41 protein-coding genes and 1 tRNA gene are annotated in these 48075 nt (G+C 70.5%); 24 read left to right on the top strand and 18 right to left on the bottom strand.

The window, feature by feature from the left end; translation table 11 throughout:
- Positions 1–58: 58 nt before the first annotated feature.
- From pknB to ACFUPX_RS35260, 6 genes are all read right to left on the bottom strand, one after another.
- A complete protein-coding gene (gene pknB, locus ACFUPX_RS35285) occupies positions 59–2059 on the bottom strand; it encodes a Stk1 family PASTA domain-containing Ser/Thr kinase (RefSeq protein ID WP_383332156.1) in 2001 nt (666 codons plus the stop codon).
- 168 nt (positions 2060–2227) lie between these two features.
- On the bottom strand, positions 2228–3691 hold the full coding sequence (locus ACFUPX_RS35280) for a peptidoglycan D,D-transpeptidase FtsI family protein (protein WP_383332155.1): 1464 nt from the start codon (positions 3689–3691) through the stop codon (positions 2228–2230).
- Positions 3688–5115 carry an FtsW/RodA/SpoVE family cell cycle protein gene (locus ACFUPX_RS35275; RefSeq protein ID WP_383332154.1) on the bottom strand — a complete coding sequence of 476 codons (1428 nt, stop codon included), beginning with the start codon at positions 5113–5115 and terminating at the stop codon, positions 3688–3690. Before ACFUPX_RS35275 ends, ACFUPX_RS35280 begins: the two co-directional genes overlap by 4 nt.
- A gap of 26 nt (positions 5116–5141) precedes the next feature.
- The gene (locus tag ACFUPX_RS35270; RefSeq protein WP_383332152.1) at positions 5142–6698 is read right to left on the bottom strand and encodes a Stp1/IreP family PP2C-type Ser/Thr phosphatase; all 1557 of its coding nucleotides are present in this window, start codon (positions 6696–6698) and stop codon (positions 5142–5144) included.
- Between the two features lie 128 nt (positions 6699–6826).
- Entirely contained in the window at positions 6827–7351 is a 525-nt protein-coding gene (locus ACFUPX_RS35265; protein ID WP_383332150.1) for an FHA domain-containing protein, read from the bottom strand.
- Between the two features lie 10 nt (positions 7352–7361).
- Complete coding sequence (locus tag ACFUPX_RS35260; RefSeq protein ID WP_383332148.1) at positions 7362–8258, bottom strand: FhaA domain-containing protein; 897 nt, start codon at positions 8256–8258, stop codon at positions 7362–7364.
- A 462-nt stretch (positions 8259–8720) separates the two neighbouring features.
- Between ACFUPX_RS35260 and ACFUPX_RS35255 the strand changes: the two genes are divergently transcribed.
- Positions 8721–8807, top strand: a tRNA-Leu gene (locus ACFUPX_RS35255).
- A gap of 154 nt (positions 8808–8961) precedes the next feature.
- On the opposite strand, the gene ACFUPX_RS35250 is transcribed toward ACFUPX_RS35255, so the two are convergent.
- A complete protein-coding gene (locus ACFUPX_RS35250; RefSeq protein ID WP_383332147.1) occupies positions 8962–10176 on the bottom strand; it encodes a cation:proton antiporter in 1215 nt (404 codons plus the stop codon).
- Between the two features lie 345 nt (positions 10177–10521).
- Between ACFUPX_RS35250 and ACFUPX_RS35245 the strand changes: the two genes are divergently transcribed.
- From ACFUPX_RS35245 to ACFUPX_RS35225, 5 genes are all read left to right on the top strand, one after another.
- Positions 10522–11130: a TetR/AcrR family transcriptional regulator gene (locus tag ACFUPX_RS35245; protein WP_383332146.1), complete on the top strand. Its 609-nt coding sequence runs from the start codon at positions 10522–10524 to the stop codon at positions 11128–11130.
- Between the two features lie 82 nt (positions 11131–11212).
- A complete protein-coding gene (locus tag ACFUPX_RS35240) occupies positions 11213–12907 on the top strand; it encodes an acyl-CoA dehydrogenase family protein (protein WP_383332144.1) in 1695 nt (564 codons plus the stop codon).
- A gap of 213 nt (positions 12908–13120) precedes the next feature.
- Positions 13121–14572 carry a DUF2252 domain-containing protein gene (locus tag ACFUPX_RS35235; RefSeq protein ID WP_383332142.1) on the top strand — a complete coding sequence of 484 codons (1452 nt, stop codon included), beginning with the start codon at positions 13121–13123 and terminating at the stop codon, positions 14570–14572.
- Between the two features lie 159 nt (positions 14573–14731).
- Positions 14732–15646: a J domain-containing protein gene (locus tag ACFUPX_RS35230; RefSeq protein ID WP_383332140.1), complete on the top strand. Its 915-nt coding sequence runs from the start codon at positions 14732–14734 to the stop codon at positions 15644–15646.
- A gap of 22 nt (positions 15647–15668) precedes the next feature.
- Entirely contained in the window at positions 15669–16016 is a 348-nt protein-coding gene (locus ACFUPX_RS35225) for a rhodanese-like domain-containing protein (RefSeq protein WP_383332138.1), read from the top strand.
- A gap of 13 nt (positions 16017–16029) precedes the next feature.
- On the opposite strand, the gene ACFUPX_RS35220 is transcribed toward ACFUPX_RS35225, so the two are convergent.
- The 6 genes from ACFUPX_RS35220 to paaA all read right to left on the bottom strand — a co-directional run bounded on the left by ACFUPX_RS35220 (position 16030) and on the right by paaA (position 20908).
- Entirely contained in the window at positions 16030–17163 is a 1134-nt protein-coding gene (locus ACFUPX_RS35220) for an acyl-CoA dehydrogenase family protein (RefSeq protein WP_383332136.1), read from the bottom strand.
- 152 nt (positions 17164–17315) lie between these two features.
- Positions 17316–18392 carry a 1,2-phenylacetyl-CoA epoxidase subunit PaaE gene (paaE, locus tag ACFUPX_RS35215; RefSeq protein WP_383332134.1) on the bottom strand — a complete coding sequence of 359 codons (1077 nt, stop codon included), beginning with the start codon at positions 18390–18392 and terminating at the stop codon, positions 17316–17318.
- On the bottom strand, positions 18392–18883 hold the full coding sequence (gene paaD / locus ACFUPX_RS35210) for a 1,2-phenylacetyl-CoA epoxidase subunit PaaD (RefSeq protein WP_383332132.1): 492 nt from the start codon (positions 18881–18883) through the stop codon (positions 18392–18394). Before paaD ends, paaE begins: the two co-directional genes overlap by 1 nt.
- Positions 18877–19626: a 1,2-phenylacetyl-CoA epoxidase subunit PaaC gene (paaC, locus tag ACFUPX_RS35205; RefSeq protein WP_383332130.1), complete on the bottom strand. Its 750-nt coding sequence runs from the start codon at positions 19624–19626 to the stop codon at positions 18877–18879. Before paaC ends, paaD begins: the two co-directional genes overlap by 7 nt.
- Positions 19623–19913: a 1,2-phenylacetyl-CoA epoxidase subunit PaaB gene (paaB, locus tag ACFUPX_RS35200; RefSeq protein WP_363210366.1), complete on the bottom strand. Its 291-nt coding sequence runs from the start codon at positions 19911–19913 to the stop codon at positions 19623–19625. The genes paaC and paaB overlap by 4 nt, the downstream gene beginning before the upstream one ends.
- The gene (gene paaA / locus ACFUPX_RS35195) at positions 19910–20908 is read right to left on the bottom strand and encodes a 1,2-phenylacetyl-CoA epoxidase subunit PaaA (RefSeq protein ID WP_383332128.1); all 999 of its coding nucleotides are present in this window, start codon (positions 20906–20908) and stop codon (positions 19910–19912) included. The genes paaB and paaA overlap by 4 nt, the downstream gene beginning before the upstream one ends.
- Before the next feature lie 270 nt (positions 20909–21178).
- Between paaA and ACFUPX_RS35190 the strand changes: the two genes are divergently transcribed.
- From ACFUPX_RS35190 to ACFUPX_RS35180, 3 genes are read left to right on the top strand one after another with little or no spacing between them, the layout of a single operon-like run.
- Positions 21179–22021 carry a DUF5819 family protein gene (locus ACFUPX_RS35190; RefSeq protein ID WP_383332126.1) on the top strand — a complete coding sequence of 281 codons (843 nt, stop codon included), beginning with the start codon at positions 21179–21181 and terminating at the stop codon, positions 22019–22021.
- Positions 22018–23253: an HTTM domain-containing protein gene (locus tag ACFUPX_RS35185; protein WP_383332124.1), complete on the top strand. Its 1236-nt coding sequence runs from the start codon at positions 22018–22020 to the stop codon at positions 23251–23253. Before ACFUPX_RS35190 ends, ACFUPX_RS35185 begins: the two co-directional genes overlap by 4 nt.
- Positions 23254–23287: 34 nt before the next feature.
- Positions 23288–24067 (top strand): TrmH family RNA methyltransferase, encoded by a 780-nt coding sequence (locus ACFUPX_RS35180; protein ID WP_383332162.1) that lies wholly within the window; start codon positions 23288–23290, stop codon positions 24065–24067.
- A gap of 15 nt (positions 24068–24082) precedes the next feature.
- Here ACFUPX_RS35180 and paaN read toward each other — a convergent pair whose 3' ends face one another.
- Complete coding sequence (gene paaN, locus ACFUPX_RS35175) at positions 24083–25774, bottom strand: phenylacetic acid degradation protein PaaN (protein WP_383332122.1); 1692 nt, start codon at positions 25772–25774, stop codon at positions 24083–24085.
- Between the two features lie 195 nt (positions 25775–25969).
- Here paaN and ACFUPX_RS35170 point away from each other — a divergent pair, with 195 nt between their 5' ends.
- Entirely contained in the window at positions 25970–27481 is a 1512-nt protein-coding gene (locus ACFUPX_RS35170; RefSeq protein ID WP_383332120.1) for a 3-hydroxyacyl-CoA dehydrogenase, read from the top strand.
- Positions 27478–28071: a TetR/AcrR family transcriptional regulator gene (locus ACFUPX_RS35165; RefSeq protein WP_383332118.1), complete on the top strand. Its 594-nt coding sequence runs from the start codon at positions 27478–27480 to the stop codon at positions 28069–28071. The genes ACFUPX_RS35170 and ACFUPX_RS35165 overlap by 4 nt, the downstream gene beginning before the upstream one ends.
- 4 nt (positions 28072–28075) lie before the next feature.
- Here ACFUPX_RS35165 and ACFUPX_RS35160 read toward each other — a convergent pair whose 3' ends face one another.
- Complete coding sequence (locus ACFUPX_RS35160) at positions 28076–28585, bottom strand: Lrp/AsnC family transcriptional regulator (RefSeq protein WP_383332160.1); 510 nt, start codon at positions 28583–28585, stop codon at positions 28076–28078.
- A 204-nt stretch (positions 28586–28789) separates the two neighbouring features.
- Here ACFUPX_RS35160 and pdhA (ACFUPX_RS35155) point away from each other — a divergent pair, with 204 nt between their 5' ends.
- The 9 genes from pdhA (ACFUPX_RS35155) (at position 28790) to ACFUPX_RS35115 (ending at position 38878) form a co-directional block, all read left to right on the top strand.
- Positions 28790–29962, top strand: a complete 1173-nt coding sequence (gene pdhA, locus ACFUPX_RS35155; RefSeq protein WP_383332116.1) for a pyruvate dehydrogenase (acetyl-transferring) E1 component subunit alpha — start codon at positions 28790–28792, stop codon at positions 29960–29962.
- Positions 29959–30987, top strand: a complete 1029-nt coding sequence (locus ACFUPX_RS35150; RefSeq protein WP_383332114.1) for an alpha-ketoacid dehydrogenase subunit beta — start codon at positions 29959–29961, stop codon at positions 30985–30987. Before pdhA (ACFUPX_RS35155) ends, ACFUPX_RS35150 begins: the two co-directional genes overlap by 4 nt.
- Positions 30987–32462, top strand: coding sequence for a dihydrolipoamide acetyltransferase family protein (locus tag ACFUPX_RS35145; protein WP_383332112.1), 1476 nt, complete (start codon positions 30987–30989; stop codon positions 32460–32462). The genes ACFUPX_RS35150 and ACFUPX_RS35145 overlap by 1 nt, the downstream gene beginning before the upstream one ends.
- A gap of 284 nt (positions 32463–32746) precedes the next feature.
- On the top strand, positions 32747–33799 hold the full coding sequence (locus ACFUPX_RS35140) for an NTP transferase domain-containing protein (RefSeq protein WP_383332158.1): 1053 nt from the start codon (positions 32747–32749) through the stop codon (positions 33797–33799).
- On the top strand, positions 33796–35463 hold the full coding sequence (locus ACFUPX_RS35135) for a molybdopterin molybdotransferase MoeA (protein WP_383332110.1): 1668 nt from the start codon (positions 33796–33798) through the stop codon (positions 35461–35463). Before ACFUPX_RS35140 ends, ACFUPX_RS35135 begins: the two co-directional genes overlap by 4 nt.
- Positions 35460–36572 carry a potassium channel family protein gene (locus ACFUPX_RS35130; protein ID WP_383332108.1) on the top strand — a complete coding sequence of 371 codons (1113 nt, stop codon included), beginning with the start codon at positions 35460–35462 and terminating at the stop codon, positions 36570–36572. The genes ACFUPX_RS35135 and ACFUPX_RS35130 overlap by 4 nt, the downstream gene beginning before the upstream one ends.
- A gap of 39 nt (positions 36573–36611) precedes the next feature.
- The gene (locus ACFUPX_RS35125) at positions 36612–37589 is read left to right on the top strand and encodes an NAD(P)H-quinone oxidoreductase (protein ID WP_383332106.1); all 978 of its coding nucleotides are present in this window, start codon (positions 36612–36614) and stop codon (positions 37587–37589) included.
- 232 nt (positions 37590–37821) lie between these two features.
- Positions 37822–38229, top strand: coding sequence for a hypothetical protein (locus tag ACFUPX_RS35120; protein WP_383332104.1), 408 nt, complete (start codon positions 37822–37824; stop codon positions 38227–38229).
- 106 nt (positions 38230–38335) lie between these two features.
- Positions 38336–38878 carry a bacterial proteasome activator family protein gene (locus ACFUPX_RS35115; RefSeq protein WP_383332102.1) on the top strand — a complete coding sequence of 181 codons (543 nt, stop codon included), beginning with the start codon at positions 38336–38338 and terminating at the stop codon, positions 38876–38878.
- A 141-nt stretch (positions 38879–39019) separates the two neighbouring features.
- On the opposite strand, the gene ACFUPX_RS35110 is transcribed toward ACFUPX_RS35115, so the two are convergent.
- The gene (locus ACFUPX_RS35110) at positions 39020–40657 is read right to left on the bottom strand and encodes a protein kinase (RefSeq protein WP_383332100.1); all 1638 of its coding nucleotides are present in this window, start codon (positions 40655–40657) and stop codon (positions 39020–39022) included.
- A gap of 295 nt (positions 40658–40952) precedes the next feature.
- On the opposite strand from ACFUPX_RS35110, the gene ACFUPX_RS35105 reads away from it, so the two are divergent.
- Positions 40953–42536: a protein kinase gene (locus ACFUPX_RS35105; protein ID WP_383332098.1), complete on the top strand. Its 1584-nt coding sequence runs from the start codon at positions 40953–40955 to the stop codon at positions 42534–42536.
- A 137-nt stretch (positions 42537–42673) separates the two neighbouring features.
- On the opposite strand, the gene ACFUPX_RS35100 is transcribed toward ACFUPX_RS35105, so the two are convergent.
- Together ACFUPX_RS35100 and ACFUPX_RS35095 are read right to left on the bottom strand one after the other, a co-directional pair.
- Complete coding sequence (locus tag ACFUPX_RS35100; RefSeq protein WP_383332096.1) at positions 42674–43111, bottom strand: pyridoxamine 5'-phosphate oxidase family protein; 438 nt, start codon at positions 43109–43111, stop codon at positions 42674–42676.
- Between the two features lie 84 nt (positions 43112–43195).
- Positions 43196–43858 carry a response regulator gene (locus ACFUPX_RS35095; RefSeq protein ID WP_383332094.1) on the bottom strand — a complete coding sequence of 221 codons (663 nt, stop codon included), beginning with the start codon at positions 43856–43858 and terminating at the stop codon, positions 43196–43198.
- Positions 43859–44269: 411 nt separating this feature from the next.
- Between ACFUPX_RS35095 and pdhA (ACFUPX_RS35090) the strand changes: the two genes are divergently transcribed.
- From pdhA (ACFUPX_RS35090) to ACFUPX_RS35080, 3 genes are read left to right on the top strand one after another with little or no spacing between them, the layout of a single operon-like run.
- Positions 44270–45478: a pyruvate dehydrogenase (acetyl-transferring) E1 component subunit alpha gene (pdhA, locus tag ACFUPX_RS35090; protein ID WP_383332092.1), complete on the top strand. Its 1209-nt coding sequence runs from the start codon at positions 44270–44272 to the stop codon at positions 45476–45478.
- Between the two features lie 2 nt (positions 45479–45480).
- Complete coding sequence (locus ACFUPX_RS35085; RefSeq protein ID WP_383332090.1) at positions 45481–46461, top strand: alpha-ketoacid dehydrogenase subunit beta; 981 nt, start codon at positions 45481–45483, stop codon at positions 46459–46461.
- An 11-nt stretch (positions 46462–46472) separates the two neighbouring features.
- On the top strand, positions 46473–47993 hold the full coding sequence (locus ACFUPX_RS35080; protein ID WP_383332088.1) for a dihydrolipoamide acetyltransferase family protein: 1521 nt from the start codon (positions 46473–46475) through the stop codon (positions 47991–47993).
- Positions 47994–48075 lie beyond the last annotated feature (82 nt).

Raw genomic sequence — 48075 nt, 5'->3', positions numbered from 1 at the left:
CCGCCTGCTCGGCGGTGTCCGGGGCTCCTGTCATGTACTGCGGAGGGCCAGGGGTGAGCTAGTCCTCGTTGTTGCGGGAGAACCCGGCGCTGCCTCCGAGGAAGCCGCCTCCGTCGTCCCCGCCGTTGCCGCCTCCGTTGTCGCCCTGGTTGCCGCCTGCCGTGGTCAGGTTGATCGCGGTGTCCGGTGCGACCTCCTGATTGGCGGGCGGATCCGAGAGAACCACGAGGGCCTCGTCGTCCTGCGGGCCCGTGATGGTGCCCACCGTCAGACCGGCGTCCTCGACGGCCTTGCGGGCGTCCTTGAGCTTCTGGCCGGTGAGGGCAGGCACGGTGGCCTTCTCAGCCGCCTTGGCGACCTTCAGCGAGACCGAGGAACCGGGGTCGGCCTGGGTCTGCGGGGCGAGGCTCTGCGAGATGACCTTGCCGGCCTCGACGGAGTCGCTCTCTTCTTCCTCGCAGGTGCCGACGAGGTCGTTGGTCTTCAGCTGCGCCTTGGCTTCTTCGCAGGTCTTGCCGGTGACGTCGGGGACCGTGGACTTGGCGGCTTCCTTGGCGACCTCAAGGGTGATCTTGCTGCCCTTTTCCACCTCGGTACCGAAGACCGGGTCCGAGTCGAGAACCTCGTCCGGCGTACCGGAGGACTCCACAGGCTTGGTGTCGACGTCGAACTGGTACTTGTCGCTCTCGAGCTTCTCTGTGGCGGCGTCGACATCCAGGCCGACGACCTTCGGCACCGCGACCTTCGGCGCCCCGGTGGACACCGTCACGTTGATCGTGTCGCCCTTTTTGACCGTGGCGTTCGCACCCGGGTCCTGGGCGCAGATCTCGCCCTTCGGGTACTTCGCGCACGGCTTGTGCTCGGTGTCGTCGAGCACGAGGTCCACGTTCTGAGCCGACTCCTTGGCCTCGGAGAGCTTCTCGCCCACGAAGTTCGGTGCCTTGATCGAATCGCTGCCACCGCCGCCGGTGAACGCCCACTTCCCGATCAGGATCGCGCCCACCAGGACCAGCAACCCCGCCAGAACCAGCAGGATCGTAGAAGTGTTGCTCTTCTTCTGGCGGCGGCGTGAGTGGTCGTCGTACCCGTCGTCCGGGCCGACCGGCGGCATCATCGACGTCTGGCCGCCGCCGTTCTGCGGGCGCAGCATCGCCGTCTGCTGGTCGTCCGGGTGGCTTCCGTAGCCGACCGCGCCCATGGCGGCGGTGGCCTGGACGGGCTGGCCGTCGAGGCAGGCCTCGATGTCGGCGCGCATCTCGTCCGCCGACTGGTAGCGGTAGTCCGGGTCCTTGGTGAGGGCCTTCAGGACGATGGCGTCCATCTCCGGCGTGATCTCGCCGTCGAAGACGCTGGGAGCCTGGGGCTCTTCCCGTACGTGCTGGTAGGCGACCGCGACCGGGGAGTCCCCGACGAAGGGCGGGCGCACCGTGAGGAGCTCGTAGAGCAGGCAGCCCGTCGAGTAGAGGTCGCTTCGCGCGTCCACCTGCTCGCCCTTGGCCTGCTCGGGGGAGAGGTACTGCGCGGTGCCGATGACCGCCGCCGTCTGCGTCATCGTCATCCCGGAGTCGCCCATGGCGCGGGCGATGCCGAAGTCCATGACCTTGACCTGGCCGTTGCGCGTCAGCATGACGTTCGCGGGCTTGATGTCGCGGTGGACGATGCCGTTGCGGTGGGAGTACTCAAGGGCCTGGAGGATGCCGATGGTCATCTCCATGGCGCGCTCGGGCAGCAGCTTGCGCCCGGAGTGCAGCAGCTCACGCAGCGTGGAACCGTCGACGTACTCCATCACGATGTACGGGATGGAGATGTTGTCTACGTAGTCCTCGCCGGTGTCGTAGACCGCGACGATCGCAGGATGGTTGAGCGAAGCGGCCGACTGGGCCTCACGGCGGAACCGGGCCTGGAACGACGGATCACGCGCGAGGTCGACCCTCAGCGTCTTCACCGCCACGGTGCGTCCGAGGCGGGTGTCGTGCGCGAGGTAGACCTCCGCCATCCCGCCCCGGCCGAGCACCTGGCCCAGCTCGTACCGCCCGCCGAGGCGACGCGGCTCTTCCATAGCTAATCCAGCCCTCTCCGTCGGTCCCGACCGCACCCTTGTGTGGTCCGGCGGTGTGCTGTCCGGGCATACCGTACCCGGCTCGCCTTACGTGACCCGGCCGCCACCGTCACCCGATACAGGACCGGTATCGCAACGTGCACTGATGTGAAGAGGCCGTGACAGGGGTCACTTCTTGCTGTCGAGCACCGCCTGCATCACGTCCTTGGCGATGGGGGCGGCCAGACCACCACCGGAGATGTCGTCGCGGCCGGCCTTGCTGTCCTCGACGACCACGGCTACGGCCACCGGCGAACCGGAGTCGGTCTTGGCGTAGCTGATGAACCAGGCGTAGGGGTTCTCGCTGTTGTCGATGCCGTGCTGGGCGGTGCCGGTCTTGCCGCCGACGGTAGCGCCGGGGATCTTGGCGTTCGTGCCGGTGCCGTCGTTGACGACCGTCTCCATCATGTCCTGGAGCTTCTGCGCGTTCTCCTCGGAGAGCGGCCGGCTCATCTCCTTGGGCGCGTGCTTCTCGATCACGTCCAGGTTCGGCGCCTGCAGCTCGCTGACCATGTACGGCTCCATCAGCTTGCCGTCGTTGGCGACGGCCGAGGCGACCATGGCCATCTGCAGCGGCGTCGCGGCCGTCTCGAACTGGCCGATGGAGGAGAGCGCGGTCTGCGGCCTGTCCATCTTCTTGGGGAAGACGGAGGCGTTCGAGCGGACCGGCACGAACTGCTCTTCGTTGAAGCCGAACTTCTCGGCCGTCTCGAGCATCTTGTCCTTGCCGAGGTCCGAACCGATCTTGCCGAAGACGGTGTTGCAGGACACCCGCAGCGCCTCGCGCAGCGTGGCGTTCTTGCAGGGGATGTTGCCCTCGTTCGGCAGCGGGGTCTGGGTGTCGGGCATCGTCCAGGGCAGCGGCGACTTGGTGGGCGCGTCGATGTCGTTGTACAGGTCGTGCTCAAGGGCCGCAGCCGCCGTGACCGCCTTGAAGGTGGAGCCGGGCGGGTACGTCTCGCGCAGGGCGCGGTTGAGCATCGGCTGGTTCTTGTTCTTGTCCAGCTTCCCGAACTGCTCGGCTTCCTTGTCCGTGTTGCCCGCGAAGGTCGAGGGGTCGTACGAAGGAGCCGAGGCCAGGGCGAGGATCGCGCCGGTCGACGGGTCGAGCGCGGCGACCGCGCCCTTGCCGCGGCCCTTCAGACCCTCGTACGCGGCCTTCTGCGCGGCGGCGTTCAGCGTCGTGACGGCGTTGCCGCCCTCCTTCTTCTTGCCCGTGATCATGTCCAGGCTGCGGGTGAAGAAGAGCCGGTCGTCGTTGCCGGTGAGGATGCCGTCCTCGAGGCTCTCGATCTGCGTGGCGCCGATGCGCTGCGAGGCGAAGCCGGTGACGGGCGACCACATGGGCCCGTTCTTGTACGTCCGCTGGTACTTGTAGTCGCCGCCGCCGGCCTCCTTGGAGCCGGTGATGGCCTTGCCGTCGACGATGATGTCGCCGCGCGGCTGGGCGTAGCGCTCGATGGAGACACGGCGGTTCTTCGTGTGCTCGGCGAGCGTGTCGGCCTGCACGTACTGAAGCCAGTTGTCCCGGGCGAGCAGGGCGAGGATGAGGAGCCCGCAGAAGATCGCGATCCGGCGCAGGGGCTTGTTCACGGTCGGACCACCTGCGTCATTTCGGCGTCGGGGTTGGGGGCGGGAGCCGGCGCCGGGCGGCGCGCGGTGTCGCTGATACGGATGAGGATGCCGATCAGCGCCCAGTTGGCGATCACCGACGAACCGCCGTTCGCGATGAACGGCATGGTCATACCGGTCAGCGGGATCAGGCCCATGACGCCGCCCGCGACGACGAACACCTGGATGCCGAAGGCGCCGGACAGGCCGATCGCCAGGAGCTTGCCGAACGGGTCACGGGCCGCCAGGGCGGTACGGACACCGCGCTCCACGATCAGTGCGTACATGAGCAGGATCGCCATGACGCCGGCGAGACCGAGCTCCTCGCCGAAGGTGGCGAGGATGAAGTCGGAGTTGGCGGCGAAGCCGATCAGGTCGGAGTGGCCCTGGCCGAGTCCGGTGCCGAGCACGCCGCCCGAGCCGAACGCCATCAGGGACTGGGCGATCTGGTCGCTGCCCGTGGAGGCGATGACGGCGTCGGAGAACGGGTTCAGCCAGGCATCCACACGCTCCTGCACGTGCGGCTCGAACGTGGCCACACCCACGGCGCCGACCGAGGACATCACCAGGCCGAACACGATCCAGCTGGTGCGCTCCGTGGCGACGTACAGCATCACGACGAACATGCCGAAGAACAGCAGCGACGTACCGAGGTCGGTCTCGAAGACCAGGATCAGGATCGACATCGCCCAGACGACGATGATCGGGCCCAGGTCACGGCCGCGCGGCAGGTACATGCCCATGAAGCGGCGGCTGGCCAGGGCTAGTGCGTCGCGCTTCACCATCAGATAGCCCGCGAAGAAGATCGCGATGACGATCTTCGCGAACTCACCGGGCTGGATGGAGAATCCGCCGACGCTGATCCAGATCTTGGCGCCGAAGACGTTCATGCCGAGGCCCGGCACGAGCGGCAGGAGCAGCAGGATCAGGGAGGCCACCATGGAGATGTACGTGTAGCGCTGCAGGACGCGGTGGTCCTTCAGCGCGAGCAGCACGGCTACCAGGAGCGCGATGCCGATCGCCGAGTACATCAGCTGCTTGGGCGCGGAGGGGCTGAAGGAACCGGTCGCCGCCTTGGCGAGGCCCTGAAGCTTCTCCGACTGGTCCAGGCGCCAGATGACCACCAGACCGAGGCCGTTGAGCAGCGTCGCGATCGGCAGCAGCAGCGGGTCCGCGTAGGGCGCGTACCTGCGCACCACGATGTGACCGACGGATGCGAGGAGTCCGAGCCCGCAGCCGTAGCCGAGCATGCCGGAGGGCAGCCTGCCGTCGATCGCGAGGCCTACGTTGATGTAGGCGAACAGCGGGATGACGACGGCGAACGCGAGGAGCGCGAGCTCGGTGTTGCGCCTGCTCGGCGCTCCGATCGCGCCGATGGTCGACGTGTGTGTAGTGCTACTGCTCATGGCGTGCAAAGGCCCCCAACGGCTGCTTACTGCTTACCGCACAGCGGGACCAGCTTCTCCTCGTCCTCGGAGAGGCTGGGGCCGGGTGTGGGAGTCGGTGCGGTCTTGGACTTGTTCTTGTCGGTCGAGTTGTTCTTGTCGTTCTTGTCCGTCGTGTCGTTCTTGTCCGCCGGGTCGGTCGGGTCGTCGGTCGGGGCCTTGGCGGCCAGACCTGTGGTGCCGCCCGCCTCGCCCTCGCCAGGCTTGGCGTTCTCACGCTCGGCCTCGCGGCGCTTGACGTCCTTCTCGCAGGCGGACGCCTGCAGACTGAGCTCTTCGATCTTGCTCTTGGCGTCGTCGAGGTTGCCCTCGGCGATGGTCGCCTCGACCTGCTTGCGCTGGTACGGCGGCAGGTACTTGAGTTCGATCTGCGGGTAGTTCTCCTCGACCTTCGACAGGCTGACCCACGCCAGATCCTGGTCGATGCCGCGGTACAGGGCTACGTTCTTCTCGTTCGTGCCCACGAAGTACTGGGTCTGGGTCCAGCGGTAGCCGCCGTACAGGCCGCCGCCGATGACCGCCAGGGCGAGCACCGTGTAGAGCGATCTCTTGAGCCATTTACGGCCGCCGCCGGGCTTCACGAAGTCCTCGTCGCTGTACGCGCCGAAGCTCCCCTCGGGCACGTATCCCGCCGTGTCCCCGCTCCCGGGCGGCCCGAAGCCGCCTCCGGAGGGCTGCGGGGGCACGGGACGGCCCAGGCCCGACGCGCGGCCCGCGGGGGTCTGCATGGCGCCGTCGTCCTGCGCCTGGAGCTGGTTCTCGGCGACCGCGCCGACGACCACGGGGGTGTCGGAGAGCTGGCCGGCGAGGGTGTCGCCGCTGTCGATGTCCAGGACATCGGCGACGATCACCGTGATGTTGTCGGGGCCGCCGCCGCGCAGCGCGAGCTGGATGAGCTCCTGCACGGTCTCCTGCGGGCCTTGGTAGCTCGCGAGGGTGTCTTCCATCGTCTGGTGCGAGACGACGCCGGAGAGTCCGTCCGAGCAGATCAGATAGCGGTCGCCCGCGCGGACCTCACGGATGGAGAGGTCCGGTTCGACGTGCTCACCACTGCCCAGCGCGCGCATCAGCAGGGAGCGCTGCGGGTGGGTGGTGGCTTCCTCTTCGGTGATCCGGCCCTCGTCGACCAGACGCTGCACCCAGGTGTGGTCCTGGGTGATCTGCGTGAGGACGCCGTCCCGAAGGAGGTAGGCGCGTGAGTCGCCGACGTGTACGAGACCCAGGCGCTGTCCCGTCCACAGGAGGGCGGTCAGCGTCGTCCCCATGCCCTCGAGCTGGGGGTCCTCCTCGACCATCAGGCGCAGTTGGTCGTTGGCGCGCTGCACGGCGGTGCCGAGCGACGTGAGGATGTCCGATCCCGGTACGTCGTCGTCGAGGGTGACGAGCGTCGAGATCACCTCGGAGCTCGCCACCTCACCCGCGGCCTGGCCCCCCATGCCGTCGGCGATCGCGAGAAGACGCGGACCGGCGTAACCGGAGTCCTCGTTCCCCTCCCGGATCATGCCTTTGTGCGATCCGGCGGCGAAGCGCAAAGACAGACTCATGCGCACCTCGCCCGTCGGCTCCGGGTACATCCGCACGGTGCCCACCCTCCGGTCGGGAGCGCGCTGGCGTCCAGTGTGTGGACCGCCTCGGCTCGCTCGCTCCGCTCGCGCTCTGTCATGACGTAGTACTACTTCCGCAGCTCGATGACGGTCTTGCCGATGCGGATCGGCGCGCCCAGCGGAACGGGCGTCGGGGTGGTGAGTCGGGTCCGGTCGAGATACGTGCCGTTGGTGGACCCGAGATCCTCGACGATCCACTGGCCGTCCCGGTCCGGATAGATCCTGGCATGCCTGCTGGACGCGTAGTCGTCGTCCAGCACGATCGTCGAATCGTGCGCTCGGCCCAGCGAGATCGTCTGACCCTGCAGGGCGACCGTCGTGCCCGCCAGGATCCCTTCGGATACGACCAGCTTGCTGGGGGCGCCACGGCGCTGCCGCCCGCCGCTCTGCTGCTGGCGCTGGGGAGGTGGTGTTGCCGCCTGCTGTTGCTGGCGGGCGGCCTGCTGCGGTCGCGCGTTCTCACGGCGCGAGCCGCGCTGTGTGACACGTGTTCCAAACAGGTCGCTACGGATGACCTGGACGGCCACGATCACGAACAGCCACAGAACGGCTAGGAAACCCAGCCGCATGACCGTCAGGGTCAGCTCTGACATTGCCCCCGCTTCACCCTTCGGCTTGCCGGTAAACGATGGTGGTTTGGCCCACGACGATCCGCGAGCCGTCGCGGAGCGTAGCGCGGGTGGTGTGCTGCCCGTCTACCACGATGCCGTTGGTAGACCCGAGATCCTGGATCGTCGAGGGCGTTCCGGTCCGGATCTCACAGTGCCGGCGCGATACGCCGGGGTCGTCGATCCGCACATCGGCGTCGGTGCTGCGGCCCAGCACCAGCGTCGGGCGGGAGATCTGATGGCGATTGCCGTTGATCTCGATCCAGCGCCGCACCTGCGCACCCGGAAGAGGTCCCGCGCCGGGCCCCTGGGGGCGGCTCGGTGCCGGAGCGGAGCCGCCGGGGCGTCCGCCCGGGGGCGGTCCGGCGGGCATGGGAGGCGGGCTGGAGGGCTGAGCGGGCTGCGGATAGCCGTAGCCACCGCCCCCGCCGCCCGCAGGGGGCCTGGCGGGGCTCTGGGCGGCGTTCGTGGGGCCCGCGGAGGGGCCCGCCGGAGCGCGCTCGGGGCTCTGCGAGGTACTGGAGGCCAGCGTGCGGCTGCGCACCCGGTAGAGGCCCGTGTCGAGGTCCTCCGCCTTCTCCAGGTGGACCTTGATGGGGCCCATGAAGCTGTAGCGCTGCTGCTTGGCGTACTCCCGCACCATCCCGGAGAGCTCGTCGCCGAGCTGCCCCGAGTAGGGGCTCAGGCGCTCGAAGTCGGGCGCGCTGAGCTCCACGATGAAGTCATTGGGGACGACGGTCCGCTCGCGGTTCCAGATCGTCGCGTTGTTGTCGCACTCGCGCTGCAGGGCGCCGGCGATCTCGACGGGCTGGACCTCGGACTTGAACACCTTGGCGAAGGTGCCGTTGACGAGACCTTCGAGTCGCTGCTCGAACTTCTTCATGACTCCCATGGGGCACCTCCTCCGTCGTAGTCATCCTGGTACTGCTTACTGATCGTATCCACGCGCAGGGAAATCGGCTGGTTCCCCCTGTCCGCCCGGTCGATGAGTGTCGCCTCTCACAAGGCATGCCCGCACCAGGCTTCCGGGATCCGTCCGGGCTCCTCTCAGGCTCCTCTACCCGGGATCGTAGAGGGGGCCTCAAACCAGTGTCCCGCACCCGGCTGCGGAGCTTCGCCGGGTACGGCGCAAGTCGGTCGGTAGTCGGTCGCCGGTCGGTCGTCCGTCGGTCGCCCGTTGGTCGGTGGAGGCCCGTGTCCCCCCGGATCGTCAGGGGCGGCTGCCCCCGAATACGGATGTGAATCCACCCTCGCCACCGTGCTAATCTTCTGATGTCGAAAGGCGCTCGCACCGAACAACGGCCGAACAGCAGTATTCGTGCCAGGTGGTGGGAGAACCCGAGACAACACCCATGCGCGGGTGGCGGAATAGGCAGACGCGCTGGATTCAGGTTCCAGTGCCCGAAAGGGCGTGGGGGTTCAACTCCCCCCTCGCGCACCATGTGGCGGGTCTCCGTCAGGACGAAAGTCCTGGTGGGGGCCCGCTTCTCGTTGTCCGGGCTCGGCGTCCGTGCTTGCCGTCCGTGCTTGGTCCGGACAGGGCGCTCGCGGTGAGCTATCTCACTTTGGATCAACGGGGAGTGCCCCGCCTCCCCTCACCACGACTCCGACTCCGTGACGGGTCCCCCCGGGATCGTCGCCTTGCCCGCCCTGGCCCGCACCCGCAGCGCGAGCAGCGGGAAGACCAGGACGGAGACCATGGCGGCTCCGACCAGGGCCGCCGCCTCCCCTTTCTGCAGGGCCCCTTCGTCCAGGCCGATCGTGGTGATGGCGACGACGAGCGGCAGACAGGTCGAGGAGTACAGGGTCAGGGCCCTGCGGTCGGTGGGGTTCAGGTCGCGCGGTGCCAGTGCGTACGCCGGGAGTCCTCGTACGACGAGGAACAGGAGCAGGAAGACCGGCAGCAGGAGGAGGGCCCGGCCGCCGTCGAGCAGCGAGGCGAGATCGAAGTTGACGCCGGTGACGATGAAGAACAGCGGGACGAGGAATCCGAAGCCCATCGCTTCGACCTTGCCGAGGACCTCCGCGCTGCTCTCGGGCGCGGCCCCGTGGAAGACGAGCCGGGTCAACAGGCCCGCGGCGAAGGCCCCGAGGAGCACGTCGAGGCCGAACGCGTGCGACAGGGCGAGCATCGCGACCAGCAGCAGCATCACGAAGCGCACGGCGAACTGACCGCTGGTGTGCAGCGTCGTACGGATGATCTGGGCGAACCAGGGCGGGTGGGGGCGCAGCGCCCAGTAGATCGCCGCCGCCGTGATGACCGCGAAGGCGGCGAGGACCACGGTGGACACTCCCGGAGCGCGGCCGCTGAGCAGTACCGCCATGGCGATGATGGGCGCGAACTCCCCGACCGCGCCGAACGCCATCATCACGGTGCCGAAGCGTCCGCGCAGATCGCCGCTGTCGCGCAGGATCGGCAGGACGGTGCCGAGCGCGGTGCTGGTGAGCGCGGTGCCGATGACCACGCTGCGGGAGAGGTCGAGGCCGGTCAGCGCCAGTGCGACGCCCAGGCCCAGGGCGAGGGAGATCACCCAGGCCCGGACCGAGCGGCGCAGGGTGTCGCCGCGGATCGCCGCGAACTCGATCTCGTACCCGGCCAGGAAGATCAGCATGGACAGGCCGAGCTCCGAGAGCGTGTCGATGATCTCGTCGTGCCGCGCCCAGCCGAGCACGTCGGGGCCGATGAGGATCCCGAGCACGATCTCGAAGATGACCAACGGGATGCGGACCCAGCGGCTCACGCCGTGCGCGAGGAGGGGCGCGAGCACGGCGATGGCCATGATCAGGATGAGCGTTCCCGGGTGGGTCATGCCGCTGTCCTGCCTCCCCGCGTGCCGGGCCGTGGCGCGAGGGCGGAACGGCTGCGGGTACGGGTACGGGTGCGCATGGTCCGAGCGTCGGGGTGGTGGGGGTGCGCCGCATGTGGGGGCGGACCGAGCGGGCGATGCGTGGGGGTGGAGGGGTGTGTCGCTGGCTGGGGTGGGGGTTCCGTGGTAGCGGATCGCGGGTCGCGGGTCGCGGGTCGCGGATCGCGGATCGCGCGTCGCGGGTGGGGTGTTTGCGTTGGGGCCCTCGGTTCCGTCGTCCTTTTGGTGGGGCCGTCTCAGGAGGCCGCCACCATGGTGGGAAAGTCTGAATGGTGGTTCACTTCTTTCATGGCCTACCGCAAGACCCCTGCCGAGATCCACCGCCTCGCAGCCGGCCGGGAGCGCCTCGTCGCCTGCGCCACCGCTGTCGTCGCCGAAGTGGGCTGGTCGCAGGCGTCCGTGACCGCAGTGGCCGACTCGGCAGGAATCGCGGCGGGCTCCGTCTACCAGCACTTCCCGTCCAAGGCGGCGCTCGCGGTGGAGGTGTTCCGGCGGGCCGCCGGACGCGAGGTGGACGTACTCGGCGAAGTGCTGCACGGGCCGGGCGACCCGGTCGAGCGCCTCGGGCAGGGCGTGGAGGTCTTCGCCCGCCGCGCCCTGGAGAACCGCGGCCTCGCCTACGCCCTGCTCGCCGCCCCCGCCGAACCCGCGGTCGGCGCCGAGCGCCTCGAATTCCGTCGCCGCTACCGCGCGCTGTTCGCCGAGGTGGTGCACGAGGGCATGGCGGCGGGGCTGCTGCCCGCCCAGAACGGCGAGATCACCGCGGCCGCGCTCACCGGAGCGATCGGCGAGGTCCTCGTCGACCCGCTGGGCGCCCCCGACGAGACCGCCACCGACGAACTCCTCGCCGAACTCACCGCCATGGCGCTGCGGTGCGCGGGGGCGCCGCGCGACTGACCGTTCTGAGCGTGATCGACCGAGCATCCGAGCATCCGAGCATCCGAGCTTCACTGACCGCCCGATCACCCGGAGGAGATCCATGGCTACGACCACCACCGCGTCGCCGTCGTCACCGCCGTCGCCGCCGACGTCACCGCACAGCAACCCGATCGCAGTAACGCATGAAGTGACCAACCAGGCACCCCCGTTGACAGGTCACGACGCCGCCGACGACCCGGTGCTCGTCGAAGGCGTGCGCCGCGAGGGTGCCGAGTGGCACCTCGAGGACCTGCACAGCTTCGGCCGTCTCGTCGGCAGCGAGGAGGCGCGCACCTGGGCCGACCAGGCCAACCGCCACGAACCCGAGCTGCGCACCCACGACCGCTACGGCAACCGCGTGGACGAGGTCGACTTCCACCCCGCGTACCACTCGCTGATGGCCGCCACCGTCGGCGCGGGCGCCGCCGGTAGCGCCTGGGCGGACGAGCGTCCCGGCGCCCACGTGGCCCGCGCGGCGACCTTCATGGTCGCGACCATGATGGAACAGGGCCACATGTGCCCGGTCTCCATGACGTACGCCGTCGTCCCCGCCCTGCGGCGCTCTCCCGGCCTCGCCGCGCTCTACGAGCCGCTGCTCACCAGCAACGTCTACGACCCCGGCCTGCGCACCCCGGCCGGCAAGCGCGGACTGCTCGCCGGGATGGGCATGACGGAGAAGCAGGGCGGCACGGACGTCCGGGCGAACACGACGGCCGCCGTCGAACAAGCGGACGGGACCTGGCGGTTGCGCGGCCACAAGTGGTTCACCAGCGCCCCGATGAACGACCTCTTCCTCGTGCTCGCGCAGACACCCGGCGGCCTCTCCTGCTTCCTCGTACCGCGCGTGCTGCCCGACGGCAGCCGCAACACGTTCCGCATCCAGCGCCTCAAGGACAAGCTCGGCAACCGCTCCAACGCGAGCAGCGAACCCGAGTTCGACGACACGGTGGCCTGGCTCGTCGGCGACGAGGGCAAGGGCGTACGCACCATCATCGACATGGTGACGATGACGCGCCTGGACTGCGTACTCGGCTCCGCCGGACACATACGTGAGTCCCTCGCCCAGGCCGCGCACCACACCCGCCACCGCTCGGTGTTCGGCGCCAAGCTCATCGACCAGCCACTGATGCGCAACGTGCTCGCCGACCTCGGCCTGGAGTCGGAGGCGGCCACCACCCTCGGTCTGCGCCTCGCGGGCGCCGCCGACCGGGCCCAGCGCGGCGACACCCAGGAGCGCGCGTTCCTGCGCCTGGCCACCGCCGTCTCCAAGTACTGGGTGTGCAAGCGCCAGCCCGCCGTCGTCGCCGAAGCCCTCGAATGCCTCGGCGGCAACGGCTATGACGAGGCATCAGGCATGCCCCGCCTCTACCGCGAGGCCCCGCTCAACGGCATCTGGGAAGGCTCCGGCAACGTCAACGCCCTCGACCTGCTGCGCGCCCTGGCCCGCGAGCCCGATTCCCTCGACGCCTTCCGTACGGAGATCGAGGCGGCGGCCGGAGCCGACCGGCGGCTCGACACGGCCTGGCGCGAGCTGCGGGGCGAGCTCGTCCTCACCGAGGACGCTCCGCTGCGCGCCCGCCGGATCATCGAGCGGGCCGCACTCGTCCTCCAGGGCTCGCTGCTCGTCCGCCACGCACCGGCCGCCGTCGCGGACACGTTCTGCGCGTCACGGCTCGCGGGCGACCAGGGCTTCGCCTTCGGGACGCTGCCGCCGGGCACGGACTTCGCGGAGTTGCTGGGGCGGCTGCCTGCTTGATGGCCGGGGGGGCAGTGGGGTGCCTGGGCGTCCAGGGGCGTCCAGGGGCGTCCGGGGCGGGGTGTTCGGGGTGCCCCGGGTGTCGGGGTTTTCCACAGGTCGCGGGTTGTCCACAGGCTCTGACGCGGGTCGGGCACACGGCGGTACCTTCATGCCAGGTGAGGCCCATGGGGGCCGCCAGGACGTGGGGGATGCGGGGCGAGGGCAGTGGGCATGACGGAGACCGATGGTGCGCGATTCGGTGGTGCGGGGCTTCCTCGGGTGACGGGGTTCGCGCAGTGGCCTTCGGCGGTATCGGAGAGTTCGGGCGAGGCTCGTTCGCCGAAGAAGGAGGGCAAGGCGTTGCGGGAGCGGGTCGGCCGCGCCTCGCACGCGTGGTTCGCCGAGGACGACGGCCGCCCCGGTCCGGTCGGGGCCGTGGAGGATTCCAACCGCAGCAGGCTCCCCGAGCTCACGCCGATCCGGATGGGACGGATGGCCGCGACGCCCTTCGCCTTCCTGCGCGGGGCCGCCGGTCTGATGGCCTACGACCTCGCGCGGACCCCCGTGACGGGGATAGGCGCCCAGATATGCGGTGACGCACACGCGGCGAACTTCGGTCTGTACGGGGACGCGCGGGGCGGCCTGGTGATGGACCTGAACGACTTCGACGAGACGGGGCACGGGCCCTGGGAGTGGGACGTGAAGCGGCTCGCGGCCTCCCTCGTGCTCGCGGGGCGTGAGGCGGGGGCGAGCGAGGACGTCTGCCGGGAAGCGGCGTTCGACGCGGTGGGGGCGTACCGGCGCACGATGCGGCTGCTCGCGAAGCTCCCGGCGTTCGACGCGTGGAACGCCATCGCGGACGAGAAGCTGGTCTCGCACACGGACGCCCGGGACCTGCTCGGAACCCTGGAGAGCGTCTCCGAAAAGGCCCGGCACAACACGAGCGCCCGGTTCGCCGCCAAGTCGACCGAGCGGGTCGAGGGCGAGGGCGGCCTCGTCGGGCGGCGCTTCGTCGACGCCCCACCGGTGCTGCGGCGCATACCGGACGCGGAGGCGGCCGAGGTCGCCTCCGCGCTCGGGGACTACGTGGGCACGCTGTCCGAGGACCGGCTGCCGCTGCTCGCGCGGTACGCGATCCAGGACGTGGCGTTCCGCGTCGTGGGCACGGGCAGCGTCGGCCTGCGGTCGTACGTCGTGCTGCTGCTCGACCACCGGGGCGAGCCACTGGTGCTCCAGGTCAAGGAGGCCCGTCCCTCCGCGCTGCTGCCGCACCTGCCCACGGCGGGCTTCGAAGTCCCGGAGGTCGCGCACGAGGGGCACAGGGTGGTGCTCGGGCAGAAGCGGATGCAGGTGGTCAGCGACTTCCTGCTGGGGTGGACGACGGTCGCCGGGAGGGCCTTCCAGGTACGGCAGTTCAGGAACCGCAAGGGCAGCGTGGACCCGGCAGCGCTGGCCGCCGACCAGATCGACGACTACGGCCGGATGACCGGAGCCCTGCTGGCCCGCGCACACGCACACAGCGCCGACCCGCGGCTCATAGCGGGCTACGTCGGCAAGAACGACGAGCTGGACACGGCCGTCTCGGCGTTCGCGGTGGCGTACGCGAACCGGACGGAGGCGGACCACGCGGAGCTGGTGCGTGCCGTCAAGGAGGGGCGGGTGGCGGCGGAGGCGGGGGTGTGAGGTGAGTTGCGGTGGGGGTGTGGGGCGGGGAGGAGGGGAGGGGGGAGGGGGAGGGAGGGCCCCCCACCGGAAGGCTGTGTGGCGAGGGCTCGGCGGGGCGCCCGGCCGCGTCGGCTGCCGCTCGGTCGGGGCCGTGTCTCGGTGGCCTAGGCTGGACGGGTGACAACCCCGGAAGCCGAGCCGACGCAGCCCCAGACGCCCGACCCCGATTCCGATCTCGGCCTTGACCGCGATCCTGATCCCGATCCCGCGACCGCCGGTCGTGGGGCTTCCGACGGGGCGGCGGGGCAGAGCGGCGCCGCGCGGCCCGAGGACCGTCTCGAGAAGGCGGTCCGGGCGGCCGAGCAGGCGCTGATCGAGTACGAGATCGCCGTCGAGACCTTCCGGGTCGAGGTGGAGAACTTCTCCCGGCTCCACCACCAGAAGCTCGGCCCGATGTACGCGCGCCTCGACGAGCTGGACGCCGAGATCGCCGAGGCCCTCGCGGCCCGCAGCGGTGACCCGGAGGACCGGCGCAAGGCGGACGAGGCGCGGGCGCGGGTCATGCCGATGCCGGGTGTCGAGGAGCTGTTCCACGGCTGGATGGACGGCGAGGGCCTCTATCCCGAGGCCGCCGCGATGCTGACCGATCAGTCGGTGCGCCCCCCGCAGCGGGTGCGGCCCAGCGACGAGGCCCGCAAGCTCTACCGCGAGCTCGTCCGCAAGTCCCACCCGGACCTGGCCCAGGACGACGCGGAGCGCAGCCGCCGGGACGAGTTCATCACGCGCGTGAACGCCGCTTACGCCCGTGGGGACGAGCCCCTGCTGCGGGAACTGTCCGCGGAGTGGGCCGCCGGCCCCGTGGCCGAGCAGCAGTGGCCGAGCAAGAGCGAAGAGCTCTACGCGCGCCTCGAGTGGCTGGCGCAGCGCAAGGAGCTGCTGACCGTGGTCGCCCGGGAGCTGGAGGAGGGTGCGATCGGCGCGATGCTGCGGATGGCGCCCGACGATCCGGACCAGCTGCTCGAAGAGATCGCCGAGCAGCTGCTCGCGCAGGTCACCGAGCGCGAGGCCGAGCTTGCGCGGCTGACCGCTTAGTCCGTCGGGTAGCGTCGGGGGCATGGCTTTCGGATCTCACGTGCCCACGGTCGGCGTCAACGACCTCGCAAGCGGCGACTTTCTCCTGGACGTCCGCGAGGACGAGGAATGGCAGGCGGGTCACGCCGCGGGTGCGCTGCACATCCCGATGAGCGAGTTCGTCGCCCGTTACGGCGAGTTGACCGAGGCCGCCCCGCAGGACGGCAAGGTCAATGTCATCTGCCGGGTCGGCGGTCGTTCGGCGCAGGTGGCCATGTACCTCGTCCAGCAGGGCATCGACGCGGTGAACGTCGATGGCGGCATGCAGAGCTGGGAGGCCGCGGGCCGGCCCGTCGTCGACGACAAGGGCCAGCCGGGCGTCGTGGTCTAGTTCGGCCGCTGGTTCAGCCGAGGGGGTGGGCGGCGAGCAGGTCGCCCAGTGCCTCCTCGTGCGCTGCTGCCGGGCCCAGGGACAGCTCCAGCTGTTTGGCCCACGCGTGGTACCGGTGCAGGGGGTAGTCGGTGTCTGATCCGAAGCCGCCGTGCAGATGCTGGGCCGTCTGCACCACTCTGCGTACGCCGTCCGACGCCCAGATCTTGGCGACGGCCACGTCTCCCGCGGCGGGCAGGGCGCCGCTCGCGCCGGTGCTGATGCGCCAGGCCACCTGCCAGAGGGTGACTTCCATGGCGCGCAGGTCGATGTAGCGGTCGGCCGCCTGTACGGCCACGGCTTGGAAGGTGGCCACGGGGAAGCCGAACTGCTCGCGCTTGCTGGTGTATTCGCTGGTCATGGTCAGTACGCCCTCGCCGAGGCCGAGCGCCAGGGCGCAGGTCCCGGTGGCGAGCAGATCGCGCAGCCAGTCCCAGGCCCCGTCGGCCTCGATGATGTCGGCGCCGCCGATCCGTACGGAATCGAGGCTGAGTTCACCGAGGCGTTCACCGCTCGTGGACACCTGGTCGGCGAGCGTGAGGCCTTCGTGTACGCGGGGGATCAGGGCGAGGACGGCCCGCCCGGCGGAGGTGTGGGCGGGCACCACGATGTAGTCGGCGTTCTGTGCCCAGGGCACGGCTGTCTGGGTGCCGTCGAGCAGCCAGTCGTCGCCGTCCTGGCGTGCGGTGACGGAGAGTTCGGCGGGGTCGTGCCCGCTGCGGCCGTTCGGCGCGACGGTCAGTACGAGCTCTCCGCGAGCGGCCCCCGGCAGGATGCGCTGCTTCAACTCAGTGCTGCCATAGGTCTGCACGGCATACGCGGCCGCGCTGCTTTCCAGGAGCGGGACCCGGGCGAGCTTTTTGGCCGACTCGCGCAGGACGAGGCAGAGGGCGACGGCGTCCAGGCCCGCGCCGCCGTGCTCGGGGTCGAGGAGCAGGCTCAGCAGGTCGGATCCGGCGAGTTTGGCCCATAGGGCGCGGTCGAAGTCCTCGGCGACGGCGCCCGGTACGAGGGCGGGGCTCGGCACGCCGTCGGGTGTGACGGAGGCGAAGAGTGCCTTTGCCGCCTCGACGGCCGCCTGTTGTTCCTCGGTGAAGGTGAAGTCCACTGCTTGTCCTCCCGTGCACCGGCCCGACGGCGCTTCTCCGCGTCTACTACTCGCTCGCCGTTTCTGACGGGTCGTCAAGATAGAACAGGTTCTACGGGAAGGGAACAGCGAAGGGGAGAGTAGGAGGGAGCGCGGCGCCGGCGCCGCTGGTCTCAGCGGTCGAAGTCCAACTCCACCGTGTCCGTGGCCGGGTGCGACTGGCACGCCAGCACATAGCCCGCCTCGGTCTCCTCCGGCTCCAGCGCGAAGTTGCGGTTCATCCGCACCTCGCCCGAGACCCGGAACGCCCGGCAGGTTCCGCACACCCCGCCCTTGCAGGCGTACGGAGCGTCCGCGCGGTTGCGCAGCACGGTGTCGAGCAGGGACTCGCCGTCCTGGACGGGCCAGGTGCCCGAACGCCCGTCGAGCGTCACCGTCACGGTGCTGTGTGCGGGGGCGGCGGAGTCGGGGGCGGGCGTGGGCGAGGCGAGGCCGTCGTCCACGTGGAATATCTCCTCGTGAATGCGCTGGCGCGCCACACCGAGGCCGCGCAGTGTCTTCTCCGCGCCCTGCACCAGTCCGAACGGGCCGCACAGGAACCAGCCCGCCACCTCTTCGACGGGCAGCAGCGCCGGCAGCAGCTTGCCGAGCCGCTCCTCGTCGAGCCGTCCGGAGTCGAGCCCCGCCTGCTGGTCCTCCCGGGAGAGCACCGTGACCAGCTGGAACCGGTCCGGCCAGCGGTCCTTGAGGTCGGCGACCTCCTCCAGGAACATCGTCGACGCGGCGGTGCGGTCGCTCCGGATGAGGCAGAACGTGGCGTTCGGTTCGCGCTCCAGGAGTGTCGTGACGATGGAAAGCACCGGTGTGATCCCGCTGCCGCCGACCACCGCCGCATAGCGTCCGGGTGCCGGTTCCAGCGTGAAGCGACCGGCCGGGGTCATCACTTCCAGCTCGTCGCCGACGGCGACTTCCTTCAGGGCGTACGTCGAGAAGGCGCCGCCTTCCACGAAGCGCACCCCGACCCGCAGGGTCCGCGGCTCCGAGGGGCGCTCGGGGTGGGGCGCGGGTGCGCAGATCGAGTACGTACGCCGGATCTCGGCCCCGTCGACGAAGCGCCGGAGGGCGAGGTGCTGGCCCGGTGCGTAGCGATACTCCTCGCGCAGGGCGGGGGGCACGTCGAAGGTAAGGGTCACGGAGTCGTCGGTGAGCTGCTCGACCGCCGCTATCCGGAGCGGGTGGAAGCGTGCCATCACAACTCCTTGAAGTGGTCGAAGGGTTCACGGCAGGCGATGCACCGGCGCAGGGCCTTGCAGGCCGTGGAGGAGAAGCGGCTGAGCAGTTCGGTGTCGGTCGATCCGCAGTGCGGGCAGCGGACCGAGAGGGTGAGGGGTATCGGCCCGCCGGCGCTGTGTGGGCGCGGGGGCGCGATGCCGAACTCCGCCAGTTTGCGGCGGCCCTCGGCGCTGATGTCGTCCGTCGACCAGGCGGGGGAGAGCACGGTGTGTACGCGGACTTCGGCCATGCCGCGCTCGTGCAGCACCTGCTCGATGTCGGCGGTCATGGTCTCGATGGCCGGGCAGCCGGTGTACGTGGGGGTCAGCTCTACGTCGACCTTGCCGATGCCGCGGACATGGACGCTGCGCAGGACGCCGAGCTCGGCCAGCGTGATGACCGGCAGTTCCGGGTCGGGCACGGAGCCGGCGAGGGCCAAGAGCTCGTCCTCCAGGGCGGTGGTCACCATGACGCCCCCGGGTGGCTGCGGTGCAGGTGCTGCATCTCGGCGAGCATCCGTCCGAAGGACTCGGTGTGCAGGCCCTGGCGTCCCGCGCCCGCCGCCCAGGCCCCTTGCTGGGGACCTGAGGGCACGGTCAGGGTCGCCTTTTCGATGACGGCGGTCACCGACTCCGTCCAGCTCTGACGCAGCGCCTGCCAGTCGATGCCTTCGGAGCCGCTCGCTCCGTCGAGGCCCTCGACCGGCTGGAACATCTCGCCGGTGAACCGCCAGAGCGCGTCGATGCCGCGCTCCATCCGCTCATGGCTCTCGGCTGTCCCGTCCCCGAGCCGCAGTGTCCACTGCTCCGCGTGGTCCTGGTGGTAGGCGACTTCCTTGACCGCCTTCGCCGCCAGTGGGGCGAAGGTGCTGTCCGTGCGCGCCAGTTGGCCGTACAGAAGGGTCTGATAGGTGGAGAAGTAGAGCTGGCGGGCGATGGTGTGGGCGAAGTCGCCGTTCGGCTGCTCGACCAGCTGGAGGTTGCGGAAGGCGCGCTCCTCGCGCAGGTAGGCCAGTTCGTCCTCGTCCCCGGCCAGGGAGAGCAGGATGCGTGCCTGGCCGAGCAGGTCGAGCGCGATGTTCGCGAGGGCGACCTCTTCTTCGAGGACGGGCGCGTGGCCCGCCCACTCCCCCAGGCGGTGGGAGAGCACCAGCGCGTCGTCGCCCAGGGCGAGGGCGAAGGCGGTGGCCGTCGGGGTCAGTGGCGTGGTCACAGGTGTTTCACCCCGTCCGGGATGTCGTAGAACGTCGGGTGGCGGTAGGGCTTGTCGCCGGCCGGCTCGAAGAAGGAGTCCTTCTCGTCGGGCGAGGAGGCGGTGATCTGGGTGGACGGGACGACCCAGATCGAGACGCCTTCGCTTCGGCGGGTGTACAGATCGCGGGCGTTGCGAAGCGCCATCTCCGCGTCCGGTGCGTGCAGGCTGCCTGCGTGGGTGTGGGAGAGCCCTCGGCGGGAGCGCACGAACACCTCCCACAGCGGCCACTCGGTCGAGCTGCTCATGCCTTCGCCTCCCCGTGCTTGGCGGCGAACGCCGCTGCTGCCTCGCGCACCCACGCGCCTTCTTCGTGCGCGCTCCTGCGCTGGGTGATCCGCTCGTCGTTGCAGGGCCCGTTGCCCTTGAGGACCGCCCAGAACTCTGTCCAGTCGATCGGGCCGAAGTCGTGCTGCCCCCGCTCCTCGTTCCACACGAGGTCCGGGTCGGGGAGGGTGAGACCCAGAGACTCGGCCTGGGGGACGCAGATGTCCACGAAGCGCTGGCGCAGCTCGTCGTTCGAGTGGCGCTTGATCTTCCAGGTCATGGACTGCTCCGAGTGCGACGACTCGTCGTCCGGCGGGCCGAACATCATCAGGGACGGCCACCACCAGCGGTCCACCGCGTCCTGCGCCATCGCGTGCTGGGCCTCGGTGCCCCGGCTGAGGGCGAGGAGCGATTCGTACCCCTGGCGCTGGTGGAACGACTCCTCCTTGCAGACGCGGACCATCGCGCGGGCATAGGGGCCGTAGGAACAGCGGCAGAGCGGGACCTGGTTCGTGATCGCGGCGCCGTCCACCAGCCAGCCGATCGCGCCGACGTCGGCCCAGGTCAGCGTGGGGTAGTTGAAGATTGACGAGTACCTCTGGCGGCCCGAGTGCAGCTTGTCGAGCAGCTCGTCGCGGCTGGTGCCCAGGGTTTCGGCCGCGCTGTACAGATAGAGGCCGTGGCCGGCCTCGTCCTGCACCTTGGCCATCAGGATCGCCTTGCGCCGCAGGGACGGGGCGCGCGTGATCCAGTTGGCCTCGGGCTGCATGCCGATGATCTCGGAGTGGGCGTGCTGCGCTATCTGCCTGACGAGGGTGGCGCGATAGGCGTCGGGCATCCAGTCGCGCGGCTCGATGCGCTCGTCGGCCGCGACGGCGGCGTCGAACGCGGATGCGTGCGCCGCTGTGCGTGCGGCGTCGGCCGCTGCCTGGTCCGGCTCGGACCGGGCCGTCTGATGCTCGGCTGCTGTCGCCATCGCGGTCCCCCTCGACCTCTAGCTAGCTACCGACCGATCGTTCGGTTCGTGGAATTCAATGGTGCGGCTCAGCGCCATAAGGTGTCAACCCTGTGGATAACTTCACGGACGCTGTGCCTGACGCGCAGGCATGAGTACCGTTCCGGTGCGGAGCGGGCGGTAGAGAGCCGTGTGACGGGCGGGCCGGCGGGCGCATCACCGTGCGGGATCGGGAATCGGGGCGAAATGAACGCGGACGACGACAGCGCGAACGAGCCACCGATCCCATCCTTGGACGCCGCCCCCTCAGCCGCTGCCACCCCCGCGAGCGCCGCCCCCGCGAGCGCCGCCCCTGCGGCGAGCACCGCGTCCCCGCCCCCGCCCCGCGCCGGTATCGCCGCCCTCTCCCCGCGCTACCAGGTCGCCGCCGTACTCGCGCTGGCGCTCATCACCGTCACTGCCTGCGTCCACGTCGGCATGCTCTTCCTCCACGTCGCCCCCGCGAACACCATGACCAAGCAGCACGGGCAGGCCGTGGACGACTGGATCTACCCCGAGTTCGAGCAGAACTGGAAGCTCTTCGCGCCCAACCCGATGCAGCAGAACATCGCGGTGCAGGCCCGCGCCGAGATCCGTACGGGCGACGGGACCACCCGGACCACCGGCTGGTACGACCTCTCCGCGCGTGACGGCACCGCCATCGACGGCAATCTGCTGCCCAGCCACACGCAGCAGAACGAACTGCGCAGGGCCTGGGACTTCTACGTGGCCGCCCACGACGCGCAGAATCGTCCCCGCGGCCTGCGCGGAGAGCTTTCCGAGCGCTACATCCGCCGCATCGTCGTGATGCGCGTCGGGCGCGAGGAGCACCTGGGTCCGGGCGCCGCCATCGAGCGTGTCCAGGTCCGCTCCAGGACCACGAACGTGCCCGCCCCCGAGTGGAGCGACGAGAAGGTCGCCACCAAACCGGCGCTCCGCCAGTTGCCGTGGTGGTCGGTGACGCCCGACGACGTGCCGTTGGGCAAGGCCGAAGACAAGGCCAAGGCCAAGGCCAAGGCCAAGGCCGGGGCAAAGGCCGGGGTCGAGACCGAGGCCGAGGCCAAGGCCACGGAGTCCGAGGGGGACGCCCGATGAACCGCTTCGGCTCCCTGCTCGGCAACGGCATCGAGCGGATCACGGCATCCGCCCTCGGCCCCTATCAGACCGCCGTGGTCCGCATCGGATTCGCCGCCACCTGGCTGCTCTTCCTGCTGCGCGAACTCCCCAACCGCCATGAGCTGTACGGGCCCGACAGCCCGTGGAACTGGGACATGGCGCAGCAGCTCATCGCCGAGAACGACGCCTTCACGGCGCTGATGTGGTCCGACGGGCACCTGTGGTTCGAGGTCCTCTACGCGCTCGCCGTTCTGAGCAGCGCCTTGCTGATGCTCGGCTGGCGTACGCGCACGATGTCCGTGCTCTTCATGATCGGCGTGCTCTCGCTGCAGAACCGCTCCATCTTCATGGGCGACGGCGGCGACAACGTCATCCACCTCATGGCCACCTACCTGGTGTTCACGCGCTGCGGCCAGGTCTGGTCGCTCGACGCCCGGCGTGCCGCACGCGCGCGTACGGCCTCGGTCGGCCAGGAGAAGGCGGCGGAGCCCGTCGACCGGGCAGGGCCCGTGCTGTGGTGGGTGCTTGGGCTCGGCCTGTCCGTGGTGACGTTCATGGGGGAGCTCAGCGGGGGCTGGATGCTGGTCTTCTGGGGGCTGTGGTTCTCGCACGGCCTGTGGTGGGCCGTCGGCCGACGCGCGCCCGACGGCGAGGCGCGCAAGCTCCTCGATGTCGTCGTGAAGCTCGCGCACAACGCCGCACTACTGGTGATCATGGTCGAGGCGTGTCTGATCTACGCGACGGCCGGCTGGTACAAGATCCAGGGCAGTCGCTGGCAGGACGGCACGGCCATCTACTACCCGCTGCGCCTCGACTACTTCTCCCCCTGGCCCGCGCTCTCCGACCTGCTCGCCTCGCACGGCCTCATGGTGATGCTGGTGACGTACGGGACGGTCGCCGTGCAGGTCGCCTTCCCCTTCACCCTCTTCAACAGGCGGGTCAAGAACGTCCTGCTCGCCGCCATGATCTGCGAGCACGCGGTCATCGCGGTCGTCCTCGGCCTGCCGTTCTTCTCCCTCGCGATGATCGCGGCCGACGCGGTGTTCCTGCCGACGTCGTTCCTGCGACGGGTCGGCGGCTGGACGGCGCGCGGTCGTGAAGCGCTGTTCTCGCGGTTCTCGCGCGGTCGTACGGTGCCGGGGCAGCGCGGGGCGGACGAGGAACCGGCGACAGAATCCACCGAGCACGCGCGCGTAGGCTTCCCTTCATGAACGGGACGCACGCGCGATGCGGGACGTACGCGCGATGAACGGGACGCACCAGCGTGATCCGGACGATGCCGTGCGTGCCTGGCGAGAGGCTGCCGACGCCTCCGTGCTCCTGGACGGCTTCCATGCCATCAAGCACGCGGTGCGCTTCGGGGCGCTGATCCCCTCGGCCCTCGCCGCCGACAGGGCCGGCGTGCTGGCCCTGGCCGACGAGCTCGCGCCGGACGTGAAGGACGCCCTCGACGCGCTCCTCGTGGAGGTCCCGGACGCCACCCTGCGCCACCTCGTACCGCGTCTGCACCCCACCGGCGTGGCCGCTCTGGCGGTGCGTCCCTCCCGCGCGGCCAACCTCGACGCGCTGGCCCGCATGCCGAGGACCGCGCCGGTCGTCGTCCTGGACGACCCCCGCAATCTGGGCAACGCCGGGGCCGTGATCCGGCTCGCGGCGGGATTCGGGGCGACGGGAGTCGTCACGACGGGCACGCTCGACCCCTGGCATCCCACGGTCGTACGTGGGGGCGCGGGTCTGCACTTCGCCACGGCCGTCGAGCGCATGGACGTCGCCGAGCTGCCGCCGGGGCCGGTGTTCGCGCTCGACGCGGAAGGCGAGGACATCCGCGGCCTCAAGCTGCCGGACGACGCCGTGCTGGCCTTCGGGTCCGAGCGCAGCGGTCTGTCCGCGCGGCTGCGGGAGCGCGCCGACCACTTGGTGTCGCTGCCGATGCGCCCACAGGTGTCCAGCTACAACCTGGCCACCAGCGTCGGGATGACGCTCTTCCACTGGTCGGCGGGCAGGCCCCCGGGCACGGAGGCCTGAACCCGCCGCCGGGCGTCAGGCGTCCCTGCGCACCTCCACCACGCGGAAGCGGTTGGCCACGAAGGCCGCGTCGCACAGGGCGGCGTTCGCCGCCGGGTTGCCGCCCGAGCCGTGGAAGTCCGAGAACGCGGCCGTCTGGTTCACGTAGACCCCGCCCGTGAGGTTCAAGGAGAGCTGGGCGCACTCCTCCAGGCAGGTCTCCTCCACGGCGCCGGACACCTCGTCCGACGTCGTGTACGCGCCGACCGTCATGGCGCCCTTGTCGCGCACCGTGCGGCGCAGCAACTCCACGGCGTCCGCGGAGGAGTCGACCGCGACGGCGAAGGAGACGGGGCCGAAGCACTCGTTCAGATAGACCGCCTCGGCGTCCGGCTTCGCGCCGTCCAGCTTGACGATGACCGGGGTGCGGACCACGGCGTCGGGGAACTCGGGGTTGCTGATCTCCCGTGAGGGCAGGGCCACTTCGCCGAGTCCGGGCGCGGCCTCCAGGCGGGTTTTCACGTCCGGGTTGACCAGGGCGCCGAGGATGCCGTTCGCCCGTGCGTCGTCACCGAGCAGGCCGTTCACCGACGCGGCGAGGTCGGACACCACGTCGTCGTACGACTTCGCTCCGGCGTCCGTGGCGATGCCGTCCCGGGGGATCAGGAGGTTCTGCGGGGTCGTGCACATCTGGCCGCTGTAGAGCGACAGGGAGAAGGCCAGGTTGGCCAGCATGCCCTTGTAGTTGTCCGTCGAGTCGACGACGACCGTGTTCACGCCGGCCTTCTCCGTGTAGACCTGCGCCTGGCGGGCGTTGGCCTCCAGCCAGTCACCGAAGGCCGTCGAGCCCGTGTAGTCGATGATCTTGATCTCGGGGCGGACGGCGAGGGTCTTGGCGATGCCTTCGCCCGGTCGCTCGGTGGCCAGGCACACCAGGTTCGGGTCGAAGCCCGCGTCGGCGAGGACCTCGCGCGCGATGCGCACCGTCAGCGCGAGCGGCAGCACCGCGCGGGGGTGGGGCTTGACCAGGACCGGGTTGCCGGTGGCCAGGGAGGCGAAGAGGCCCGGGTAGCCGTTCCACGTCGGGAACGTGTTGCAGCCGATCAGGAGCGCGATGCCGCGCGCCACGGGCGTGAAACGCTTGTTCAGGGCGATCGGGTCGCGCTTGCCCTGGGGCTTGGACCACTCGGCGTTGTCAGGGGTGCGGGCCTGCTCGGCGTACGCGTACGTCACCGCTTCGAGGCCGCGGTCCTGGGCGTGCGGTCCGCCCGCCTGGAAGGCCATCATGAAGGCCTGGCCGCTGGTGTGCATGACCGCGTGGGCCATCTCGTGCGTGCGGGCGCTGATGCGCGACAGGATCTCCAGACAGACCATCGCGCGCACTTCCGCGCCCGCGTCGCGCCAGGCGCGCATTCCCGCGCGCATCGCGGGGAGCAGCGTGTCGATGTCCGGGTGGGGGTACGTGATGCCCAACTCGGGCCCGTACGGAGAGACTTCCGCGCCTGTCCAGTCGTCCGTGCCTGGCTGGTCGAGATCGAAGCGGTTGCCCAGGAGGGCGTCGAAGGCGGCTTTGCCCTCGGGCAGGCTCAGGCTGCCGTTCTCTCCATAGGCCTTGGGGTGCTCGGGGTGCGGCGACCAGTACGCGCGCGTGCGGATCGTCTCCAGCGCCTGGTCGAGCGTGGGCCGGTGCGTGGCGATCAGCTGGGGCGCGGTGAGTTCGGCGGCCATATCGGACCAACTCCTCGTCGAGCCGGCTCTTCGTCGAGCCGGCGAGCTGGGCAGGGCGGTGGGCAGGAACAGACGGACAGAGCTAGAGTAACCGAACGATCGGTCGGGACAAGGGGGTCCGCCGAACCTGTGGACAACTTCTCGCCGGGCACCCCGCACCCTCCGGCGGGCGCCTCGTGCGGGAGGATCGCGAGCATGACAGCACTCGAGCTCAGCAGCCCCGTTGCCGTGGTCGGCACCGGAACCATGGGACAGGGCATCGCCCAGGTCGCCCTGCTGGCGGGCCACCCCGTGCGGCTGTACGACGCCGTGGAGGGACAGGCGAAGGCGGCGGCCGCCGCGATCGGCGCACGCCTGGACCGGCTCGTCGAGAAGGGCAGGCTCACGGCCGACGAGCGGACCGCCGCAGGTGGCCGGATCGCGCCGGTGGAGAGCCTCGCCGAGCTGGCCGGGTGCGGACTCGTCATCGAGGCGATCCTGGAGCAACTGCCCGTCAAGCAGAGCCTCTTCGAGGAGCTGGAGAAGGTCGTCGGCGAGGATTGCCTCCTCGCCACCAACACGTCCTCCCTCTCCGTCACCGCCATCGCGGGCACGCTCGAGAAGCCCGGTCGCTTCGTCGGCCTGCACTTCTTCAACCCGGCGCCGCTCCTCCCCCTCGTCGAGGTCGTCAGCGGCTTCGCGACCGACGAAACGGCCGCCACGCGCGCGTACGAGACGGCGCGGAACTGGGGCAAGACGCCGGTGCGCAGCGCGGACACCCCCGGCTTCATCGTCAACCGGATCGCCCGCCCCTTCTACGCGGAGGCACTGCGCCTCCATGAGGAGCGGGTCGCCGACCCGGCCACCATCGACGCCGTCCTGCGCGAATCCGGCGGCTTCAAGATGGGCCCCTTCGAGCTGACCGACCTCATCGGCCAGGACGTGAACGAAGCCGTCACCCGCTCGGTGTGGGAGTCCTTCTTCCAGGACCCCAAGTTCACGCCGTCACTCGCCCAGCGCCGCCTCGTCGAATCCCGCCGCCTCGGCCGCAAGTCCGGGCAGGGCTGGTACGCGTACGGGGACGACGCCCCGCGCGCGGAGCCCCACACGGCGGCGCCCGCGAAGGCCCCGGAGTCCGTCGCCCTGCACGGAGACCTCTTCCCGGCGGACGCGCTCGTCGACCTGATCAGGACGGCGGGCATCCGGGTGGGCCATGGGAAGGGCGTCCCGAGCTCCCCCGGCTTCATCGAGCTCCCCGGCGGTGCGCGCCTCGCCCCGGCGGACGGAACCGCGGCCGACGCGGCGGCGGAACCCACGATCCACTTCGACCTCGCGCTGGACTACCGGGCCGCGACCCGGATCGCCCTCGCCCCGTCGAGCAGGGTGGACGAACAAGCTCTGCGGGAGGCGATCGGCCTCTTCCAGGCGCTCGGCAAGAAGGTCAGCGTCATTGGGCACACCCCCGGGATGATCGTGGCCCGCACGGTGTGGATGCTCATCGACTTCGCCCTCGACGCCGTGGGCCGCGAGGTGGCGGACGCCGAGGACATCGACACCGCCATGCGCCTCGGCGTCAACTATCCGCTGGGTCCGATCGAATGGGGCCGTCGTCTCACCGCGTACCGGGTGGCAGAGGCGCTCGACCTCCTGAACGACGAGTACCCGAACGGGCGTTACGCGCCGTCCCAGGCCCTGCGGCGTCAGGCCGTGCGAGAGGAATACTCATGACCACCGCACGGCGCGACACGTACACCCCGGAGACCCTCCTGACGGTGGCGGTCCGGGTCTTCAACGAGCGCGGATACGACGGCACCTCCATGGAGCACCTCTCCAAGGCGGCCGGTATCTCCAAGTCCTCGATCTACCACCACGTCTCCGGCAAGGAGGAGCTGTTGCGCCGCGCGGTGAGCCGTGCGCTCGACGGCCTCTTCGGGATCCTCGCCGAGGAGCACGCGCGCGTGGGCACCGCCGTGCAGCGCCTGGAGCACGTCACGCGCCGCACCGTCGAGGTGCTGATCGCCGAAGTGCCCTACGTGACGCTGCTCCTTCGCGTGCGCGGCAACACGGACACCGAGCGGTGGGCCATGGAGCGGCGCAGGGAGTTCGACCAGCAGGTAGCCGCCCTGCTCAAGGAGGCGATCGCCGACGGTGACCTGCGCTCGGACCTCGAGCTGCGTCTCGCCACCCGGCTGCTCTTCGGCATGATCAACTCCATCGTGGAGTGGTACAAGCCGGACGCCCGTGGTGCCTCGTCGGGCGAGCAGGTCGCCGACGCCGTCGTCCAGATGGCCTTCGCGGGGCTGCGCAGCGGCAGCTGACAGGTCAGTTCTCCGGCTCCAGGTCGTCCTCCTCGAAGACCAGCAACGTACGCGTGCTGAGCACTTCGGGGATGGACTGCAGCCGGGTGAGGACCAGCTCGCGCAGCGCGCGGTTGTCCGGCGTGTGCACCAGGAGCAGTACGTCGAAGTCGCCGCTGACCAGCGCGATGTGAGAGGCGCCCGGCAGCGTCCGCAGGTGTTCGCGGACCGTGCGCCAGGTGTTCTGGACGATCTTGAGCGTGATGTACGCGGACGCGCCCTGCCCTGCCCGCTCGTGGTCGATCCGGGCGCCGAAGCCGCGTATCACCCCGTCGTCGATGAGCCGGTTGATGCGCGCGTACGCGTTGGCCCGAGACACATGGACCCGCTCGGCCACGGACCGTATCGACGCGCGACCGTCCGTGTGCAGGATGTGCAGGATGTCGCGGTCGATCGAGTCCAGCGGCCGGGGCAGGCTCTCCTGGCGGTCGCCGGACCGGCTTTCCGGACGATCACCGTCGCGCCCGTCGGCCATTCGTTCAGATGCCATGTCCCCCCGCCTCCCTACCATGGACGTACTGCATCCATCCCAGGCTGTGCAGAACCGTTTGTCCACAGCCTGGAGGTGCCTGTAGCCAAAATGTGCCGACGACCGAACAATCGGTAGGTGAGGCGCCTCACATTGCCGCGCCTCTTTTGCCGCTCCCGCGAGGAGACCGCTTCCACATGGAGGTGCGACATGACGGTCATGGAACAGCGGGGCGTCTACCGGCCCACCCCGCCGCCCGCATGGCAGCTCAGGACCGATCCCGCGCCGCTGCTGCCCGACGCCGAGCCCTATCGCGTCCTGGGCACGGAGGCCGCCGACAAGGCCGACGAGGAGCTTCTGGGCCGCCTGTACGCCCAGCTGGTGCGCGGACGGCGGTACAACACTCAGGCGACCGCCCTCACCAAGCAGGGCAGGCTCGCCGTCTACCCGTCGAGCACCGGCCAGGAAGCGTGCGAGGTGGCCGCCGCGCTGGTCCTCGAGGAGCGGGACTGGCTCTTCCCCAGCTATCGGGACACGCTCGCCGCGGTCGCCCGCGGCCTCGACCCCGTCCAGGCGCTGACCCTGCTGCGCGGCGACTGGCACACCGGGTACGACCCGCGCGAGCACCGCATAGCTCCCCTGTGCACCCCTCTCGCCACCCAGCTCCCGCACGCCGTGGGACTCGCGCACGCCGCCCGGCTGAAGGGTGACGACGTGGTCGCGCTCGCCATGGTCGGTGACGGCGGCACCAGCGAGGGCGACTTCCACGAGGCACTGAACTTCGCGGCCGTCTGGCAGGCGCCCGTCGTCTTCCTCGTACAGAACAACGGCTTCGCGATCTCCGTGCCGCTCGACAAGCAGACGGCGGCCCCGTCCCTGGCCCACAAGGCCGTCGGGTACGGAATGCCGGGACGCCTGGTGGACGGCAACGACGCGGCCGCGGTGCACGAGGTGCTGAGCGAAGCGGTCTCCCGCGCACGCACGGGTGGCGGTCCCACGCTCGTCGAAGCGGTGACGTACCGCATGGAAGCCCACACGAACGCCGACGACGCCACGCGCTACCGCGGGAACGCAGAGGTCGAGGCCTGGCGCGAGCACGACCCGATCCTGCTCCTGGAGCGGGAGCTGACCGAGCGCGGCCTCCTCGACGAGGACCGCAAGCGGGCGGCCCGCGACGACGCCGAGGCCATGGCGGCCGACCTGCGTGAACGCATGAACCAGGACCCCGAGCTGAACCCCATGGACCTCTTCAGCCACGTGTACGCCGAGCAGACCATGCAACTGCGCGAGCAGGCGGAGCAGTTGCGGGCCGAACTCGAGGCGGCGGACGAAGCAGGCACGGACGGCGCGGCGAACGCCGACGGCGAGGAGAAAACGCGATGACGACGGTCGCGGCCGAACGGGCCACCAAGAAGCCGGCCAAACCGGCCACCATGGCGCAGGCGCTCGGGCGCGCGCTGCGTGACTCCCTGGCCGATGACCCGGCCGTGCACGTCCTCGGAGAGGACGTCGGGGCGCTCGGCGGGGTCTTCCGGGTCACGGACGGACTCACCAAGGAGTTCGGCGAGGACCGCTGTACGGACACCCCGCTGGCCGAGGCGGGCATCCTGGGGACGGCCGTCGGCATGGCGATGTACGGGCTGCGGCCCGTCGTCGAGATGCAGTTCGACGCGTTCGCCTACCCGGCCTTCGAGCAGCTGATCTCCCACGTGGCGCGGATGCGCAACCGCACCCGGGGCGCGATGCCGCTGCCCATCACGGTGCGCGTGCCCTACGGCGGCGGCATCGGCGGCGTCGAGCACCACAGCGACTCCTCCGAGGCGTACTACATGGCGACTCCGGGCCTCCACGTCGTCACGCCCGCGACGGTCGCCGACGCCTACGGCCTGCTGAGGGCCTCCATCGCGTCCGACGACCCGGTGGTCTTCCTGGAGCCCAAGCGTCTCTACTGGTCGAAGGCCGACTGGAACCCGGACGCGCCGCAGTCCGTTGAACCCATAGGAAAGGCCGTGGTCCGGCGTGCCGGACGCAGCGCCACGCTCCTGACGTACGGGCCGTCCGTGCCCGTCTGCCTGGAGGCCGCGGAGGCGGCAGTAGCCGAGGGGTGGGACCTCGAAGTGGTCGATCTGCGCTCCCTCGTGCCCTTCGACGACGAGACGGTGGCCGCTTCCGTGCGGCGGACCGGGCGCGCGGTCGTCGTGCACGAGTCGGGCGGGTTCGGCGGCCCTGGCGGGGAGATCGCCGCTCGTGTCACGGAGCGGTGCTTCCACCACCTTCAGGCGCCGGTCCTGCGCGTCGCCGGATTCGACGTCCCCTATCCGCCGCCCATGCTCGAGCGGCATCATCTGCCGGGCGTGGACCGGATCCTGGACGCGGTGGCGCGATTGCAGTGGGAGGCGGACAGCTGATGGCGCCCGGTCTGAATGTGAACAGCCTCGAGTTCAAGCTGCCCGATCTCGGGGAGGGGCTCACGGAGGCGGGCATCACCCGCTGGCTCGTGCAGGTCGGCGATGTCGTCGCCGTGGACCAGCCCGTCGTCGAGGTGGAGACGGCCAAGGCGCTGGTGGAGGTGCCCTGCCCGTACGGCGGTGTGGTGACGGCCCTCTTCGGTGAGGAAGGCACGGAACTGCCGGTGGGATCACCGCTGTTGACGGTCGCTGTCGGCGCACCGGCAGAGGGCGCGGCTCCGGCTGCGGCCTCAGCTCCGGAGGAGCCTGCGGAGCGGGCCCTCCAGGCGGCTGCCGCCGAGGAGTCCTCCGGGAACGTGCTGGTCGGGTACGGCACGGCTGCGGCGCCCGCCCGGCGCAGAAGGGTGCGCTCGGCGGGTCCCGTCACGCAGCCCGCGCCGAAGCCTGCCTCGCAGCCCGTTCCGCGGGCCGCCCCGCAGGAGCAGCCTTCGCGGTTGCGGGAGGCCAACGGGTCGGCCGAGGCCGCGGGTTCGGGCACCCGCCCGCGCGCGGACGGCCCGATACCGGTGATCTCCCCCCTCGTACGCAAGCTGGCGCGGGAGAACGGCGTGGATCTCCGGGAGCTGCTGGGGAGCGGCCCCGACGGGCTGATCATGCGGGCGGACGTGGAGAGCGCCATCGCGACCGGGCGGACGGCCGCAGGGCCCGCAGCCACGCCCACGCCCACACCTGCGGCAGCGGTGGGCCAGGAGCCTCGCGATGCCCTGGCGGGGGCGCAGACCCGCTATCCGCTGACCGGAATCCGGGGCCTCGTCGCGGACAAGATGTCCCGCAGCAGGCGTGAGATACCGGAAGCCACCTGCTGGGTCGACGCCGACGCGACGGAACTGCTCGCGGCACGCGCCGCGATGAACGCCGCCGCGAAGGAGGGCGCGGGGCAGAAGATCTCGCTGCTCGCGCTGTTCGCCCGCATCAGCGTGGCCGCGCTGGCCCGCTACCCGATGCTCAACTCCACCGTGGACATGGAGGCGCGCGAGGTGGTCCGGCTCGCCGACGTCCACATCGGCTTCGCCGCGCAGACCGACCGCGGCCTGGTCGTCCCCGTGGTCCGGGACGCCAACAGGCGGACCACCGAATCCGTCAACGACGAGCTGATCCGGCTCACGGCGTCGGCGCGGGACGGAAAGCTGACGCCGGGGGAACTGACGGGCGGCACGTTCACGTTGAACAACTACGGGGTGTTCGGGGTCGACGGCTCCACGCCGATCATCAACCACCCCGAGGCGGCCATGCTCGGCGTGGGCCGGATCGTGCCCAAGCCGTGGGTTCACCAGGGGGAGTTGGCGGTGCGACACGTCGTGCAGCTCTCGCTGACCTTCGACCACCGGGTGTGCGACGGCGGGACGGCGGGCGGGTTCCTGCGGTTCGTGGCGGACTGCGTGGAGCAGCCCGCGGTGCTCCTGAGAGCGGTGTGAGGAGGCTCGGGTCGGCGGCGTGAATTCTGGCGCGGCGGTGTGAGTCTGCGTACAGAGGCGGTGGGAGACCCCGTACAGAGGGGTGCATTGATCCTTCGTACGCCCATACTCGGGGGATGACCAAGCAGAGGGCTCCGGGTGACGCCGTATCCCCCGCCGACGCCGCCGCGCCCGACCTCCCTCACGCCGGCCTCCCGTACGCCGACGAGCCGTACGCCGACGAGCCGTACGCCGACGGACCGCGCGCCGACGACCCGTACGCCGATGACCCGTACGACGCCGTGGTGCTCGCCGGAGGCGGTGCGAGACGGCTCGGTGGCGCGGACAAGCCCGGCCTGCGGGTGGGCGGCCGGGCGCTGCTCGACCGGGTGCTCGGCGCGTGTTCCGGCGCGGGGACGACCGTGGTCGTCGCCGCGCCCCGTGCGACCTCGCGTCCCGTGGTGTGGGCGCGCGAGGAACCCGCCGGTGCCGGGCCGCTCGCCGCGCTCGAAGCGGGGCTGCGGCGCACGGGGGCGGAGCACGTGGTGGTGCTCTCCGCCGATCTGCCGTTCCTGGAGGAGCGGACGGTCCGGAGCCTGCTTGCCGCGCTGCGGGAGAGCGGCGCGGACGGTGCAGTGCTGAGCGATCCCGGCGGCCGGGACCAGCCGCTGGTCGCGGCCTACCGTGGTGTGTCGCTGAAGCGTGGGATCGCCCAGCTCGCGGCCGAGCACGGCGGTCTGACGGGGCTTCCGCTGCGGCGGCTCACCGCGCGGCTCGAACTGACCCGGGTCGCCGACCCCCTCGCGTCGTTCGACTGCGACACCTGGGACGACATCGCGGCCGCTCGGGCCCGGATCAGGGAGCATGGGCACGTGTTGGATGAATGGATTTCCGCAGTCAAGGACGAACTGGGCATCGAGCTCGACGTCGACACCAGCCTTCTGCTCGACCTCGCCCGCGACGCCGCACACGGCGTGGCCAGGCCTGCGGCTCCGCTGACCACCTTCCTGGTGGGGTACGCGGCGGCGCGGGCCGCGGGCGGGCCCGAAGCAGTGGCCGAGGCCACCCGCAAGGCGGCGGCGCTGGCCGTCCGGTGGGCGGAGGAAGGCGGCTCCGACGCGGGACCGGGCGAGAAGCCGGGCGCGGCCCCCGGCAACGCGGACACCCCCGGCAACGCGGACGCCCCCGGGAAGCCGGACACCCCCGGTGGAAAGCCGAACGCCACGCCCGGCGCGAACCCGCCGGGTGCCGCCCCCGGCGCGAACCCGCCGAGCACCACCCCCGGCGCGAACCCGCCGGGTGCCGCCCCCGACCCGGGGCAGAACGCAAGGGACGACATGCGGCCGGATGCCGGATGAGTGGGCAGCCCGCGCCGGACGCCGAGCTCGACGAGGCTCTCGCCCTGGTGAACGACGACCACGGCCGCAGGACCGGCAGACACGCCGACGGTGAGCCTGCCGGGGGTGATCACCGGGGCACCCCGCCGCGGGGCACCCCGCCGCGGGGCACCCCGACGGCAGCTTCCGGCACCCCGGAGCACGCCGCCCCGCACCAGCCGCCGCCCTCCCCGCACCGGCCGCCCTCCGCATCCACGACACCCCCCGGGCCTGCCGCACCCACCCCCCGCGGCCAGGAGCCCGGCACCGCGGCGGGCGGCTCCGCCGGGCCCAAGCGTCGCGACATCACCCCCTGGCCCGCCGCCCGCAACCTCGCCGCGCGCGCCCCGCGGCCCGTGCCCTCCGCGTCGGCTCCCGCCGCCGTCCCCCTGGAGCAAGCGCTCGGCCTGGTCCTCGCCGCGCCCCTCGTCGCCCTCACGGACCTCCCCTCCTTCGACACCTCCGCGATGGACGGCTGGGTCGTCGCGGGCCCCGGGCCCTGGGAAGTGCGGGCCGAGGGGATCCTCGCCGGGCACGGGCGGCCGGACCCGCTCTCGGACGGCGAGGCCGTGCGGATCGCGACCGGGGCGCGGATTCCGCAGGAGGCCACCGCCGTCATCCGCAGCGAGCACGGCCTCACCGACGACAAGGGGCGGCTGCACCCCCGGCGTGACGTCACGCAGGGCCAGGACATCCGGCCGCGCGGCCAGGAGTGCCGCTCCGGCGATCAACTGCTGCCGCCCGGCGCCCAGGTGACCCCGGCGGTGCTCGGCCTCGCGGCGGCAGCGGGGTACGACCAGGTGCCCGTGGTCCCCCGCCCCACGGCCGAAGTGCTGATCCTGGGCGATGAGTTGCTGACCGACGGGCTCCCCCACGAGGGCCTCATCCGTGACGCGCTCGGGCCCATGCTGCCGCCCTGGCTGCGTTCACTGGGCGCGGAGGTCATCGCCGTACGCAGGCTCGGTGACGATGCCGAGGCGCTCCACCAGGCCATCACCACATCCGCCGCCGACCTCGTCGTCACCACCGGAGGCACCGCCTCCGGCCCGGTCGACCACGTCCACCCCACCCTGCGTCGCATCGGCGCCGAACTCCTGGTCGACGGAGTGGCGGTGCGCCCCGGGCACCCGATGCTGCTCGCCCGCATCCGCCCGGACCAGCACCTCGTGGGCCTGCCCGGCAATCCCCTCGCGGCCGTCTCCGGCCTGCTGACCCTGGCCGAGCCCCTGCTGCGTACGCTCTCGGGGCGCCCCGCCCCGTCGCCGTACACCGCAGCGCTGAGCGAGGACGTGCACGGGCATCCGCACGACACCCGACTCGTGCCCGTCACCCTCCGCGCCGACCACGCCGTGCCGCTGCACTACAACGGTCCGGCGATGCTGCGGGGGATCGCGGTGGCCGACGGACTCGCGGTCGTCGCGCCGGGCGGTGGGCGCCAGGGCCAGGAACTGGAGGTCCTCGACCTCCCGTGGGCCCTCTCGGAAGCGGTCGCAGCAGCGAGCGCGCAGACAGGCCCAGCAGCAAGCACGCAAGCAGGCGGCCCAGGGACGAGCGCGCACGCAGCCCCAGCAGCAAGCACGCGGACAAGCCCAGCAACAGACCCGCAAGCAGGCGGACCAGCAACAGCCGGAGAGTGTTTCACGTGAAACTTCCCGGCCATGACGCCATCGCCCGCAACCCCGACGAGCACCTCGTCACCCACCGGATCAAGCTGCCCCGCCGGGTAGTCGAGCGGCCCTTGGTGCAGGTGGGCAAGCGGCTCCTGATGGCGCTCGCGGTGCTCGCCCTGACGACGTTCATCGTCTGGATCGACCGCAGCGGCTATCACGACAACTCCGACGACGGGCTCGACTTCCTCGACGCCGCCTACTACTCCACCGTCACGCTCTCGACCACCGGCTACGGCGACATCGTCCCGTACAGCGACAGCGCGCGGCTCTGCAACATCCTCCTGATCACGCCGCTGCGCGTGCTTTTCCTGATCATCCTGGTCGGTACGACCCTTGAAGTACTCACGGAACGTACGCGCGAGGAATGGCGTCTGAACCGCTGGAGGTCCAACTTGCGTGAACACACCGTCGTCGTCGGCTTCGGCACGAAGGGCCGTTCCGCCATCCAGACCGTCTGTGCGACGGGTCTGAAGCCCGAGCAGATCGTGGTGGTCGACCCGAGCGCGAAGGTCGTCGACGCCGCCACCGCGGAGGGCTACGCGGGAGTCATCGGCGACGCGACGCGCAGCGATGTCCTGCTCCGCGCCGAGGTGCAGCGCGCCCGGCAGATCATCATCGCGACGCAGCGCGACGACACCGCCGTCCTGGTCACGCTGACCGCCCGGCAGATGAACCGCGGGGCGAAGATCGTGGCCGCGGTGCGCGAGGAGGAGAACGCGCCGCTGCTGCGCCAGTCCGGCGCCGACGCGGTGATCACCAGTGCCAGCGCGGCGGGACGGCTGCTCGGCCTCTCCGTGCTCAGCCCCAGCGCGGGCATGGTCATGGAGGATCTGATCCAGCAGGGCAGCGGGCTCGATCTCGTCGAGCGCCCGGTGATAAAGGCCGAGGTGGGTCTCGGCGTCCGCGAGACGGACGACCTGGTGGTCAGTGTCGTACGCGGGCACCGGGTGCTCGGATACGACGATCCCGCGGTCGGGAAGCTGCAGTTGATGGACCGTCTGATCACCATCGTGCGGGCGACGCGGACGTCACCGATGGCGCCCGACGCCAAGTCGAATCCGCCGCGCGGAGGTCTGCGCACGTAGTCGGACCGGCCGGAATCCGCAGGGAGTAGCCTCGCCAGCATGCATGCGATCACGATCCCCGAAGCCGGCGGACCCGAAGCGCTCGTATGGGCCGAGGTCCCCGATCCCGTACCCGGCGAGGGTGAGGTGCTGGTCGACGTCGTGGCCAGCGCCGTGAACCGCGCCGACCTGCTCCAGCGCCAGGGCTTCTACAACCCGCCGCCCGGCTCGTCCCCCTATCCGGGGCTCGAGTGCGCCGGCCGCGTGACCGACATCGGCCCCGGCGTCTCCGGCTGGAAGATCGGCGACGAGGTGTGCGCGCTGCTCGCCGGCGGCGGCTACGCGGAGCAGGTCGTCGTTCCCGCGGGACAGCTGCTGCCCGTGCCCGAAGGCGTCGACCTCGTCACGGCGGCCGCGCTGCCCGAGGTGACCTCGACGGTCTGGTCCAACGTCTTCATGATTTCCCACCTCAGGCCCGGCGAGACGTTCCTCGTGCACGGCGGCTCCAGCGGCATCGGCACCATGGCGATCCAGCTGGCGAAGGCCGTCGGCGCCACGGTGGCGGTCACGGCGGGCACCAAGGAGAAGCTCGACTTCTGCGGGGAGCTCGGCGCGGACATCCTCATCAACTACCGCGAGCAGGATTTCGTCGAGGAGATCAAGAAGGCCACGGACGGCGCGGGCGCGGACGTCATCCTCGACAACATGGGCGCCAAGTACCTGGACCGCAACGTGCAGTCCCTCGCGGTCAACGGCCGTCTCGCGATCATCGGCATGCAGGGCGGCGTCAAGGGCGAGCTGAACATCGCCACGCTCCTGGGCAAGCGCGCCGCCGTCACCGCGACCTCGCTGCGGGGGCGTCCCGCCGAGGAGAAGGCGACGATCGTCGCGGCCGTGCGGGAGCACGTGTGGCCGCTGATCGCCGGGGGCCACGTACGGCCGATCGTCGACCAGACCGTGCCGATGAGTGAGGCGGCGACCGCCCACCGCGTCCTGGAGGAGAGCTCGCACATCGGGAAGGTGCTGCTCGTCCGCTAGGTCGCGCCGCTGGGTCGCGCCGCTGGGTCGCGCCGCTGGGGTGGGGTGATTGACCTGCGGGTCGGTGGGGGTTTGTCGCGCAGTTCCCCGCGCCCCCTACGGGGCTCAGTCCTCCCGTCGCCGGGTGCCAGGACAGTCGAGATGCCGGAGTTGTGTCACTGTGTGACGCTTGATGCAGCTTCAGTGATCTCTCTTGATCTTGGCTACCCGGTAGCGGGAGGGGGTCAGCGTGATGACTCCATGGCTTCGCCCCTTGTCGATCCTTCGCCCCTTGTTGATCCTGGCGGTGCTCCTGGCCGTCTCACCTCTCTCTCTGTCGTACGCCGCCGAACCCTCCCCCAGCCAGACCCGTGCTGGAAGCGTCCCCGGTGACGGCAGGGCCCGCCCGGGTCGCGCGGACCCGCTGCCGCCCCCGCCCCCGCCCGCCCAGGTCTCCGCACCGGCCGACCGGCCGAAGGCGACCCCGGTCGAGAAGCCCGCGAAACAGCGGTCCACCACCAGGACCACCGCGTCCGACACCACCCGGCGGACCGCCACCGGACCCCCCGTACCCGGCCTCCGCGTCCTGCCGCTCGGCAGCGGCCTGGTCCTGATCGGCCTCGGGGTCGGATTCTTCGCCGTACGACTGCGCCGCGGCTGACCGGAGCCGATCGGAGCTGACACGATCGGCCCCCTCGTACACGGTGGATCAGCGGCAAATGGGGGCACCACCGATGTGTGATGTACGCGTGCGAGAGAATGGCGGCATGGAGATGCCGAGGAACGAACGGTCGCAGGAGAGCCCCCAGGTCCTGGTTGTCGGACAGGACGGAATGGCGCTCGGCGGCGGCGGAGACGACGAATCCCGCGAGGTCCCGGTGACGGACATGGTCGAACAGCCGGCGAAGGTCATGCGCATCGGCAGCATGATCAAGCAGCTGCTCGAGGAGGTGCGGGCGGCACCTCTCGACGAGGCGAGCCGGGTGCGGCTCAAGGAGATCCACGCCAGTTCGGTCAAGGAGCTCGAGGACGGTCTCGCCCCCGAGCTCGTCGAGGAACTGGAGCGTCTCTCCCTCCCCTTCACCGACGAGGGAGTGCCCAGCGACGCCGAACTGCGCATCGCGCAGGCCCAGCTGGTGGGCTGGCTCGAAGGACTCTTCCACGGGATCCAGACGGCCCTCTTCGCGCAGCAGATGGCGGCGCGGGCGCAGCTCGAATCGATGCGGCGCGCGTTGCCGCCCGGTGTGGGCGGCGGCGAGGAGGAAGAGGACGGCGGTATCGCGGGACGGACCGGAGGGCCCTACCTCTAGTCAGCACCTCTAGTCAGCACCTCTAGGCAGCGGCAAGGGCGGTAGCCGATAAAGAGCGCGAAGCGAAGGGCCCGGTCACAAGGTGACCGGGCCCTTCGCTTCAGATGTCTCTTCAGATGTCGCGTCGGACGTCGCGTCAGCTCAGGCGGGATTGCCCGTGGAGATGGTGATCTCGATGTTCACGTCGTCCGGGTCGACGTCGGACTCTTCCTTCGGGGACTGGGACATGACCGTGTCCTCCCCGTAGGTGTTCTCGTCCACCGTGCGCTTGTCGTACTGCCAGCCCGCGGCCTGGAGGCACTTCTGCACGGAGCGCCAGTCGTTGAACGTGAAGTCCGGGACCTTGATCTTGTTCTCGTCGTTGTACGCCGTCTCGGGCTCGGTGCACTCTTCGGTGTCGATCGTCTTGCTGCGGTCGGGACCCCGGTGCCCGGCCACCGGAGCCGGCGACTTCTTGTCCTTGGCGTCCTTGTCCCCGTCGTCGCCGCTCATGGACACCGCCGCGATCACGCCGCCGATGGCGAGAAGCGCGACGACGATCGAGCCGACGACCACCGGCATGTTCCGCTTGCCGCCGCCCGAGCCGGATCCGCCCTGGCCCACGGACGTCTGCCCGTGCTGCGGCGAGAGCGTGTAAGGGGGCGGGGTCTGCGCGCCCTGGGGGGCGTACGCGTTGGTGGGCGCCGGGGTCGGATAGCCACCCTGCTGCGGGTAGCCGTAGCCCGGGGTGACGGGGGGCGGTGTGGCGGGGCCGTACGTACCGGGACCCGGCTGGTACGGCGTCTGGACGCTGCCCTGCTGCGGGAGCGAGGAGTCGACCGGCGGGAAGACCGCGGCACCGACACCCGCGCCGCTCGCCGTCTGGGCACCCGGCACGATGCTCGGCGCGGAAGCCTGGAAGGACTGGGCGACGCGCAGGCACTCGTCGCGCATGGCCTCGGCGGTCGGAAAACGCTCGTTCGGGTTCTTCTTGAGCGCGCGGGCGACGATCGCGTCGACAGCGGGCGGCAGCGAGCGGTTGATCGAGGACGGAGCGACCGGCTCCTCCTGGACGTGCGCATACGCGATGGCCAGCGGGGAGTCCGCCTCGAAGGGCAGCCGTCCGGTGGTCAGCTGGAACAGCATGATGCCGACGGAGTAGAGGTCGGAGCGGGCGTCCACACCGCGGCCGAGCGCCTGCTCCGGCGAGAGGTACTGGGGAGTGCCGACGACCATGCCGGTCTGCGTCATGGAGGTGACGCCGGACTGCATCGCGCGGGCGATGCCGAAGTCCATGACCTTGACGACGTTGCGCTTGGTCATCATCACGTTGCCGGGCTTGATGTCGCGGTGGACCAGGCCCATCTCGTGGCTGATCTCCAGCGCGGCGAGCACATCGGCGGTGATCTTCAGGGCCTGGTCGCTCGGCATCGCGCCGAACTGGGCGACCGAGGTGTCCAGGACGGAGCCGAGCGGCTGTCCCTCCACATACTCCATGACGATGTACGGCATCGTCGCGCCGTCGAGCTCGTCCTCGCCGGTGTCGAAGACCGAGACGATGTTCGTGTGCGTGAGCTTGGCCACCGACTGGGCCTCGCGGCGGAAGCGCTCGCGGAAGGACTGCTCGCGGCCGAGCTCGCTGTGGAGCGTCTTGATCGCGACTTGACGATCGAGTACGGAGTCGTACGCGAGGTGGACGGAGGCCATGCCGCCCTCACCGAGAAGATCGAGCAGCTGGTACCGGCCACCGGCCAGCGAGCGCCCCGCATACCGTCCCTGTGCGCCGTCCTGGCTGCTCATGTCGTGCGTCCCCCATCGGCGCGGTGTGCCGGACGGCTCCGCGATCGGTGATCGATTCCCGCTATTCCTGGCCAAGTCTGCCCGAGGGCAGTGCCACGTCAAGCTCGATGCCCGTTCCGTGACCGTACGCGCAAGAAGCGTCTCGGAAGCGTTACAAGTTTGCGCGCGAGGGCCCCCGGCGGGTTTGATGTCCGGTCCACCTCGAACCGGCGTGGCGCGCGAAGGCTGTAGCGTGGCCCGGCGGGGATCCCCCGGTACCACCAAGCACCACGACCAGAAACGACGGCGAGGACTGATGGCACAGACGCAGCGCGCTCAGGGCCCGTCCGACCCCGAGGCGAGTGGCGGCGGTATGTCAGACGCGCCGGAGTTGTGGGGTAATGCCGGTCTTGTCGGGGACGGCCGTTATCGGCTGACCCACAGACTCGGCCGGGGCGGCATGGCAGAGGTGTTCGCGGCCGAGGACGTACGTCTCGGTCGTACGGTCGCCGTCAAGCTGCTCCGCTCCGACCTCGCGGAAGACCCGGTCTCCAAGGCCCGCTTCACCCGCGAGGCCCAGTCGGTGGCCGGACTCAACCACCACGCGGTCGTGGCGGTCTACGACTCCGGTGAGGATGTCGTCGGGCCGAGCGTCGTCCCGTACATCGTCATGGAGATCGTCGAGGGCCGGACGATCCGCGATCTGCTGCTCAACGCGGAGGCGCCGGGCCCCGAGCAGGCCCTGATCATCGTCTCCGGGGTGCTCGAGGCGCTCGCGTACTCGCACCAGCACGGCATCGTGCACCGCGACATCAAGCCCGCGAACGTGATCATCACCGACACCGGCGCGGTGAAGGTGATGGACTTCGGCATCGCCCGTGCCCTGCACGGCGCGCAGTCGACGATGACGCAGACCGGCATGGTCATGGGCACGCCCCAGTACCTCTCCCCGGAGCAGGCGCTCGGCAAGGCGGTCGACCACCGTTCCGACCTGTACGCGACCGGCTGTCTGCTCTACGAACTTCTCGCCCTGCGGCCCCCGTTCACCGGTGAGACGCCGCTCTCCGTCGTGTACCAGCACGTCCAGGACATCCCGGTGCCGCCGTCCGAGACCTCGGACGCGTCGCCGCCGGAGCTGGACGGCCTGGTGATGCGTTCGCTGGCCAAGGACCCGGACGACCGGTTCCAGACGGCCGAGGAGATGCGCGGTCTGGTCCAGTACGGGCTGCAGATGCTGCACGAGCAGGGCAGCCACACCGGGACCTGGAACACCGGTCCCGTCGACGTCGCCGGCATGCACGAGGGCGGCAGCACCCCGGCGATGGGCGTCGCGGGTGCCACCGCGATGCAGCACCCGGGCGACTCCGGCACCGCGCAGATCCCGGGCGCCATGCTGCGTCCGCCGGGCGGCGACGACGGCGGCTTCGAGGGCGGTCACCGCCCCGGCAACGGCAAGGGCCGCGGCAAGATGTGGATCCTGGCCGTGCTCGCGGTCATCGCGATCGCCGTGGGTGTCGCGTTCGCGCTGTCGGCGAACGGCGACAAGACCAAGGAGAAGGACACCCCGACGAAGGAGCCGACGAAGCAGTCGGAGACGAAGAAGCCGAGCAAGAGCGCGGACGAGGAGACCTCGGACGAGGACACCTCGGTGCCCGGCGACGGCTCCGGCGGCCAGGGCGACTACACCCCGTCGGCCCCGCCCTCCAACGACTACACGCCCTCGCCCACCGAGAGCCAGCCGACGGACGAGCCGACGGACCCGACGGACGACCCGACGGAGCCGACGGACGATCCGACGGAGCCGACGGACGACCCGAGCACGCCGACCAGCGAGGACCCGCCGGTGACGAACGGCGGCACGGGAGATGTCGAGGGCGCCGGCGGCGAGGGCGACGGCTGAGCGGCGGACAGCACGCCGACAGGACCCCAGACAGACAGAGACATACAGACAGAGACATACAGACATACGCACGCGCGCGTGGAGCCCGGAAGGGCACCACGCGCGCGTGCGTCGTTCAGGGGGTCACGGTCCCGGGGTCACAGCATGCGCTGCAGCTGCCGCTCCCGGCCGCCGTGCAGGGTGTGCACCGTGGCCAGCTGCGGCTCTATGCGCATGTAGACCGGGTCATAGAGCTCGCCGTCCACGTAGTGCGGGCCGGGACCGAAGAGTTCGAGCTCGTCGTTGGTCGGCTCGACGGCCTCGCAGAGCCCGACGAACTGCACGGTCCACTGACCCGTGCGCGCGGTCTCGGCGCTGAGATTGTCCGCCCCGTAGGCGACGACACTGCCGAGGCAGGCCTGGTGATAGCCGTATCCCTTGTGCATCCGCAGCAGGATGCGCCCGTCCACGACGACGTGGCGGGCCGCGGCGAGGAAGGGCAGCGCGCGCATGCTGGTCGCGACCCGGCCGTAGTCGGTGCGGCCGAGCAGTTCGAAGGCGAGCCGTTCGTCCTGTTCCAGATCGTCGGAAGGCATGCGTCCACCCTCTGCCACCGGCGGGGGGCCGGGGAAGGGGATCCCGCCCTTAGGGGATGGGGACGTAAGTCCCGTTTCCCCGTGTCAGTGGTGCTGTTCCGCCTGCATACGGGCCACATACGCGGCCGCCTGCGAGCGCCGCTCCATGCCGAGCTTGGAGAGCAGGCTGGACACGTAATTCTTGATCGTCTTCTCGGCGAGGTGCAGCCGTTCGCCGATCACCCGGTTGGTCAGGCCCTCGCCGATCAGGTCGAGGATCTTGCGCTCCTGGTCCGTCAGGTTCGACAGACGCTCGTCGCCCTTGGGGGTGTTCCCGTCGCGCAGACGCTCCAGGACACGGGCCGTGGCGACGGGGTCGAGCAGCGACTTTCCCGCCGCCACATCGCGTACGGCCGAGAGCAGTTCATTGCCGCGAATGGCCTTCAGGACATAGCCGGAAGCGCCCGCCATGATCGCGTCGAAGAGAGCCTCGTCGTCCGCGAACGAGGTGAGCATCAGGCATTTGATGTCCTCGTTCTGCGAACGGATCTCGCGGCAGACCTCGACCCCGCTGCCGTCCGGGAGCCGCACGTCGAGCACGGCCACGTCCGGCCGTGTCGCAGGGATCCTGACCAGGGCGTCCGCCGCCGTCCCCGCCTCGCCGACCACCTCGATGTCGGACTCCACGGAGAGCAGCTCATGGACTCCACGGCGGACCACTTCATGGTCGTCGAGGAGAAATACCGTAATTTTTCCGTCTTCGCGCACGGAGCCAGTCTCACACACGATCTCTCGCAGTGCCTGAGCTGAACTCTTCCCGTGCGTGGGGTGGCCGGGATAACGTGCCGGTGTTCCGGCCCCCTGCCAGGCTGTGATCAGTGCTGTGACCAGGAACTGTTCCCGACTTTCTGGATTTACTCGGAAATCCAAGCAGTCAGATACTTGGAAATCCAAGCAAATTCGCAGGTCAGATGGGGTTTCACAGAATTGGGAAGCACTGGGTAACGTGCATTGTGCAGGGCGCTCGCCGGGGCACCTGTCACGCCTGTTCCCGGCCGAGTCGCACCCACCCCGTGCGCGGGCACGGATCAGGCGAGCCGCGCCCCCAAGCTCTCAAAGAGCAGGGGGGACCCCCAGCTTCCCGGTAATCCCGGGGGCCGGACCGACGGAGGAGCACACGTGACCGTGGAGAGCACCGCCGCGCGCACACCGCGCCGCAGCAGTACGAGCGGCGGCAAGCGCACGAGCGCCAAGAAGGCCGCGCCGAAGAAAAGCACGGACAGCGCGAACAGCACGGAACCCCAGCTTGTTCAGTTGCTGACCCCTGAAGGCAAGCGGGTCAAGAACGCCGAGTACGACGCATACGTCGCGGACATCACCGCCGATGACATGCGCGCCCTGTACCGCGACATGGTCCTCACCCGCCGCTTCGACGCCGAGGCCACCTCCCTGCAGCGCCAGGGCGAGCTGGGTCTGTGGGCCTCGCTGCTCGGCCAGGAGGCCGCCCAGATCGGCTCGGGCCGTGCCACGCGCGAGGACGACTACGTCTTCCCGACCTACCGCGAGCACGGCGTCGCCTGGTGCCGCGGGGTCGACCCGACCAATCTGCTCGGGATGTTCCGCGGCGTGAACCACGGTGGCTGGGACCCGAACACCAACAACTTCCACCTGTACACGATCGTCATCGGCTCGCAGACCCTGCACGCCACCGGTTACGCGATGGGCGTGGCCAAGGACGGCGCGGACTCGGCCGTGATCGCGTACTTCGGTGACGGTGCCTCCAGCCAGGGCGACGTCGCCGAGGCCTTCACCTTCTCCGCGGTCTACAACGCTCCGGTCGTGTTCTTCTGCCAGAACAACCAGTGGGCGATCTCCGAGCCCACCGAGAAGCAGACCCGGGTGCCGCTCTACCAGCGCGCGCAGGGCTTCGGCTTCCCGGGCGTGCGGGTCGACGGCAACGACGTGCTCGCCGTGCTCGCCGTCACCAAGTGGGCGCTTGAGCGGGCGCGTACGGGCGAGGGCCCGGCGCTCATCGAGGCGTTCACGTACCGCATGGGCGCGCACACCACCTCCGACGACCCGACCAAGTACCGCAGGGACGAGGAGCGCGAGGCCTGGGAGGTCAAGGACCCGATCCTGCGCCTGCGGACCTACCTGGAGGCCGAAGGTCACGCGGATGAGGGATTTTTCGCGGAACTCGACGCGGAGAGCGAAGCGTTGGGAAAGCGAGTGCGAGAGGTGGTGCGGGCGATGCCGGATCCGGATCTGATGTCGATCTTCGAGAACGCGTATGCGGACGGGCATGCGCTGGTCGACGAGGAGCGCGCGCAGTTCCAGGCGTACCAGGCGTCGTTCGCGGACGCCGCTGACGGCGGGGAGGGCAAGTAGCCATGGGCGTACAGAAACTTCCCCTCGCCAAAGCGATCAACGAATCGCTGCGTACGGCGCTGGACACCGACCCCAAGGTCCTCATCATGGGCGAGGACGTCGGCAAGCTCGGCGGCGTCTTCCGTGTGACGGACGGGCTCCAGAAGGACTTCGGCGAGGACCGTGTCATCGACACCCCGCTCGCCGAGTCCGGCATCGTCGGCACGGCCATCGGCCTGGCGCTTCGGGGCTACCGCCCAGTGGTGGAGATCCAGTTCGACGGCTTCGTCTTCCCCGCGTACGACCAGATCGTCACGCAGCTCGCGAAGATGCACGCCCGCGCGCTCGGCAAGATCAAGATGCCGGTCGTCATCCGCATTCCGTACGGCGGCGGCATCGGCGCGGTCGAGCACCACAGTGAGTCGCCCGAGGCGCTGTTCGCGCACGTGGCGGGCCTCAAGGTCGTCTCGCCCTCGAACTCGTCGGACGCCTACTGGATGATGCAGCAGGCCATCCAGAGCGACGATCCGGTGATCTTCTTCGAGCCGAAGCGGCGTTACTGGGACAAGAGCGAGGTCGACACCGAGGCCATTCCGGCGCCGCTGCACAAGGCCCGGGTCGCCCGTGAGGGCACGGACCTCACCCTCGTCGCGTACGGCCCGATGGTGAAGGTCTGCCTGGAGGCCGCGGCGGCCGCCGCCGAAGAGGGCAAGTCCCTTGAAGTGGTGGACCTGCGCTCCATGTCGCCGATGGACTTCGACGCGGTGCAGGCCTCGGTCGAGAAGACGCGGCGGCTCGTCGTGGTCCACGAGGCCCCGGTCTTCCTGGGCGCGGGCGCGGAGATCGCGGCCCGCATCACCGAGCGGTGCTTCTACCACCTCGAAGCACCCGTGCTGCGGGTCGGCGGCTTCCACGCGCCGTATCCGCCGGCGCGGCTGGAAGAGGAGTACCTGCCGGGCCTCGACCGGGTGCTCGACACTGTCGACCGCTCGCTGGCGTACTGAGGGAGAGGGTCGTGACGACGATGACAGACACTGCGCTGGCCGAGTTCAAGATGCCCGACGTGGGCGAGGGGCTCACCGAGGCGGAGATCCTCAAGTGGTTCGTGGCGCCCGGCGACACGGTCACCGACGGGCAGGTGGTGTGCGAGGTCGAGACGGCCAAGGCCGCCGTCGAGCTGCCCATTCCGTTCAACGGAGTCGTACGGGAACTGCGCTTCCCCGAGGGCACCACGGTCGACGTCGGGCAGGTGATCATCGCGGTGGACGTGTCCGGCGGTGGCGCCCCCGCGGAGACTGCCGCCACCCCGGCGGCGGAGGCCGCCCCCGAAGCAGCCCCCGCAGCCCCCGCAGCCCACGCCGCCCCCGCCGCCCCCGAGGAGGAGGCCGCCCCCGCTGGGCGGCAGCCGGTGCTGGTCGGTTACGGGGTCGCCGAGTCCTCGACGAAGCGCCGCGCGCGCAAGTCGGCGCAGGACCAGGCTGCCGCCGCCGGTACGTACTACGCGGCGGCGGTCCAGGCCGAGTTGAACGGCTCCGGCGGGGCCGGCGTCGCCGAGCCCGCAGCTCCCGCCGCCCCCGTCGACTCCACCGCCCCCGCGGGCGAGCGTCCGCTGGCGAAGCCGCCGGTGCGCAAGCTCGCCAAGGACCTGGGAGTCGACCTCACGGCCATCGTCCCGTCCGGGGCCGACGGGATCATCACGCGCGAGGACGTGCACGCGGCGGTGGCGCAGGCCTCCGCCCCGGCCGCCCCGGCCCGCGTGGCCGCGCCGCAGCCGGTGGCCGCCGAGGCCGCCGCTCCTGCCGCGGCCCCCGTGGCAGGAGCCGACGCCCGCGAGACCCGCGTCCCCGTCAAGGGCGTCCGCAAGGCCATCGCCCAGGCGATGGTCGGTTCGGCCTTCACGGCGCCGCACGTCACGGAGTTCGTGACGGTGGACGTGACGCGGACGATGAAGCTGGTCGAGGAGCTGAAGCGAGACGCGGACCAGCACGGCTTCACGGGCCTGCGGGTCAATCCGCTCCTGCTCGTCTCCAAGGCGCTGCTCGTGGCGATCCGGCGCAACCCGGAGGTCAACGCGGCCTGGGACGAGGCGAATCAGGAGATCGTCCAGAAGCACTACGTGAATCTGGGCATCGCCGCGGCGACCCCGCGCGGCCTGGTCGTCCCGAACATCAAGGACGCGCACGCCAAGACCCTGCCGGAACTGGCCGCGTCGCTCGGCGAGTTGGTGTCCACGGCCCGTGAGGGCAAGACGTCACCGGCCGCGATGCAGGGCGGCACGGTCACCATCACGAACGTCGGTGTCTTCGGCGTCGACACCGGCACGCCGATCCTGAACCCGGGCGAGTCCGCGATCCTCGCGGTCGGCGCGATCAAGCTCCAGCCCTGGGTCCACAAGGGCAAGGTCAAGCCGCGTCAGGTGACGACGCTCGCGCTCTCCTTCGACCACCGCCTGGTCGACGGCGAGCTCGGCTCCAAGGTCCTCGCCGACGTGGCGGCGATCCTGGAGCAGCCCAAGCGCCTCATCACCTGGGCGTAGGCAGTACGACGAGGGGGCCCGCCCCCAGGACCCGCGGGCCCCCCCCGCGGAAAACCCGAGGGGGGACATAATTTATCCCAAG

This window comes from Streptomyces sp. NPDC057302 (assembly GCF_042667685.1).
In the GTDB taxonomy this organism is placed as follows: Bacteria; Actinomycetota; Actinomycetes; order Streptomycetales; family Streptomycetaceae; genus Streptomyces.
This window is presented reverse-complemented; position numbering and strand designations above follow the sequence as displayed.

Bases quoted from the DNA above. Each gene is read 5' to 3' on its own strand.
- ACFUPX_RS35225 (WP_383332138.1), top strand. From the start codon at position 15,669: ATGGCTTTCGGATCTCACGTGCCCACGGTCGGCGTCAACGACCTCGCA.
- ACFUPX_RS35110 (WP_383332100.1), bottom strand. From the start codon at position 40,657: ATGAGCAGCCAGGACGGCGCACAGGGACGGTATGCGGGGCGCTCGCTG.
- paaE (WP_383332134.1), bottom strand. From the start codon at position 18,392: ATGGCACGCTTCCACCCGCTCCGGATAGCGGCGGTCGAGCAGCTCACC.
- paaN (WP_383332122.1), bottom strand. From the start codon at position 25,774: ATGGCCGCCGAACTCACCGCGCCCCAGCTGATCGCCACGCACCGGCCC.
- ACFUPX_RS35275 (WP_383332154.1), bottom strand. From the start codon at position 5,115: ATGAGCAGTAGCACTACACACACGTCGACCATCGGCGCGATCGGAGCG.
- paaD (WP_383332132.1), bottom strand. From the start codon at position 18,883: ATGGTGACCACCGCCCTGGAGGACGAGCTCTTGGCCCTCGCCGGCTCC.
- ACFUPX_RS35270 (WP_383332152.1), bottom strand. From the start codon at position 6,698: ATGAGTCTGTCTTTGCGCTTCGCCGCCGGATCGCACAAAGGCATGATC.
- ACFUPX_RS35265 (WP_383332150.1), bottom strand. From the start codon at position 7,351: ATGTCAGAGCTGACCCTGACGGTCATGCGGCTGGGTTTCCTAGCCGTT.
- ACFUPX_RS35235 (WP_383332142.1), top strand. From the start codon at position 13,121: ATGACGGAGACCGATGGTGCGCGATTCGGTGGTGCGGGGCTTCCTCGG.
- ACFUPX_RS35165 (WP_383332118.1), top strand. From the start codon at position 27,478: ATGACCACCGCACGGCGCGACACGTACACCCCGGAGACCCTCCTGACG.
- paaA (WP_383332128.1), bottom strand. From the start codon at position 20,908: ATGGCGACAGCAGCCGAGCATCAGACGGCCCGGTCCGAGCCGGACCAG.
- ACFUPX_RS35245 (WP_383332146.1), top strand. From the start codon at position 10,522: ATGGCCTACCGCAAGACCCCTGCCGAGATCCACCGCCTCGCAGCCGGC.
- pknB (WP_383332156.1), bottom strand. From the start codon at position 2,059: ATGGAAGAGCCGCGTCGCCTCGGCGGGCGGTACGAGCTGGGCCAGGTG.
- ACFUPX_RS35125 (WP_383332106.1), top strand. From the start codon at position 36,612: ATGCATGCGATCACGATCCCCGAAGCCGGCGGACCCGAAGCGCTCGTA.
- ACFUPX_RS35100 (WP_383332096.1), bottom strand. From the start codon at position 43,111: ATGCCTTCCGACGATCTGGAACAGGACGAACGGCTCGCCTTCGAACTG.
- ACFUPX_RS35250 (WP_383332147.1), bottom strand. From the start codon at position 10,176: ATGACCCACCCGGGAACGCTCATCCTGATCATGGCCATCGCCGTGCTC.
- ACFUPX_RS35260 (WP_383332148.1), bottom strand. From the start codon at position 8,258: ATGGGAGTCATGAAGAAGTTCGAGCAGCGACTCGAAGGTCTCGTCAAC.
- pdhA (WP_383332116.1), top strand. From the start codon at position 28,790: ATGACGGTCATGGAACAGCGGGGCGTCTACCGGCCCACCCCGCCGCCC.
- ACFUPX_RS35085 (WP_383332090.1), top strand. From the start codon at position 45,481: ATGGGCGTACAGAAACTTCCCCTCGCCAAAGCGATCAACGAATCGCTG.
- paaB (WP_363210366.1), bottom strand. From the start codon at position 19,913: ATGAGCAGCTCGACCGAGTGGCCGCTGTGGGAGGTGTTCGTGCGCTCC.
- ACFUPX_RS35105 (WP_383332098.1), top strand. From the start codon at position 40,953: ATGGCACAGACGCAGCGCGCTCAGGGCCCGTCCGACCCCGAGGCGAGT.
- ACFUPX_RS35180 (WP_383332162.1), top strand. From the start codon at position 23,288: ATGAACGGGACGCACCAGCGTGATCCGGACGATGCCGTGCGTGCCTGG.
- ACFUPX_RS35145 (WP_383332112.1), top strand. From the start codon at position 30,987: ATGGCGCCCGGTCTGAATGTGAACAGCCTCGAGTTCAAGCTGCCCGAT.
- ACFUPX_RS35160 (WP_383332160.1), bottom strand. From the start codon at position 28,585: ATGGCCGACGGGCGCGACGGTGATCGTCCGGAAAGCCGGTCCGGCGAC.
- ACFUPX_RS35185 (WP_383332124.1), top strand. From the start codon at position 22,018: ATGAACCGCTTCGGCTCCCTGCTCGGCAACGGCATCGAGCGGATCACG.
- ACFUPX_RS35115 (WP_383332102.1), top strand. From the start codon at position 38,336: ATGGAGATGCCGAGGAACGAACGGTCGCAGGAGAGCCCCCAGGTCCTG.
- ACFUPX_RS35135 (WP_383332110.1), top strand. From the start codon at position 33,796: ATGAGTGGGCAGCCCGCGCCGGACGCCGAGCTCGACGAGGCTCTCGCC.
- ACFUPX_RS35170 (WP_383332120.1), top strand. From the start codon at position 25,970: ATGACAGCACTCGAGCTCAGCAGCCCCGTTGCCGTGGTCGGCACCGGA.
- ACFUPX_RS35150 (WP_383332114.1), top strand. From the start codon at position 29,959: ATGACGACGGTCGCGGCCGAACGGGCCACCAAGAAGCCGGCCAAACCG.
- ACFUPX_RS35120 (WP_383332104.1), top strand. From the start codon at position 37,822: ATGACTCCATGGCTTCGCCCCTTGTCGATCCTTCGCCCCTTGTTGATC.
- ACFUPX_RS35240 (WP_383332144.1), top strand. From the start codon at position 11,213: ATGGCTACGACCACCACCGCGTCGCCGTCGTCACCGCCGTCGCCGCCG.